Consider the following 57,671-nt stretch of genomic DNA (forward strand, 5'->3'; position numbering starts at 1 on the left):
GGCTAGATTAATGTCCGGTCCTGAGTTGAAAAAGCACTTGAAAAAGGTTTGTCCGTCAACCTGAAGGAGACAGTTGAGAAGGGCATCGAGTTAGGTATGAACGTGATCGACGATGCTTAGCGAAACATCAACGTTCATCAGAACGTCGCTGGCCCTGCGAAACGCGATCTGTTTTGGAAAGGGCACAGCTGTTTTTTCCGCAGCGAGCGCCACCATCAGGATGAGGCAACCACGCCAGATGCGGACGCCAGCGGCAGAAGAGTCGATAGGCGACGTTAAGCAGCGGCCGGAATGCAGGCCATGATAACGGTGCAGCCCAGACACCAAGGCCCGCTGCTCGCCAGCTCCAGAGCGTTGCGTCTAGGCCGGTAACCCACGTCCCGTCGTCAAACCTGGCGTGGAGTGCTGATTCCATTTGTTCGAGCGTGTATCCCACAGCCACGGGGTCAAAGGCTTCATCACTGATATCGACAAAGTGAAGGCGATGGGGTGCAGCACGCGCACGCAGGACATTGACTTCGCGCGCGCAGAGCGGGCATTCACCGTCAAAGTAGAGCGTCAAAGGCCAGTTCATGTTCTCGTACATCAGTAAGTGTCCTGTATTGACTTGGGCAGCCTCGGGCCGGTCGGCTACAAACATACATATCCCGCCATCAGCCCATTCTCAGAACAGATTCAAACTGCTCAGTTCCTCAAAGGCCAGAGCAGCGCCTGGGTGCATGCCAGCCTCGCGTTCTCATGTCGGCCTCCAGAACACGGTCGTTTTTGTAGGCCTGAAAATCATGGTGCAAGCAAAACCGAGGTCAGCGGCTTGAACACGGCTTCAGGGGGGATGTTGGACATCTCGTCCGGCTTTCTGTCTATCGCCAACGAGGCGTAGCCATGAGCCGTGCTCCAGGCAAGGAGGGTGCGTTGTTCAAGCAGTGTCGGATCAGGCTCCGCACCATTTTGCGCTATCCATGCCGTGCGAATCGACTGTCGAAGCTGTTGAAGTGCCGCTTCGCCGGATTTAAGCAGTCGGGGCAATGAGCGGGTTGCGCCATCGCCGCCCAGCATCAGCCGGAAGTGGTGCGGATAGGTGGTCGCGAACTTCACGTACCCGAGCCCGGCGCCCATCATGGGGTCTTTTACCTCGGTCTGAACGGCGCTGATGATTTCTATCAGGCGTTCATAGCCGTCGGCAGCCACTTCGGAAAGCAGATTATCCATCGAGCCAAAATGATGGGCAGGTGCCGAGTGGGAGACATTGGCCCGTCGCGCGCATTCACGCAGCGAAAGCCCCCGCACTCCAGATTCGCCGACGATGTCCCACGCCGCCTGACGTATGACGGCAGCCAGGTTTCCATGATGGTAGGAGCGGGTTGTTTCTGATTTCGGCATAGGGCATTTCCCCTGGTTATTAAAATAAAAGTTATCCGACATTCTCCTCTGGTTATCTTGTCACTGACAAGATGCACTGTTTTAATGCCCCCAGATCACCTGATCTGCATGAGGAGTTGCCGTGAAAAAGCTCAACAGAAAAATCCGTATGTTGACCCAGCTGTTTCTCCTGAGGATAGCCAGTCGGGTGTTGCCAGGCCCTACTGGAAGATACCTTGCCCGGCGATTTATCACACCGCAGGCCGCTGAGCGCACAAAGGCCGCATCAGCCCTGAGTGCAGCATCGGGCGTACACACCGAGACACTGACGTTGGGCGGTATCGATATAACGACCTACCAATGGGGTGATCCTTCACATGAGCCTTATGTTCTGCTCGCGCATGGCTGGTCAAGTTACGCGTTGCGTTTCGTCGAATGGATTCCGCTGCTGCGATCGATGGGCTATGCCGTGGTCGGCTTCGATCAACCTGCTCATGGAGCAAGCAGCGGAAAAAACAACCACATGCCGCTGTTCATCGAGATGCTTCAACAGGTGGGACGCCATTTCGGAAAACCGGCAGTCCTGATCGGACACTCACTGGGCGCCTCTTCCGCGGTTTTTGCTCAAGATGAGAAATGGTGTCCAGAGCGCTTCGTACTCATAGCGCCATTCGTGGCACTGTCAGAAAATGCCATTCGACAGTTTGAAACCGCAGGCGTCGCGCTCAAGACGTTCACCTCGTTTGAAGCGTGCCTGTATTCGGTGACAGGCCACCGATTCGCTGAATATGACGCTTCTTCGCGTTTGCCCTTGATGAAAGGCCCTGCGCTGATCATCCACGATAAGCATGACCGCGAGACGCCATGGGACAAGGGTGCCCGGTTTGCAACGCTATGGCCGGGTGCGCGTCTCTTCACGACTGAAGGGCTGGGGCACAATCGCTTGATCGACCATCCTTGCGTTATCAATGAGGTGATGAACTTTATCAAGCCGGAAAAACTCGTTCGGCAGTAGGCAGCCGCGTTGTGTTGGCGTCCTTCAGGATCTGGGCGATTGCGCATGTGTCTGCCCGCTGCGCCGGACAGGCTTCATGTTTTTCCACTTGGAGCGTTATGCGAAGGACTGACACTCGCTAAGCGTCGACGCGCCCAACCCCCCGCCAAGCCGCCTCGCCCAACTCCTCCTTATAAACCTCCGGCCCGCGTTTCACACGCCCCGACAGCCAGGCCTTGCAATAGCTCTCCGCGGCGCCAATCACTAACGACGGCATCAGCTCAAACGGCAGATCCAGCAATGCCTCACGCCGTCCCGGTTCGGCAAACCACTCTTTCAACTGCACATTCCTGACCCGGTTCGCATCTTCCAGCGGTTCACTGAAGTTGCTCTTGGCCACTGTAAAACGAGCCTGATACTGAAAGCGCGCCCAGTCCGGTTGGCTGACCACCCAGTCCACGTAGCTGTTCACCATCGCGTACACCCATTCTCGGGTTGAGGTGACGTCTTTGAGGTAGTGGTCGCGAAGTGCGGCCTGGTCGTCGAGGGCGGCCATGTAGAGGGCGGCGACGAGGCCTTCCTTGTTTTCGAAATGATGATAGATGGCGCCGACGCTCATCTCGCTTTCGGCGCGGATGGTGTCGATGGTGGTGGCTTCCACGCCGTGTTCGTTGAACAGCGCAAGGGCACACCGGAGGATGTGTTTTTTGGACTCCGAGCGACGGCCTGGGTAGCAGCGGTCAAGGAGGTCGGCAGGTTCCATTCTTCGGTCCAGGCAAAAAGAGGGATGGTAATGGATGTGGCGGTTTGAGACGAGCGGTTGACAGGAGTCGAGAATACAGAATAGTGTTCCGTAACAGAACAATATTCTGTAAATCCCGTTACAATAAAAACCAGAGGTATCCCATGAGTCAGACCCTCAGCATGTACCAAAGCGTCGGCGCGTCAGCGTTCAGCAATATGGCCTGTCAGATGGCCCCTTATTTCAGCACCATCACGCCTGAAATTTCGGTTCTGACGCCGGGTCGTGCCGAGGTCAGCGTGCCATTTCGCAAGGAGATCACTAACCACCTGGCTTGCGTTCACGCCATTGCGCTGTGCAACGCGGCCGAGCTGGCGGGCGGGATGATGACGGAGGTATCGATACCGGCCGGTGCCCGCTGGATTCCGAAAGGCATGACGGTTGAGTATCTGGCCAAGGCCAGGACGTCGATTCAAGCGATTGCGGATGGCAGTCAGATCGACTGGATTTCGCCGGGGGACAAAGTGGTGCCGGTCGATATTTTCGACGAGGACGGTGTGAAGGTATCGACCGCACGCATCACGATGAACGTGAAGCTGGGCTGATCCTCAGGCGACATTCGCCCGCCGTTGCGGCGGGCGAATAGGGTTTCAGCCTATTCCATCACCTCGGCCACACCTTGGTCCTCTCCCAGAAAACCGCCGCTCTGGTGGTGCCACAACCGCGCATAAGTGCCGTTTTTCTCGAGCAGTTCGGCGTGGGTGCCCTGTTCGATGATGCGCCCGTCGTCCATGACGATGAGCCGGTCCATTGCCGCGATGGTCGACAGCCGATGGGCGATGGCGATGACGGTTTTGCCTTGCATCATCTCATCGAGGCTTTCCTGGATGGCCACTTCGACTTCCGAGTCCAGCGCGCTGGTGGCCTCGTCGAGAAGAAGAATCGGAGCATTCTTGAGCATCACCCGAGCAATCGCGATGCGTTGGCGCTGACCGCCCGACAGCTTGATGCCACGCTCGCCCACCAGCGTGTCGTAACCGTTATGGCCTTGCTTGTCGCTCAGTTGGCGGATGAAGCCGTCTGCCTGGGCCTCTATCGCTGCGTTGCGCACCTGCTCGTCGGTCGCATCCGGCCGCCCGTAGGCGATGTTGTCGCGAATGGAACGGTGCAGCAGGGACGTATCCTGAGTGACCATTCCGATGGCGCTGCGCAGGCTGTCTTGCGTGACGTGCGCGATGTCCTGCCCATCAATGCGAATCTGGCCGCTGTCTACGTCGTAGAAGCGCAGCAGCAGGTTGATGAGTGTGGATTTGCCCGCACCGGAACGGCCCACCAGACCGATTTTCTCGCCTGCGCGGATATCAAGGTGGAGGCCGTCCAGCACCTGACGCTCGCCGTTGTAGTTGAAGCTCACGTCGTCGAACGTCACCGCGCCGCCAGACGTGACCAGAACGCTTGCGTGCGGCGCATCCTGGACCTTGGGACCGCGAGTCAGGGTTTCCATGCCGTCCTGCACCGTGCCGATGTTCTCGAACAGCGACGTCATTTGCCACATGATCCAGTGCGACATGCCGTTCACACGCAGCGCCATTGCGGTAATGGCTGCCACCGCACCCGTACCCACTTCACCTTGATGCCAGAGATACAAGGCATAGCCGCCTGCGCCCATGATCAGTGCGACCACCAGCGCCTGATTGACAATCTCGAACTGGCTGACCAGCCGCATTTGACGAAAGCCGGTCTGCTTGAAGTCTTCCATTGCCGCGCGCGCAAAATGCGCCTCACGTTTGGAGTGCGAGAAGAGTTTCACCGTCGTGATGTTGGTGTAGGCATCCGAGATACGCCCGGTCATTGATGAGCGTGCGTTCGCTTGTTCCTGCCCGACTTTCCCCAGGCGGGGTACGAAATACAGCATGGCCAGCCCGAACAGCACAATCCAGGCAATGAAAGGCAGCATCAGTTTCAGGTCGAAGCCGCCCGCCAGCGCGATGATTGCAATGAAGTACACGCCGATTCCGGGTGCGATCTCGATAAGGGTGAACAGCACCTCGCGCACTGACAGCGCGGTCTGCATGACCTTGGTCGTGACCCGGCCGGAGAACTCGTCGGAAAAGAACGAAAGGCTTTGCCGCAGCATTAATCGGTGGAAATCCCAGCGCAGCCGCAGCGGCAGGTTGATCGCCAATATCTGATGCTGAACCATAGTCCTTAACGCCACCAGCCCGATGCTGACCACCAGAATGATGCCGATGCCCCACAGCACGCGGCTTTCCTGCCCGCTCACTTCACCGCCAGCCTGCCAGGTAGAGAGCAGGTCCACGACTTGACCCAGGAAGGAAAACAGCCAGGCTTCGTAAATCGACACACTGGCGCTCAGCAACGCAAGCGCGAGCACGTAACCACGGGCCCCCCGTGTGCAGGCCCAGAGGAATTTCACCATGCCTTCAGGCGGCGGTGGCGTCTCGTCGGGTGGAAAAGGGTCTAGCCGTTTTTCAAATGCCTGAAGCATCAGCAGTCTCCATAGGAATCAGTTAAGGCGATCCTGCCATGATTCACCCTGCCAATCGCCCACCCCTGCGGTGGGCGACCACGCTTTACAACCCTACCGGTTACCCAGCGCAGGTGTGCGACGCGGAATCACGCGCTTGCTGCCCATCGCTTCAAAGGCCGAAGCAAAGCGCAGCAGGTTTGAATCGTCATATGCACGTCCGGCGAATGTCAGCCCGACAGGCATGCCGATGTCGGCCATCAGGCCCATTGGCACGGTAACAGTCGGTACACCCAGGTGGCGGATGGCGAGGTTGCCGTTGGCGACCCAGACACCGTTGCTCCAGGCGATGTCGGCGGACGCCAGATTGATGTCGGCATCTGCCGGCCCGACGTCGGCGACTGTCGGAAATAGGACCGCGTCCAGCCCCAGTCTTTCCATCCAGTCTTCCAGATCGATGCGACGCGTCTGCTCCAGTCCGCGCAGGCCGTCCGGCAGGGTCGGGATTTCATTCCAGGGCGTGATGCCGCGTTCGGCCATGCGCACGTATTCATCCATGCCCGCCGCCAGATCATCTTCGCGGTTGGGCAGGGTGCCGGGGTCGTGCGGGAAGATTTTCGCCCCGTCGACATCGGCGAGGCGGCTCAGCGCCGGGTCGCCGTTGGCACGCAGGAAGTCGTCGAATGCCCACGCGGACAGGTCCCACAGTTCGTGATGCAGAAACTCTTTCGAAACCAGCCCGCGCGTGAATACGGTCGGCGCGCCTGGGCGATCACCCTCGCAGTTGGACACCAGCGGGAAGTCGACGTCGACCACCTCGGCGCCCGCTGCGGTCAGTGCCCGGCGTGCATCCTCCCAAAGGTCGATCACCGAAGGCCGGGTGATGATGCGTTGTCCGGTCGGACCGCCGATGCCGGGCTTTTCAGACGTGCCCGCGTCAGGGTCAGCATTGATGTACATGCGCGGTACGCCAAAGCGCCTGCCGGCCAGGCTCTCTGCACCCACGCTCAGTTCGGTGTAGGCAGCAGGGCGCACCGACGCCACCGAAGGCAGGGGTACCCAAGGCTGCAGGCGCCACAGATCGCCGCGTGTCTCAGGGTCTTCGGCGACGATCACGTCCAGCACTTCCAGCAGGTCGGCCATCGTTCTGGCGTAAGGCACGACCACATCCATCGTAGGGGTCAGCGGCCAGTTGCCGCGCACCGATATCACGCCGCGTGAGGGGGTGTAGGCACATAGGCCGTTGTTGGAGGCCGGGCCGCGTCCGCTCGACCAGGTTTCCTCGGCCATGCCGAACGCCGCGAAGCTGGCGGCCGTGGCGGTGCCTGCGCCGTTGGACGATCCCGAAGCGAAGGGCGCGGTCAGGAAGTCAGCGTTGTAAGGGCTTTCGGCGCGGCCATACACGCCGCGCTGCATGCCGCCGTTGGCCATCGGCGGCATGTTGGTTTTGCCCAGGCAAATGGCTCCGGCGTCACGCAGGCGACTGATGGTGAAGGCGTCTTTCTGGGCGAGGAGACTGGCAAAAGCGGGGCTGCCCGACGCGGCGGTCAGACCCTTGACCAGATAGCTGTCCTTGGCGGTATAGGGAATGCCGTCGAGCGGCCCCCGTGTTTCGCCTTTCGCACGACGTGCGTCAGACGCTTGCGCTTCGGCAAGCGCCTTAGGGTTAGGCACCACCAGAGCGTTCAGTGCGGTGGCAGTGTTCGGTCCGTCATAGGCGTCGATGCGGGCAAGGTACGCCTCAACCAGCTCGACGGCAGTGGTCTTGCCGGATTCAAGCGCCGCGCGCAGCTCGGCAATGGAGACTTCTGTGACTTCGATCATGGGGTTATCACCGACGGCTGATAAGGGGCGGCTTAGTGCTTGCGTAGCGTTCGGGCTCAGGTGCAGTTGCCTGCTTTGCGATAGCCCGCCGCCCTGGCTTTGGATTCAGACTCGAAGGATATCCGATTTTTCGACGAGACTTTATCGTAGCTCGGGCAGCCTTGGGGCAGGTGGTAGATATGGCTGTTGAGGTTGCCGATGATCACGCCCGCCGACGATGCACGAGGCGTTGCCTTCTGCGTGGCTGGCTGCGCGGTTTTCTGGGGGATGGCGTTCACCAGGCCATCACCGACCGGCTTGTAACCCTGCGTCCAGGTGCGGGCACGGCTGACGAACGGGTTGGCGTGACCCATGACGGTTGCAATGCGACGATCACGCTCCTTTTCCCACGCCGTCACCGGAAATTGCTTGTCCCAGGCCATCAACAACTGTTGTTGCTGACGCGACATGCTCAGGTTGTACCGATCAAACATATAGAACGTGGTGCGGGCGACCAGCCCTTTCACTTCGTCACGTGGCTCGGCGACGTTCTGCTCGAAATCGACCTTGGTCTTGCACTGCCCATATTGCGGCGCCACGCCTGAAGCCATGCCGTAGTTATAGTTGTTGCGGTCACCATTCACTTCGCCAACCGCCGGGTAGAGGTTGAACAGGTCGGCTTCCATCGCCTTGAACACGGGGTCATCGTTTTCGCAAAATTCGCGCCCGCCGTTCTGCCAGCACTGGCGTTGATGGCCGAAAGTCCAGGCCGGAACGATATGCTCCCACTCTGTACGCTCTGCACGGTTTTCCTGTTTGCGAGCTTGCAGGCCACAGGAACCGGCATCGATGCGCCCACCGGATTTTCCGACCCAAGTCCATTTGCAGCCGCAATACAGATCGCCTTGGGCACTGCTGGCCTGATCAAGATAGATCTTTTGTTTGGCAACCACCTTGGCTTCGGAAAAGGTTGAAGGGGCCTCTGCGAAAGCGGGGTTTATAACGAGGAGCGACAGCGTCAAGACGTAAAGCAGAAATTTCATGAGTCAGCATATTTCAGGTTCGGGGGCGCGCATTGTACGCATGACGGCCCGAGGGTAAACGTGCGATTCGGTTTGATTACGGCGACGACTTGAAGCGCGCACGGTGTTCCTTGGGCGTGATCCCGAAGGCTTTGATGAATCGGCGAATCAGCGTTGCCTCGCTGCCCATGCCGCAGCGCTGTGCTATTTCCTTGAGGGGGTTGTTCGACGTATCGAGTAGATGACGCGCCGCTTCCAGGCGGATCGACTCGACCATCCTGCTCGGCGTGCGGCCGGTGCTTTCACGGTATTTACGGATGAACGTCCGCTCGCTCATGTTCATGAAATGGGCGAGGGCGGTGACGGATAAATCATCACACAAATGCACATTCATCCAGGCGTGAAGGTCGGAAAACTGGCTGCTCTTTGATTGCAGCGCGAGCGAGGAGCTGAACTGATCCTGATCGCCGGGACGTTTTAAAAACATGACCAGATGGCGCGCCACCTCAAGGGCTGCGCAATGCCCCAGATCCTGCTCGACGAGGGCGAGTGCCAGGTCAATACCGGACGTCACCCCGGCCGATGTCCAGATATCCTCATCGTTGATGAAAATCGGCCCGCGCCGGACCTTGATGGCCGGGAAGCGGTTTTCCAGCTCGTCGTACGCAGACCAGTGAGTGGTGGCTTCCCGTGCGTCCAGTTTGCCCGCAGTCGCCAGGGCGAATACGCCTGTACAGACCGAAACCAGACGCTGGGCCTTATCGGCGTGTTTGTGCGGCAGCCCGCCGCGAGATGCGTGAGATCGCCGCCAGGGTCGCGGCACAGGTCGGGATTCGGGCGGAATACATGGACCGCTTTCCCCATCAGTTTTCCGGTGGGCAGCGGCAACGTATCGCCATCGCCCGAGCGCTGTCGTCCAATCCGGACATCATCGTGCTCGATGAGCCCACCTCTGCGCTGGACATTTCCGTTCAGGCGCAGATCCTCAATCTGCTCAGTGAGCTGCAGCGCACGCGCGAGCTGACCTACATCCTGATTTCGCACAACGTGTCCGTCGTCCGCCACATGGCTGACCGGGTGGCGGTCATGTACTTGGGGCAGATCGTCGAACTGGGCAGTGCATCTCAGGTACTAGAGCGCCCCCGACATCCCTACACGCAGTTGCTGCTGGATGCGGTGCCTCGCCTGGGTGTGCCGATAGACGATGCGCAAGCCTCCGCCCCCACAGAGTTGCCCGGCAATCGAAACCTGCCGACCGGTTGTTATTTTCGGGATCGCTGCCCGAAAGCGACTGCCAGGTGTGAGCGCCCTCAAGCGCTTTTGCCGGTGAAGAACCTTGCCGTCGAACAATGGCAGGTTCGCTGTCATCTGGCGTCTGGGTCGTGAGCGCAATCAGTTGAGAGGTGCCGAGTGTGGAAAAGCCGACGGGCACGCGTGCCTGGATCCCGGTGCATGAGCAAATGCGCCGCGCATTTTCACTGCTTTCAGGCAAGTGGAAGCTGGAAATCATGTGGCTGATCAACCAGCGCGTCTATCGCTTTGGCGAGCTGCGCAAGGCCATTCCGGGAATCACGCAGCACATGCTGACGGCACAGCTTCGCGAGCTGGAGGCTGACGGCCTGCTGACGCGTACCGTGTTCGCCGAAGTACCGCCGCGTGTGGAGTATGAGATCACTGAAAAGGCCAGAGGGCTTGGGCCGACGATGGAAGCGTTGACGATCTGGTGGCAGGAATATGGTGCCAGCTTGCCGGTCAGGTCGAGCGGGCGTGGTCGCAGTACCCATGTAAAAGGCACGAAACCCCTGTGAAAAATCAGGCGCCTTCACCAGGCATCGCTTAACGTGCTGAAGGATCGTGGTCGCCACGCCGGGCGCATCGTAAAAGAGGGGGGGGAAACACATTCGTCGTTTTAGGGTGCAACAGCTAACCGATCAAACGAAGCCTACGGCTAGCTGAGCGAGAGGTGCATCGTTTGGACAAGACAGTCCTTGTGCTTATTTCTTCATCGTCAGCGCAGAGGCTTGTTTCGCCTGAGCGTCGGACAATGTGCCGTTCCGGGAAAGTTTAGCCAGGGAGTTGTTTGCCGTCATCAGGCTTGCGGTGAGTGTGCCCAGTTCCGACTGCAGCACGCCCACTCGAGCCTGTTTGACCTCGGCACTCAGGCTGGTATCAGCCATGAGGGCTTCCAGCTCCTGCTGCTTGTCTTCGATTTTTTGCTGAATCTCACGAATCATTTTCAGGATCTTTTGCGCCTGATCGGGCAGTCCGCTTTCCTCGATGTCTTTGTTGGAGCGGGTGCTACGGTCTTCGGCGGATTTTTCCAGGCTTAGGCTGGACAACGATACTTTGATGCCCTCTACAGGCGTGGCGGTCGTGTTGGTCGACGCCATCTCCAGGCCGTCGTCAACAGCCTTTTTCGCGCCAGCGTTCAGTGTCGGCGGCTGTGCAGTGTTGGCGACCTGTAAGTTGAGGTTAATCATCGTCTGTGCCTGAAAGGATTAAGTGAATGAATCTGTATCGACATCTGCTTCACTTTCTTCACATTAAGAAACATTTAGTCGCGGTGCCATGAGGGCCGCCGCGAAACGATGCCTGAAACATCGCCCCGGCGTGCCGGGGCGTGTGCTGCCTTACAACCGAAACCTGCCCACTTCCTGCTGAAGACTGGCCGCAAGGTTTTTCAGCCCGCCGCTGGTCTTGAGCAATTCCTGAACGGACATGTTGTTCTGCTCGGCCATTTGTGCCGACCGCTCTACGCTGCGTGCAACGTCCTGGCTGGCTGCGGTTTGCTCGCGTAATGCAAAAGATATCTGGTCCACCACGTGCAAGACCTTGCTGGAGCTGTCGCGGATTTCGATAATCGCCTGGCCAGCACTGCCTGCCATTTCCACGCCGGTGTTCACTTCCTGCACACCGCTGCGCATGCTTTCAACAGTCTCTCTGACCCCGGCCTGGATCTTCTCGATCATGCCGGCAATCTCTTTGGTCGACTTGCCTGTGTTCTGCGCCAGCAGGCGCACCTCGTCGGCCACAACGGCAAACCCCCGGCCCTGTTCGCCTGCGCGGGCAGCTTCGATGGCGGCGTTGAGCGCCAGCAGGTTGGTCTGGTCGGCGATGCCTTGAATCACGCTGATAATCGATGAAATGTGCTCGGAATGCTGACCCAATCCCGACACTTGGGTCGACGAATGCTGAACGGTCTTGGCGATGCCGTTCATGCTGGTCAGCGTATTCTCGATGACCTGTACGCCTTCAACGGATTGCTGACCAGAGCGACTGGCGATCTGATGGGCCTCGTCGGCGTTTTCGGACACATGGTGAATACTGACGGTCAGCTCTTCGATCGTAGCGGCCATCATTGAAGCCGAAGTCGATTGCTCCTGGATGGCCCCGGACAGCTGCTCGGAAGCACCGGAAATCTGCTGCACGGAAACCACCAGTTGATTGGCGGCCAGGCTGATCTGTTGAATCATCTCGCGCAGGCGGTTCTGCATCCGATCAAGCGCTTTAGGCAGTTCATCATGGCTGCTGGTGTCAATCACGGTGTCCAGTCGGCCTTCGGCCACGGCGGTGGCAGCGTCGATGGCCAGTTGCAGCCGCGAGGAGGTGCTGCGGCCCAGGGCCGTTGCCAGGATGGCGCACAGCAGCGCAGCGGCAAGACCACCGCACACCAGAATCATCAGTGCAAGATGCTTGGCGTCGATCATGTTCTGGCTTCTTTTTGCCAGGAGTACGTTTTCCGTGGCGCTGATTTCGGCCAGGGTTGCACGCATGCTGTCCATCTTGGCCTTGTCGGCACCGGACGTGATGCGTTTGTCCAGCTCGTCATCCGGCTGGTTGCGTGCGGTCAGGTCCCTGCGCAGGGCAACGATAGTGTTGATGTCATCTTCGAGCCAGCGCTTGTAGGTTTCCCCCAGCGTGGCCAGGCGTCGCTGTTGTTCGGGGTTGTCAGCGGTCAGCCGTTTGAGCGCATCAAGCTCTTCGATGAAGCGCTTTTCACCCGCGACAAGGGGTTCTAGAAACGCATCTTTCGAGGCAATGACAAAGCCGCGCATGCCGGTCTCGATGTTGATCAATTGCTCCAGAGCCAACTGTGCTTCACTGAGCACCTGATAGGTATGAACATTACTGTTGGTGGCGTCCTCCACCTGCTCGAACCCTCTGTAGGCACTGGCCACCAGAACGGCGATAAGCACGACAATAGCGATAAAACTGAAGTAGAGCTTTTGCGAAATGCTGAGCTTATTGAGCATGGTGTAAGTCCTGAAACGTGCCTCCCTGGCAATCCGGTAACTTTTTTTAGTGTGAATAGCGGCAGGGTGTGAGGTTTTTCGAGAATGATATTATTTGGATATTATGGGTTTCGACCCGGCGAGGGTTATCTTTAGGTGCATACGGCAACTATCGGTAATATCAAGAACTAATTTTCTTATACCTTTGATTTTTATCGTTATTTTATTTTGATTTCGGTTGTAATTTAATCGGTCACACACCCTGTTGGACGCTATTTTGACGGCATTATATTGACCGTATTCGCAGGGTTAATGGTCTAAGCTCAGGTTCTATCCTGTCGCAGGCTGTACTGTCATGACCCAAGATGCCCCGTGTGAACTGGCCGCGCGTTTGATCCGCAATTTCAATGACGTCTCGCTTGAACAGCAAAAGCGCGATCCGTTGTACGAAAGCCTGGCAGGGCGACTGGCAGCGGGAACGGCGGCCAGTAAGTTGGGCGCCTCCATTGACCTCGTCGCCCCCGGCAAGCGCTCGTGCCCTTATCATTTTCACCATGCTCAGGAAGAGATGTTTATCGTCCTCGAAGGAGAGGGCAGTCTGCGGGTTTCAGGTCAGATGCTGCCTATCAAGACAGGCGACGTGATCTTCATCCCGCCGGGGCCGCAGTACCCTCACCAGATCATCAACACGTCATCGTCGGCCCTGAAGTATCTGTCGATCAGCACCCGTGAAAAGCCCGAGATCTGCGAATACCCCGATTCGGGCAAATACCAGGCGATGGCGTCCGGAGAGGGCGCGACGTTTGTGGCCAGACAACGTGTCGATCTGAACGTGGATTACTGGGACGGCGAGCCTTGATGGCTGCCCCGTCCTGCTTCGTGGACATGCGCAGCGGTAGCGGTGCCTGTATGCTTCTGCCGATTCAAAAACGAAATCAACGAATTCGCCATGTCCGAAAACCTGTCCGATCCTGCCGCAGTGCCAGCCGCCAAGCGTCGTCGCATCCCGAAAGGCGATCTGCGCAAAGTCGATATCATTCAGGCTGCACTGGTGATCTTCGCCCGCGACGGCTTCGCTGGCGCGTCGTTGTCGAACATCGCCAAGGTGGCGGGCATCTCCCAGGTCGGATTACTTCATCACTTCCCCAATAAACTCGCCTTGCTGCAAGCGGTGCTGGACCATCGGGATCAGTACATCTCGACCCGATTGCAGCAAGCGGAGCAGGTGGCGACGCTGGAAGGGTTTGTGGCGTTTCTGCAGTTCATCATGCGGTTCAGTATCGAAGACGCGTCCGTCAGCCAGGCGCTGATGATCATCAATACCGAGAGCCTGTCGGTCACTCACCCGGCGAATCGATGGTTCTGCGAGCGTTTTCATATCGTACACAGCCATCTTCAGGCGCAGTTGAATCTGCTGGTGCAGGCAGGCGAAGTGCGTGGCGATATCGACGTGAAACAAGTCAGCATCGAGCTGGCGTCGATGATGGACGGCTTGCAGATTCAATGGCTGCGTTCACGGGCCGACGTAGACATCGAAGGTGCGTTTGCCCGGTTCCTCGACCGAATGGTGTCGGACCTGCGGGCAAGGTAACGAAGGGTTGTATTGCCGAGAGCCGAAGGCAACCGTTGGTCTTTACGACCACCGGTTGCTGTGCGTCAGTACGCCTGTTCGGGCTTGACCTGCACGGCCTTGCGCAGCGGAACGGGGAGCGGGTTGGAATCACGCGTGGTCAATTGCTCCGGATAGAGCGCCACGACGGTACGATCCAGGGCCAGGCTTTCCGAGTCCTTACCGACCAGGACCTTGAACTTGCCAGGGTCGACTTTCCAGCTCACTGAGTCCGGTGCGTAGTAAGCGAACGAACGCGAGTCCAACGCAATGGTGACGGTCTTGCTCTCGCCCGGTTTCAGGTAAACCTTGGAGAAACCTTTGAGTTCCTTCTCGGGACGATCAACCTGCGGTTTGGACGGTTGCACGTACAACTGAGCGACCTCGAACCCGGCCTTGTCGCCGGTATTGGTGACCGTGAACGTTGCATTGATGGTCGATCCGGGTGCCAGCACATTGCTCGACAGCTTCAAATCGCTGTACGCGTACGTGGTGTAGGACAGGCCGAAACCAAACGGATATAGCGGCTTGGTGTGCTTCTTGTCGTAGCCGCGATAGCCCAGGTACAGGCCCTCGCTGTAGGTCATTTCGGTCGGCGGATTGGCGCTGCTGAAATAGTACGGCACCGGGTCCTGATAAGACGCGTAGCTCGGGTTGTCCTCTGCTTTCTTGTCCAGGGTGATCGGCAGCTTGCCGGACGGGTTGACCTCGCCGAACAGAATCTCGGCCAGCGCCTGCCCGCCTTGCTGACCCGGGAACCAGGCATGCAGCGAGGCGGCTACCTTGTTGGCCCACGGCTGCATGTCCATGCCGCCACCGCCGTGCATGACCACGATGGTTTTCGGGTTGGCCTTCTGCACGAAGCTGATCATTTCCGACTGGAATTGGGGCAGTTCGAACGGGTGGTCCAGGGATTCGCCTTCGTACTCGAAGTTGCTGCCTGCCGCGATGACCACAGCATCGTAATCTGCCAGGTTCTTAGGCGGACGCAGCGACGCCCAGCTCATCTGAACGCCATTCAGGCCGCCCAGCACCGGGGTGAAATTGCCTTTGAGTCGACGGTACTCCAGACGCACGTTGTACTCGCTGCCGGCCTTCAGGCTGGCGGTCTTGACCGTGCGCGGCACGACCGGGATCAGGTCGAACGAGACTTGTCCGCCTTCGTCCTCAGCCACCAGTTCGTCATTGATCCACAGCTTGTACGCACCGTCCGCCCGGACCTTGAACACCTGCGGGCCGGTGATCGTCGGTTTGATTTTGCCGGTGAAGCGCGCGGAGAACGCGCCCGGTGCCGGGTTGTAGCCGCTCACGGTGCTGGTGCCGTTATCGGTCACGTTGCTGCTGGTGACCCAGTCCAGATTGACGCCTGGCTCAATGCGTGTCGCGACCGGATCGCCCGACAGGTTGGTGTTGGCGTAGTACTCGGCTTTGACACCTGTGTTGCTGATGGCCTGTTTGTCACTGCCCGGCTGATACCAGACCGACGTTTTAGGGTTCAGGCTCATCTGGCTGAGGTAGTCGATATTGGCCGTGTTCGAGGCGAGCTGCTTCAGGCCACTGAGTTCGGTGACGTAGCTGCTGGGAACAGAATAGGCCGTGCCGAAAGGCGAGGTCGGGGGCTGAACGGCCAGATCGCCAATCACAGCGATTTTCGCGTTCTTCGCCAATGGCAGCAGCGGTTTTTGTCCGTCTACCGGTTCGTTGCGCAGCAGGACGATGGATTCCCTGGCCACGTTCAGTGCCGCGATCTGGCCGTACTCGCGATGCACCAGCGGCTGGGCCTTGTTGATGCCCTTGTCGAAGCCGTAGCTCACCAATGCCCTCAGGTTGCGGCGCACTTTGTCGTCGATCACGTTCTGGTGCAGCTGACCGTTCCACACGTAAGGCAGCAGTTTGGCTTCGGTGAATTGCAATCCGCTCGGCATGTCGATGTCAGTGCCGGCCCAGGCACCTTTGAAGGCGTCCTGGACCGAGTTGAAATCGCTCATGACGTTGCCCTGAAAGCCCCACTGGCCTTTCAGAATGTCGGTGATCAGGTGGTGATTCTCGCAGGCGTACTCGCCGTTGATCTTGTTGTAGCCGCACATTACCGAAGCGATGTTGGCGTTTTTCACCAGCGACTCGAAGCCCGGCAGATACAGTTCCTGCATGGCGCGTTCGTCGATCTTCACGTCCAGATAATGCCGGTTGGCTTCCTGTTCGTTCATCAGGTAATGCTTGGCGGCGGCCTGCACGCCCTGCACCTGGATACCGTTGGTGACCGCAGGGGCCAGCACGGCGCCGAGAAACGGATCCTCACCGCTCATGTACTCGGCGGCACGCCCGTTAAACGGTGTGCGGTACAGGTTGATGGCTGGCGACAGCATTTGCTGGCCACCCGCGATGCGGGTTTCATAGCCGATCGCCAAGCCGAATTCCTTGGCGCGGTTGATGCTCCACGTAGCCGCCAGCGCCGACGGTGAAGGGTATTGCGCGCCGAAGGTCTTGCCGCCGACCAATACGCCCATTGAGGAGTCGTAGGCCACGGTGCCCTGCAGGCCGAACTTGTCCAGTTTGGGGATCATTCGTCCGTCGTCGACGCGGGAAAAGTTGATCTTCTCCGATTGCGTCATGTTGTCCAGCATCGCGCCGACACGCGCTTCGACTTCGTTGCCGGTCATTGGGGTGGCGGCCAATAGCACGCTCGCCTGGGCAACGCTCAGCGCAAGAACGCTCAGGCCCAGGCCTTGTTTGATCAGGGACACAGTACTACTCCTCGGATAATGGCTTGAATGACGGCCGATTCAACGCAGCACTCACGGTTCTTTATCCCCGGCGGGTGCGTCTGTGGTGTCGATAGGGGCATCCAGGACGGTCTGTTCGCCGCCAGGTTGTTTTTCGGTCACGGCTTCAGCACCCGTAAGGTGCTGGCGTTTGGCATCGACTTGCGCACGAAGCGCATCGGAAGTTGCGGGTGACGGGTTCTGATTGTCCGCAGCCGAGGCTGGCAAGTTGATCAGGCACGTCAGTAAGGCGGCAGCGAGAGGCAGCAAGCGTCTGGCCATCGGGAATTCTCCAGATAGAGTATGGGGTCAGTCAGGTGGCGTCGGAGGGCAGTAAGGGCCGATCGCGAGTGTAAGGCCGCAGTGTGAAGACAAAGTTCGATGGCAGCAAAGTCATCATGCTTTTTTTGATTTTAAACTGAGATATAACTAATATTTAAATTGCCAGTATTGTTTATTTTTAGATTTTTTATTCCATTAAAAGTCAAAATAATGGATTTATTTTCTTAAAATTTGATTTTTTTGAGTATTAAAAAATATTTTCAAAAACAGAGTGATCATTCTGTTTTGCGTATTTCTTTGGAGGTTTTTTGATGAGCCTGGCACCTTGCGATCAGCGTCATGAAAGCCGCCAACTGAAATCGTGGCCTGGCGAGATTTCGACATTTTTTCGACGTTGTGATGACTGTTAACGATGCCTTAATCGGCACGGCTCAATGTGCAGTGACTTGAAGCAGGCGCCTGTGCCCTGTAAACCTGCCACCTATTGAGATACGACAGATGACTCTTTCAAAAACTGCAACCTTCCTGCTGGCTTCGGTTATAGGGCTGTGCAGCGTGCCTGCCCTTGCCCAGGACGGTGCGCAAATGATCCAGAAACGCCAGGAAGCCTTTGCGCTAGAACGTCAGCAAGCGCGCGAAAACCTCGCCAAATCCAGGGAGCAAGCCGAACCGCAGCGGACAGCCGAGACCGCATCCAGCCAGGACGCGAGCAACCTGAAGCAAGTTGAAAAACCTTCCAGCTGATGCGCCGGTTTGTCTTGCCCGGGTTTACACTGGCGCTCGGCCGGTGATCACGTTGCGCGCAGACATTCGGCGCGCTGCGTGACACGTCGAGTGACGGCATAATCCTCACCCCTATCAGAGTCCGCCATGCACGTATTGCTGTGTGAAGATGATGAGCTCATTGCAAGCGGCATCGTTGCCGGCCTCAATGCCCAAGGATTGGTCGTCGATCATGTGGCGTCGGCTTCGGCCGCTTACGCGCTGTTGAAGGTCGCGCAGTTCGACGTGATGATTCTCGATTTGGGGCTGCCCGACGAAGACGGCATCAGCCTGCTGCGCCGACTGCGTCTGGGTGGTCAGACGATTGCGGTGTTGATCCTCACTGCGCGTGACGACATCGATGATCGGGTCAAAGGGCTTGAGGCCGGTGCTGACGATTACCTGCTCAAACCGTTCGATCTTCGCGAACTGTTTGCGCGACTGCACACACTGGTGCGGCGTGCTGCCGGGCGAGCGGTGAACATCATTGAGCATGGCGCTGTAACGCATGACCCCAGTACCCGGCAAACCTGGCTGGCGGGCATCCCTATCACGCTGTCGCGCCGCGAACAGGCGCTGCTGCTGGCCTTGCTGAACAACCGGGGCCGTGTGCTCTCGGTGGAGCAACTGAAAGATTGCGTCTACGGATTGGGTGACGAAGTGGAGAGCAACGCGCTGAACGTCCATATCTTTCACCTGCGTCGAAAACTGGGCGGGGCGATTATCGAGACAGTACGAGGTTCAGGGTATCGAATCGGCCATGTCGGCGATACGCAAGGCCTCCAGTCATGAGCTTGCGGCTGCGGCTGAGCCTGATCCTGGGCGTGGCCTTCGTTGCGGTATGGGCGATTGCGTCGGCGTGGATGTTTCAGGACGTGCGCAATCGAATGATGGAGTCTCTGGATCAGCGACTCGTGGCATCGGCACGGATGGTCGCAGGCTTGGTGGATCGCTTGCCTGAGCCCTTGGCGACCCAGGAAAGCGGCACCCGTTTCAGCGCCGACCAATTGGGCGTTCCCGATGGCATGGCCTGTGAGGTCAGCTCGTTGCGTGGTGAGGTTCTGGTCAGCACTCACAATGCCATGAACACTGCCATTGCCAGCCCCGAGGGCGGATTCCACGACCAGACCATCGACGGCGAGCGCTGGCGAATTTTCACCCTCTTGCAGGGCGATATTCGTATCACCACAGCGGATCTTGAGAGTGAGCGCGAGGCGCTCAATCAGTCCGTGATGGTGTCGGCGTCCATTCCGGTATTGGTCGCGTTGCTCGCCTGTATCGTCATGCTTTGGTTTGGGGTCGGCAAAGGGCTTGCTCCGCTCAATCGCATGCGCGATGAATTGAAAAAACGCAATGTCGATTCCCTTGAGCCGTTGCAGCTCGACATGCTTCCCAGCGAGCTGCAGCCGCTTCTGGAAACCCAGAACCACCTGCTGGCCCGCATCGGTAAGGCCGTCGAGCGTGAGCGTCGTCTGACCGGTGACGCGGCGCACGAGTTGCGCAGCCCGCTGACGGTGATCAAAACCCATTTGCAGGTTGCCCAGATGACCTCGGGCGCAGCTCGCGATCTGGCGCTGACACGCGCAGAACAGGGGGCTGACCGGTTGCACAATACGCTTGAACAACTGCTTCTGCTGGCGAGGGTCGAAGGCAGCCTTCCATTTGACGACGGCACACGATGCAGTGTCGAGCAGGTGCTTTCTCTGGCGATTCAGGACGCAGGTGGTGACGCCGCACGCTGTGTGCTGACGTCACCGGCCGGTGCCTCTTCTTTGCTCCTGGACATGCAGGCGGTGCTGGCGGTCGCCGCGTTGCGTAACTTGCTGGACAACGCCTTGCGCCACAGCCCCGAGCAGACTCAGGTCACCATCAGCGTTACCCACGACAGTGACTTTGCGTTCGTCAGCGTCAGCAATGTCAGCTCAACGCTGTCGGCGGACAATCTGCAATCGATCACCAAGCGTTTCTGGCGTAGCAGCACAAGCACCGGTTGCGGATTGGGACTGGCCATTGTCCAGGCCATCGTCGAGCGTTGTGGTTGCACGATAACGCTCGACTGCGCTGATCAACAGTTCAATGTCACGCTGGGCCTACCCTTGTTGCTTCAGATCGGACAGGCGTTGCCTGGGGGAAGGCTCAAGGCGCTCGAAACCGAGGCCGTCAGGCGCTGACGCACGGCAGAACGATCAGGAATCGCGCACCGCCCAGCGGCGATGAGTCGACCTGAAGCTGGCCGCCCTGGCATTCGATGGCTCTTCGGCTGATTGCCAGCCCAAGGCCAAACCCGCCGGTTTCGCGGTCACGGCTGCGGTCCATTCGGTAAAACGGTTCGAAGATAAGCGCCTTTTCGCTGTCGGGTATGCCGATACCATCGTCCTCCACGGCCATGTACAAGCCTTCTTTGGGGTGCAGCCGTACGCTGACCCTGACCTGGCCCGAGCAATAGCGAATGGCGTTGCCGATCAGGTTTTGCAGGGCTCTGGCGGTCAGGCGCGGGTCGAGGACGAAGCGTTCCGGGGCGGTGTCGGTCTGCAGGCTCAACGTGAACGGCCGGGCGTCCTGAGTGTCGAGAAAGCCGCCCAGCACACTGTCCAGAAAAGCCTGCACCGGCACGTTCTGTCGATCCGCTTGCTGGTAGGGCGATTGCAGGCGCGTGTAAGACAGCAACTCATCGATCAGTGTGTCCAGCTCCCTGATATGACCGAGCATTTGCTCCAGCCTCAGCCGGGTAGGAGCCTGGAGCGGGTCGGTCAGCACCAGCGCCATGCCGAACTCAAGCCTGGACAGCGGGGTGCGCAATTCGTGGGATACGGCGTTCAACAGCTCTTGCTGCTGGTTGAGCAGGTGGCCGATGTCCTGTGCCATTTTGTCGAACACCTGCGCCAGCTCGCCGATATTGGAGCGCGGCGAAATATGCGTGCGTTGCGCCAGATTACCCTTGCCCAGCATCATTGCCGTGTGTTTGAGCCGCTGAAGGTCGCGCCAGTGCGGCCAGAACCAGATCGACAGACAGCCCAGCAAGGCGGCGCCGACCAACACGTTCATCAGCCAGTACATGATGTTGATGTCCACTGGCGGGTCCGGGAACAACAACTCGATCACCCGGTCAGTCGAGAGCGGAGTCATGACGGTGCTCGCCATGCCATAGTCGCCGGTGCGCAACGCATTCGCGCCCTGTAAAAGCTCGGCCCGTTCGCTGTTGGTAAGGTCCTTGTCGTCGATCGACAGCACCCTCAACTGAAGTGGGGAAAAATCGTTTTGCAGCTCGCGCTCGATGTCGGGCCACGAGGCTTGAGGCGCCTGAGTGAAGCGTGTCTTGATCAGCTTCAGCGTGCCCCTGACTTGCTCGTGGTTGTACGTGAGGTTGCGTGCTTCAAAGACCTTGAGCACCAGCTCGGGCACTGCGTACAGCGCGAGGGTATAGGTCACCAGCAGGATCAGATAAAGCCGGGCGAGCATCTTGAGCATGGTGATGAGTCAACGGTTGAAAGACGAAAAATTGCAGCCGATCAGCGGCCGGGCCGAGGCTGTCGCGGGCAAGCGCGCTCTTGCAGCCATGTGTGTGGCGATACAGCGCTGTGGTGAGAACACCTGGGCCTCTCCACAGATAATTATGTTTATCCGGCGGGTCAGGTGTCGCTTGACGGACGGCCTACTCATCCCATTCCGAGCGGCTGAGCAGGTAGCCTTTACCCCATACGGTCTTGATCTTGCGCGGGTCGCCCGGGTCATCTTCGAACTTGCGCCGCAACTTGGAGATGGCGACGTCGACCGATCGATCGACCCCATTGAATTCGATGCCACGCAGTTGCTGAATCAATTGGTCGCGACTCAGCACTTCACCCACGTGGCTGGCCAGGACCAGCAGCAGGTTGTATTCACCGGACGAAAGCTCGACGTCCTGTCCACGCCATTGCACCTGACGCTCGGTGAGGTCGATCAGCAACTGGCCGAGCGCAATCTGCCGCGCATCATGGCCAGGCGTGGCAGCCGCGCTGCGTCTGAGCAGCGTGCGAATCCGCGCCAGCAGAACCCTCGGCTCGCATGGCTTGGCAACATAGTCATCCGCACCGGTTTCCAGCCCCAGGATCTGGTCGTCGCTCTTGCCACGGGCGGTGAGCATGATGATAGGCAGGGCGGGTTGTTCATCGCGCAACTGTCGGCAGACATGCAGCCCGTCCAGCCCCGGCAGCATCAGGTCGAGGATGACCAGGTCCGGCCGCAGTCGGTGCATGCCTTCCAGCGCGCGGTCGCCACGGTTGACCACGCTGACCTGATATTCAAAGCGCTGCAGATAGCTGGCAATCAGCTCTGCCAGTGCAGCGTCATCCTCGACAAGCATGATCGTGGTCATTGTTCGGGCCGTTTCACAAAGAGGGTCAGCATAACCAAGGCAGCACGCCCCGGCGTGAAGCCTTAACACTTCTTCACATCTTCCCAACACTTGTTTACACGCGCTGGCGGGCGCGTCTCTAGCATGGCGTAACGTCCAGAGGAACGCCAATCATGCTGTCAGTCCTGTCTCTTCATCCACGCCGTTTGTTGCTCTGTGCAGGGCTTGCCATGCTGGCGGCATGCAGTGAGCCACCTGCGCCGCAGGACGCAACGCCTGCGCAGGTGAGTGTGGAAACCGTCAAGCCCCAACCGCTGACCCTGACCACCGAACTGAATGGACGGCTGGTGTCGCCGCGCACGGCCGAAGTGCGCGCACGCGTGGCCGGGATTGTCTTGCAAAGGGTCTACCGCGAGGGGACCGACGTGAGGCAGGGCGATGTGCTGTTTCGTATCGATCCGGCACCGTTTCAGGCCGATCTGGAAAGCGCCGAAGCTGCGTTGCGCAAGGCTGACGCCAACCTCTATCAAACCCGATTGCAGTCGGATCGCTACGCCGAGCTGGTGGCGATCAATGCCGTCAGCCGTCAAGACGCTGAAAACGCCAAAGCCGGTTTTTTGCAGGCTCAGGCAGATGTTGCGTCCGCTCGCGCCGCACTCAAGCGTGCCCGTCTGAACCTAGGCTATGCGACGGTCACGGCTCCAATATCAGGGCGTATCGGCAAAGCGTTGATCACCGAAGGGGCGCTGGTCGGGCAGGGCGATGCCACGGCGCTGGCGATTATTCAGCAGTTGCAGCCCATCTATGCCGACATCAATCAGTCCACTCGCCAGATTGGCGAACTGCGTCGCTCGCTCCAGCAAGGTCAGTTGCAAGCACTTGGGCAGGAGCAAATCAGTGCAACGCTGATTCAGGAGGATGGCAGTCTTTACCCGGAAAAAGGCCGGTTGCTGTTTTCCGACCTGACCGTGGACCAGAGTACCGGCCAGGTCACCCTGCGCAGCGAGTTTCCCAACCCCCGCAATGAGTTGTTACCGGGCAGTTTCATTCGCGTGCAGTTGGATCAGGCTCACACCGCCCAAGGCATTACCGTTGCCCAGCGTGCCGTGCAGCGTGATGCGGCTGGCAAGGCGTTGGTGATGATCGTGGATGCCGATGGCAAGGTTCAGGAGCGTACGGTCGAACTGGGCGCGGTGCAGGGCAATCGCTGGATTGTTCAATCCGGTCTTCAGGCAGGAGATCGCGTCGTGGTGGCCGGCTTGCAACACGTGCAGCCGGGTATGAAGGTCAAGGCTGAAGAGCAGGCCGCGCAGTTCGCCGAAACGGAGCACAAGTAATGGCACTGTTCTTTATCGGTCGACCGGTCTTTGCCTGGGTCATCGCCCTGTTCATCGTGCTGGCAGGTCTGCTGGCGATACCGAAGTTGCCCGTGGCTCAATACCCCAGCGTCGCGCCGCCTCAGATCGAGCTGACCGCCACCTATCCCGGAGCCTCGGCCCAGACCATTGATGAAAGTGTGGTCAGCCTGATCGAGCAAGAGCTGAACGGTGTCAATCACCTGTTGTATTTCAGCTCCAGCAGCAGTCAGGGAACGGCCACCATGACCATCACCTTCCAGACCGGCACCAACCCGGAGCTTGCCAAGGTCGATGTGCAGAACCGCCTGAAGATCGTCGAGCCACGTCTGCCGCGCGCGGTGAGCCAGCAAGGTTTGCAGATCGAAGAAACCTCGGCGGGCTTTCTGATGATCGGCACGCTGACCTCCACCGACGGGCGTCTGGATGAAATCGCCCTGAGCGACTACCTGACGCGTAACGTGGTGAACGAGCTCAAGCGTCTGGAGGGTGTCGGCAAGGCCCAGTTGTTCGGTTCTGAACGTGCCATGCGGATCTGGATCGATCCTGCAAAACTGGTGGCCTATAACCTGACCCCGGCTGACGTGAGCCAGGCGATTGCCGAGCAGAACGTGCAGGTGTCGGCGGGCAGTATCGGCGATCTGCCGTCCCCGTCGGGTCAGGAGCTGACCGCAACCGTCATGGTCAAGGGCCAGCTCAGTACGCCACAGGAGTTTTCCGCCATCGTCCTCAAGGCCAACCCCAACGGTTCCAGTGTGACTGTGGGCGATGTGGCGAGGGTTGAGGTGGGCGGTCAGAGTTACAACTTCGCGACCCGTCTGGACGGTAAGGCGTCCGTGGCTGTCGGCGTGCAGCTGGCACCTGCGGGTAACGTAATGAGCACCGCGACGCTGGTGCGCGAAAAGCTCGACGAGCTGTCGCGCTATTTTCCGGCGGGTGTGAAATATGACATTCCCTATGACACATCGCCTTTCGTCAAAGTCTCGATCACCAAGGTTATCCATACTTTGATGGAGGCGATGGCGCTGGTGTTCGTCGTGATGTTCCTGTTCCTGCAGAACATCCGCTACACCTTGATTCCGGCGCTGGTGGTCCCGGTCGCCTTGATGGGCACCTTTGCGGTCATGTACCTGCTGGGTTTTTCCATCAACGTGTTGACGCTGTTCGGCATGGTGCTGGCCATCGGCATTCTGGTGGACGACGCCATTGTGGTGGTGGAAAACGTCGAGCGGTTGATGGTGCAGGAGGGCCTGTCGCCCAAGGACGCGACGCGCAAGGCGATGGGCGAAATCAGCAGCGCGATCATCGGGATTACGCTGGTGCTCACGGCGGTGTTCATTCCGATGGCGTTCATGCCAGGTTCGGTCGGCGTGATCTACCAGCAGTTCTCCATTTCGATGGCGGTGGCGATTGTGTTCTCGGCGTTTCTGGCGCTGAGCCTGACCCCTGCGCTGTGTGCGACGTTGCTCAAGCCGATTGCCGCCGGTTCGCATCATGAAAAACGTGGCTTCTTCGGCGCATTCAACCGCACGTTCGAGCGCTTCAGCAGCCGTTATGAGGGCTGGGTCAGCCAGTCTGTGCGACGTATCGGTCGTTACATGCTGCTGTTCGTGCTGCTGGTGGGGGTCATGGGGGTGTTGTTCAGCCGTTTGCCTTCATCGTTCCTGCCGGTCGAGGATCAGGGTTACACCATCACTGACATCCAGCTGCCTGCAGGCGCGAGCCAGAGCCGGACCATTGAAATTGCCAGACAGATCGAAGCTCACAACGCCACGGAGGCCGGTATCACCAACACGGTGATGATCCTGGGCTTCAGTTTTTCCGGCAGCGGGCAGAACGCGGCGCTGGCCTTCACGACCTTGAAAGACTGGTCCCATAGGTCCGCAGAGGATTCTGCCCAGGCCATTGCAGACCGTGCCACTGCCGTGTTTCAGGGCCTTAAGGACGCGATGGTATTCAGTCTGCTGCCGCCTCCGGTAGAGGGGCTCGGTACTTCGGGCGGTTTCGAAGTTCGCCTGCAGGACCGCGGTGCCCAAGGGTATGACGCCTTGACTCGGGCGCGTGACGAGCTGCTGAGCAAGGCCGCAGCAAGTCCGCTCCTTCAGAACGTGCGTGAGGCCTCTCTGGCCGAAGCCCCGCAGGTCAATATCGAGGTGGATCGCCAACAGGCCAACGCGATGGGCATCTCGTTTTCGGACATCGCCAATGTGCTGTCGACATCGCTGGGGTCTGCCTACGTGAACGACTTTCCGAACAAGGGACGCATGCAGCAGGTCATCGTGCAAAGCGAGGGAGATCGTCGCCAGCAAGTCGACGACCTGCTGCGTCTGGAAGTCAAAAACCGTCAGGGTCGTATGGTGCCGGTATCGGCCTTCGCCAAGGCTGTATGGTCGCGAGGCCCTGCCCAGCTCAACCGATACAACGGTTACCCCGCCGTGAGCCTGTCGGGGGAACCCTCTGCGGGGCGCAGCACGGGCGAGGCGATGGAGGAACTGGAGCGTCTGGCGTCGGCATTGCCCACAGGCTTTGCCCTGGAGTGGACCGGCCTGTCCCTGCAGGAACGCGTGTCTGGCGGGCAGGCACCGCTGTTGCTGGCGTTGTCCATGCTGGTGGTGTTTTTGTGTCTGGCGGCGCTCTATGAAAGCTGGGCGATTCCGGTTGCGGTGCTACTGGTCGTGCCGCTGGGCATCCTGGGCGCGGTGCTGGCCGTCACGCTGCGGGGCATGCCCAACGATGTGTTCTTCAAGGTTGGCCTGATCACCATCATTGGTCTGTCGGCCAAGAACGCAATTCTGATCATCGAGTTCGCCAAGACGCTGCATGATCAAGGCATGGGGCGGGTCGAGGCGAGCATTCAGGCAGCCCGATTGCGTCTGCGGCCGATTGTGATGACCTCTCTGGCCTTCATTCTTGGCGTCGTACCGCTGGTGTTCGCCACGGGTGCCAGTTCGGAGAGCCAGCAGGCGATTGGTACGGGGGTGATCGGCGGCATGCTGACCGCGACGCTGGCGGTGATTTTCGTGCCGGTGTTCTTCGTGCTGGTCATGGGGCTGGTGGAACGGCTGAAGCGGTCCGCACGCCCGACGTAAGCAGGCGGTCGCTGCATTCGTTACTGTGGAAAGGTGATTTTTCGTGTCGGGAAACGCTGCAAATCGTTGGTGGGTGTTGTTGTCGGTGATGATGGCTTTTCTGCCGATCGTGCTGGACATGACCATTCTGCATGTCGCCGTGCCGTCTCTGACCCTTGGCTTGCAAGCCACCGGCGCGCAGGTGCTGTGGATCATCGACATCTACCCGCTGTTGATGGCCAGCCTGTTGATCCCGATGGGCACGCTCGCTGACAAGGTGGGGCATCGCCGGATGATGGTGCTGGGGCTGGGGATTTTCGGCGTCGGCTCCGTACTCGCCGCGTTTTCGCCCACGGCCTGGGCGCTGGTGGGGGCACGAGCGTTCATGGCATTCGGGGCTGCGATGGTCATGCCCTGTACGCTTGCGATCATTCGCCAGACCTTCGAAGACGAAACCGAGCGGGCCACGGCACTGGGTGTGTGGGGCGCCGTTGCCTCTGCGGGCGCTGCTGTCGGCCCACTGGCGGGCGGCGCACTGCTGGAGCATTTCTGGTGGGGGGTGGTGTTTCTCGTCAACGTTCCGGTCATGCTGGTCGTGATGCCGCTGGTGATCGCCTACAGCCCGAGGCATTCCACGCTGAACGATGCACGCTGGCCAATCGGTCAGGCGGTGGTTTTGATGGCGGGCATCATGGCGAGCGTGTACGCGCTCAAGTCCGGTTTTGTCGCCGGCCAGTCGCTCGTGGTCACCGGTGCCTTTTTCATCGCGGGGGTGTGCCTGTTGGGCGGGTTCGTCAGCAAGCAGCTGCACTCGCCCGCGCCAATGCTGGATCTGAGCCTGTTCAGGATTCCGGCCATCGGCGCAGGCGTCGGTATGGCGCTGGTGGTCATGGGCGCGCTGGCAGGTGTGGAGTTGATGCTGGCTCAGGAACTGCAGTTCGTGCTGGGGCAGACGCCGTTGCAGGCCGGGGTGTTCATGCTGCCTTTGATGATCGCGTCGGCCGTCGGCGGGCCTTTTTCGGGGCGGATCCTGCGCGCTGTCGGCTTGCGGGTGCTGGCCAGTGCTTCACTGCTGGTGTCAGCGGGGAGCCTGGTCGGCCTTGCCGTCGTGGGTGTGGCAGGCGGCGGGGTCGAGGTGGTGGGGTTGCTCGCTGCGTTGGGGCTGGCGCTGAGCGTTGGCATGACGGCGTCTTCATTGGCAATCATGAGCAACACGCCGGTGGAAAAAGCCGGGTCTGCCGGTGCGCTGGAAGCCACCAGCTACGACCTTGGATCTGGGTTGGGCATCACCGTATTCGGCATTGTGCTGGCTTCCAGTTATCAGCGCTCCATCCAGTTACCCAGTGGTCTTGCGCCTGAACTTGCCGACGCCGCTGCGCGCTCCATTGGCGAAACCATGATGGCGGCGAACGCGCTGGGTGGCGAGCAAGGGCAGCAATTGGCAGCGGCCGGACAGGCCGCCTTCAGCCTGTCGCACAACCTGGTACTGCTGTCCGCCGCGGGGCTGATCGCGTGGATGAGCGCGGTGGTGTGGCGGGTGTTGCGTCATGACCCGGCGCCACGCAATGAAACGTGATGGGTGCAGGTGTCTCAGGGAGTGGTCATTACGAGCACCACCCCATGCTTCACTTGAAGGCGCGTAGCTGATCCCGGGCGCCCTCGCTGATCAGTTCCTTGATTCTGGACGCTAGCAGCTCCAGCCCGAACGGCTTGGTCAGTATCTGCGTCTTGGGTCGCAGGTGGCAGCCGTCCAGTGCCGAGGTTTCGGCGTACCCGGTGATGAACAGGGTGGGCAGGGCGGGACGGTTCTGGCAGGCTATATCCGCCATTTCACGACCGTTCATGCCGCCTGGCAGACCCACGTCGCTGATCAGCAGATCGATAGGGATATCGGATCTCAGAATATCCAGGCCTGACTGGGCATCGGCGGCTTCGAGTGCATGGTAACCCTGGCTTGAAAGCACCTCGACCACCAGCATCCGCACGGACGGTTCGTCATCGACCACCAGCACCGTTTCGCCCTGATGGGGCTGGGCCGATTCACCGTGGCGGGTATGAGCCGGCTGTTCGCCTGGAGCCGGAATATGCCGAGGCAGGTGCATCACGATGGTGGTGCCCTGACCTTCAACCGATTCGACTTTGATCTGACCGCCCGACTGCCGCACGAAGCCATACACCATCGACAGGCCCAGGCCCGTGCCCGCCCCGATCGGTTTGGTGGTGAAAAAGGGTTCGAACGCCTTGGCCACCGTGTCCGGGCTCATGCCCGTGCCGGTATCGGTCACGCGGATGCTCAGGTGTTCGCCTGCGGCTACGCCATGATCGGGGTCAATGCATTCGTCGAGCGACGCATTGGCGGTTTCGATGACGATACGGCCGCCGTTGGGCATGGCGTCGCGAGCGTTAAGGCACAGGTTCAACAGCGAGTTTTCCAGCTGCGCGTGGTCGATCAGTGCAGGCCACACATCTTTGCCTGCAACGACGTTCAGCTCGATGGACGGGCCGACTGTGCGACCGATCAGCTCTTCCATGCCATGAATCAGGGTGTTCACGTCGGTGACTTCAGGCGACAGGGTTTGACGCCGGGAAAAGGCCAGCAGGCGGTGGGTCAACGACGCGGCCCTGCGAACGGCACCCTGAGCGACCGTCACGTATTTATCCACATCGGCCAGACGACCTTGGGCCATACGGGTTTGAATCATTTCCAGGCTGCCGGAGATGCCGGCCAGCAGGTTGTTGAAGTCGTGGGCGATGCCGCCGGTGAGTTGCCCGACAGCGTCCATTTTCTGCGCGTGTCGCAGCGCGTCTTCCACCTGTTCACGTTCATGAATGGCCTGCTCGATACGTTGTTCAAGTGTCTGATTGAGCTCCTTGACCGCGACTTCGGCCTGCTTTCTGGCCGTGACGTCAATGGACGAGCCGATCAGGCCGATGACTTCACCTTCGTCGTTAAGCAGTGGAGCCTTGGTCGAGAGGAAGGTGGCCGTCGAGCCATCGGGCAGATTGACTTGCTCCTCGATCTGCTCGCTGGTGTTGCTGTCCATGATTCGGCGGTCGGTCTCCATGATGGTCCGCGCCTGAGTCTGGTCATCCAGAAAATCCATATCGGTTTTGCCGATGAAGAATTCCGGCGGCTTGCCGATCAGGGTTTCTGTCCCGCGATTGGCCACCAGCATCCGGCCTTCCAGGTCCTTGGCGTAGACCACACCCGGAACCGCTGCCGTAAAGATGCGCAGCAGTGAGGTCAGCCGGTCCCGCTCCTGCTCGGCGGCACGGCGCGCCTCGATATCGAGGAGTACGCCGGGGCAGCGCAGGGCGCTGCCCGCTGCATCGCGCTCTATGCGGCTGTTCGCTTCGACCCAGCGGTAGACGCCGTCCTTGTGCCGGACCCGGTATTCACACCTGAAAACATCGCCACTTTCGAGGATGTCCTTGATAGCACCGCCCACCCTGGTCACATCGTCCGGGTGAATGGATGCCATCACGCATTCCAGTGGCAGACCGTCCTGGCAATTCTGCTTCAGCAGCCCAAAGGTGCGAGCAAAGCGTTCGTCGGCCACGAGCAGGTCGGCAGAAACGTCCCACACCCAAGTGCCTACGACAGCCCCCGAGTCCAGTGCCAGCTGCATCTGCTCGAAAGTTTCCCCGCCGGGAGAACCCGATTGTTCTGAATGTGTTGGCCCCAGGTCAGGCGCATCGTTATTCATACGTTCGACTCATTTACGCGCTTGGTTCGCAAGGCCTCAGATAGTCAGGCAATTTTGCGAAGCAGAAGTTGTGCTCACTAAAAACTATTGCAGTCACATGCCGAACAATGGACGTCACTGACACAGGATCATTCCATACAATACAGGTTTGTGTGATGTTAAAAGAACATCATTGTATCGGCGTGGGATTGGGAATCAGCGACGCGCCACTGGACAGTTCGGTCTGCACGCACGCCCCGGTGTTTTCTGCGCGACAACGCCTTGTAGAAGACGCGATGAGTCCTCCCACAACTTGGCAGTGCCAGTCACTACTGCGGCCATTGCTCCAGCAACATCGCGACGAACTTTTCGGCAGCGGGGGACAATGAAGCGCCGCGCCTGGAGACGAGCCCCAGTGTTCGGATCACGACCGGATCAATCAGCGGAACGCTGACCAGTGTCGGGTGATCTTCGGCGGGCATGGCCAGGCTGGGCATGGCTGAGATGCCCAGCCCGGCCTCAACCATCCCCAGCGACGTCGACAAATGTTGCACTTCGTAGAACCACTTCGGACGCCAGCCCAGTCCGGCCAGGGCGTGGTCAAGGATCATGCGGTTGCCACTCAAGCGTCCTACGCCAATCAGCCGGTAATCGCTCAGTTCGATCCAGGCCACGGATTCGCGTTTGGCCAATTCATGATCCCGACGGCACGCCAGCACGAACGGCTCTTTTACCAAGGGTACGAATTCGATGTCGGGGTGTTGCCCACTCATCATGTTGATGCCGAAATCTGCCTCGCCCCGCAGCACGGCTTCCAGGCCCTCGTTGGCGCTCAGGTCCAGCAGGCGGATGCGAATCTGCGGGTAACGCTCGTTGTACAGGCGGATCACGCTGGGCAGGAAATAGAACGCGGCAGTCGGGATGCAGGCGAGGGTAACCTGTCCGATCTGACGCTCGGCCAGTTCGCGAATGTTGAGGATCGAATCTTCGAAATCATCCAGCAGCCGGCGCGCCTTGGGGAAGAAATCCCGGCCTACACTGGTCAGGCTGACCCGCCGAGTGGTGCGGTCCAGCAACGATGTACCCAAGCCCTGTTCCAGCTTCTTGATGCGCCGAGTGAGCGCGGGCTGCGAGATGTGCAGCACTTCGGCAGCCTCATGAAAGCTGCCAAGTTCGGCGATCTTCACGAAAGATCGGATATCTTGCAGTTCATATTCCAAGATTCATTCCTCGCTGCCGGGCATGAAAAGACACTATAACGAGCTTATATTCTTTCGTTAAGTGGAATAATAGCTACGATCTTTGCATTGGATAAAACATAAACATCCGTGTGACTCTTGCTTTCAACGCATCAATGCCTCCAATTGATCACCAAGAGTCAGACCTTATGCAACCGATTCCCTGCGTCCTCATGCGTGGCGGCACCTCCAAGGGGCCGGTATTCCTCGCCAGTGATTTACCTGTTTCCACGGCCGAACGTGACGAACTGCTGTTGGCCGTCATGGGCTCGGGGCATGAACTGGAGATCGACGGCATTGGCGGTGGCAGCCCACAAACCAGCAAAGTCGCCATTGTCAGTCCTTCACCCCACCCTGACGCCGACGTCGATTACCTGTTCGTGCAAGTGATGGTGTCCCAGCGTCGCGTCGATACCGCACCCAACTGCGGCAACATGCTGTGTGCCGTCGGGCCTTTTGCGGTCGAGCACGGGCTGGTGGCAGCAACCGGCGATGTCACTCAGGTGCGGATTCGCAACCTCAACACCGGCACGTTCGTTTGCGCTGACGTCAACACGCCGGGCGGTCAGGTCAGTTATGACGGCGACACGCAGATCGACGGCGTACCCGGTTCGGCAGCGCCCGTACAGTTGACCTTTCTCGACGCCGCAGGCAGCAAGACCGGCAAGCTGTTCCCGACCGGCCACCAGACTGATGTCTTCGACGGCGTGCCGGTGACCTGCATCGACATGGCGATGCCGATGGTCATCATCGAGGCTTCGCTACTGGGCAAGCGCGGCGACGAGAGCCCTGCCGAACTGGACGCCGACACCGACTTTCTGCGCAAGCTCGAAGCACTGCGGCTCAAGGCCGGTGCGGCGATGGGGCTGGGCGATGTCAGCGAAAAGGTCATCCCCAAGCCCGTGCTGGTTGCTCTGCCCAGCGCAGGCGGTACGCTCAAGGTCCGCTACTTCATGCCGCATAACTGCCACAAGGCGCTGGCCATCACCGGTTCGATTGGTTTGGCGACGGCCTGTGTCAGCAACGAGACGGTGGTTGCGAAGTTGCTGGGCATCAGCGGCAATGATCGCTTGCAGCATGTGCGAATCGAGCACCCAAGCGGGGGCATTGACGTCGCCATGAGCTACGTCGGTCCTGACCGGCAGACCATTCGGGCCTCGGTGGTGCGTACTGCACGACGGCTGTTTTCCGGTGAGGTCTATGCGCCACTCGCTCAACGATTGGCCGGGTAACTATCAGCCGCCAGACTGTTTATTCAAACCCGCATCAGAACAACTCCAATAATGGGTGATGCCTCATGAAAATCGCAAAATCGCTGTATTTCCAGATCATCTGCGCCGTGATCCTCGGGGTCCTGGTCGGCCACTTCTGGGCGCAGCAGGCCGTCGCCCTCAAGCCGCTGGGCGATGCGTTCATCAAGCTGGTCAAGATGATGATCGCCCCGGTGGTGTTCTGCACCATCGTCACCGGCATCGCCGGCATGAGCGACAAACAGTCGCTTGGGCGCCTGATGAGCAAGACGCTGCTGCTGTTTCTGGGGCTGACCGTAGTCAGCCTGATCATCGGTCTGGCCGCGGTCTACGTGTTCCAGCCGGGCACCGGCATGAACATCGACCCGGCCAAACTCAGCACGGCGGGCCTTTCCCAGTACACCGAATCGGCTGCCAAGCTAGGTGTTGTGGACTTCTTCATGCACATCATTCCCGAAACCTTCGTCGGTGCGTTCAACAAGGGTGAAGTGCTGCCGGTTCTGTTTATTGCCGTGTTGTCGGGCTTTGCTCTATCGTCGCTGGGCGAACGCGGCAAGCCGGTGCTGAATGTGCTGGAGTCGGCCTCGCAGATGGTCTTCAAGATTTTCGCCTACCTGATGCGCTTCGCCCCGATTGGCGCGTTCGGCGCGCTGGCGTTCACCGTGGGTCAGTACGGCATTACCTCGCTGGGCTCGCTGGCCAAGCTGATCATGACGCTTTACATCGCCTGCGGTTTCTTTGTGTTCGTGGTCCTGGGCAGTATTTGCCGCGCCAACGGCTTCAGCCTGTGGAAACTTCTGCGCTATTTCCGGGAAGAATTTCTGGTGGTGCTGGGCACCTCGTCCACAGAGCCCGTCATGCCGCGCATGCTGGAAAAACTGCAGGCGTTGGGTTGCAAAAAGGGCGTGGTGGGGCTGGTACTGCCCACCGGTTATTCCTTCAACCTTGACGGCACGGCGATTTACCTGTCGCTGGCTGCCGTGTTCATCGCCCAGGCCTGCAACATCGAACTGAGCATGACCCAGACCCTGACCATGCTGGCGATCATGTTGCTGTCTTCCAAAGGCGCGGCGGGTGTGACCGGCAGTGGCTTCGTTGCACTGGCCTCGACCCTGACCGTGATCCATGACATTCCACTGGCGGGTCTGGCGTTGCTGATCGGCATCGATCGGTTCATGTCCGAAGCCCGTGCGCTGACCAGTCTGGCCAGCAATGCGGTGGCGACTGTGGTGATCTCGCTGTCGGAAAATGCCTGTGATCGTCAGGTGTTGATGCAGCAACTCGATAACCGTTCGACAGCCAAACGGCCCGCCCCTGAATGGGACACGCCGCAGGTCGTCGAACGGAGCTGATTCACGCTCAAAAACCTTCGACCGACACGTATCATCAGCCTTTGGGCCTCGTCATTGCGAGGCCCGACAGGCCTTGTCGTGCGCGTCGTTCATCCATAACAAGAAGAGAATATCCCGATGCTTGCCTTCCTCGGCCTAGCCATGGTGGTGGTCTTCACCTACCTGATCATGTCCAAACGCTTGTCACCCATCGTCGCGTTGACGCTGGTGCCTGTGGTCTTCGCGGTGCTGGGGGGCTTTGGCGGCACCACCGGCAAGATGATGCTAGACGGCCTGAAAATGGTCGCCCCGTCGGCCGCGCTGCTGCTGTTCGCGATTCTGTTTTTCGGCTTGATGATCGATGCCGGACTGTTCGATCCGCTGATTCGCAAGATCCTCAAGCGCGTCAACGGCGACCCGATGAAAATCGCCGTCGGCACTGCGTTGTTGTCGCTGACCGTGGCGCTGGATGGCGACGGTACGACCACCTACATGATCACCTGCGCGGCGATGCTGCCGTTGTACAAGCGTATCGGCATGAATCCGATGATCCTGGGCATCATCTCGATGCTGTCACTCAGCATCATGAGCGGCATGACCCCTTGGGGTGGACCGGCCACACGTGCCATTGCTGCGCTGGGGCTGGATGCCGGCGAGTACTTCATTCCATTGCTGCCCACCATGATCGGCGGCGCGGCGTGGGTGGTGTTCACCGCCTTCCTGTTGGGACGCAGTGAGCGCAAGCGCATCGGCAATGTGCAACTGCAAAGCGGCGGCGGCAGCTGTTACATCGACGCCATTCTGGGCGACACCCCTCACAAACGGCCCAAGCTGGCCTACGTCAACCTGGCGCTGGTGATCGTGGTGATGTCCGCGCTGGTCATGGGCCTGATGCACTCGGCGATCCTGTTTCTGATCGGCTTCGTGCTGGCGTTGATGATCAACTACCCGCAGCTGGATATTCAGAAAGAGCGGATTCTGGCCCATTCCGGCAATGCCATGACGGTCGTTTTGCTGGTGTTCGCAGCAGGCATCTTCGCCGGCATTTTTTCAGGCACCAAGATGGTCGACGCCCTGGCGCAAACCCTGGTGAGCTGGATTCCTGCAGAGTGGGGTCACCTGTTTCCGCTGGTTGTCGCGATCACCAGCATGCCGTTGACCTTCGTGCTGTCCAACGATGCCTATTATTTCGGTGTGGTGCCAATTTTGGCCAACGCGGCGGCCGCCTATGGCATCAGCCCGTTGGAAATCGCCCGCGCCTCGATTCTGGGCCAGCCGGTGCATTTGATGAGTCCGCTGGTGGCTTCGACCCTGTTGCTGGTCGGCATGATCGACCGCGACATTGGCGACTTCCAGAAGGCCACTCTGAAATGGGCCGTGCTCACGTCGTTGGTGGTCACGGCGCTGGCCCTGCTGACGGGGGCCATCAGCCTGTTCGTCTGACTTCAAACCTTCTTTGTGCATTCACGCGCCCTTGACCGGGGCGTTTAGATCGTCGCGTCTCCAATAACAAGAACGAGCCATGAGCATGAATACATTTTTCCAGCGCGCAGCCTTGCCTTCACTGCTGTTGAGCGTGGCCCCTTGGGCGTGCGCCGAAGGCTTCATTGAAGACAGCAAATTAAAGCTGCAACTGCGCAACGTGTACTTCAACGAAAATTTCCGTGACGAACACGGCCTGAGCGCTCGCTCCGCATTGACAGCCAAAAGCGAGAGGACCGAGTGGGCGCAAGGGCTGCTGCTGGACTATCAATCCGGGTTCACCCCAGGCGTGCTGGGGTTCGGTTTCGACGCCTCCGGCTTGCTGGGCATCAAGCTGGACTCCGGAAAGGGGCGCAGCGGCACCGGCTTGTTGCCGGTCCACGGCGATGGACGTGCAGCCGATGAGTTTTCGAGCCTGGGTGCCGCTGCCAAGGTGCGTCTGGCCAAGACCACCTTGAAACACGGCGCGTTGCTGCCCAGAACGCCGGTGCTGGTCTATAACGATGCGCGTCTGTTGCCGCAGGTCTATCAGGGCACCCAGTTCACCAGCACGGACATCGAAAACCTGACGTTGACGGGCGGGCGGCTTGATCAGTTCAAGTTGCGCGACTCGTCTGACAGCCGCTCGATCACTCCGGACGGTTTCAGCGGCAAGGGCTCGGGTTTTTCCTACGTCGGCGGCGACTACCGGCTCGGCAAGAACGTTCGTCTGAGCTATTTCTATGGCGAGCTGGAGGATTTCTATCGCCAGCAGTTTGCGTCCATTCAGCACGATCTGAAGCTGGGCTCGGGTGTGCTGACCAGCGACCTGCGTTATTTCCACAGCGTCGATGCGGGCGCCGCCCGCAGCGGCGAGATCGACAACGACATGCTCAGCGGTCAGTTGATTTACGCGCTGTCCGGGCACAGCGTCGGCGCCGGTTATCAGGTGTTGAGCGGAGACGCTGGCCTGCCTTATATAAGCGGGGCAACGGTGTACTCGTTCAGCAACGTCGGCATCGGCAAGTTCATTGAGGAAGACGAGAAAACCTGGATGGTCAGCTACGGCTACGACTTTGCGCGGCTCGGTGCGCCGGGCCTGACCTTTTCTACCCGCTACCTGCGTGGCGACAATGAAAAATCAGGTCCCGCGCAGTTGCGTGAATGGGAGCGTGACGCAGAGATTGCCTACGTCGTGCAGGGCGGCGCGTTCAAGGGGCTGGGTGTGAAGCTGCGCAACTACGTGTACCGATCGGATTTCGCCCGGGGGCGAGACAGCAATCGGTTGTATCTGACTTACGACATCGCGTTGTGGTGAGAAAGCTGTTTGCGAAAAAGCACAATGCCTGGGCGAGCCAGGCATTGTTCGTGATGGCTGAACCGCTTATCAGCCGTGGCTAGGTGTCGGTGCCATGTTTGCAGCCTGCACCGGTGAGCCTTTGGCCAGCCCGTAATACAGCACGCCGCCCAGAATGCAGCCGGTGAACCAGGCGAAGTTGGCGATGGGCTTGAACCACGGAATGAAGGTGAAGCACAGGCCGACCAGCGCAGTCAGCAGCAGGGCTTTCACGGCGACCCAGTTCACGCCGTTGGTGTACCAGTAGCGGCCGCTCGGGGTGTCGTTGAACAGGGCGTCGACGTCGATCTGCTGCTTCTTGATCAGGTAGTAGTCGACCAGCAGGATGCCGAACAGCGGGCCGATGCAGGCAGCGAGCACGTCCAGGGTGTAGTGAATCACTTCCGGGTTGTTGAACAGGTTCCAGGGCGTAATGAAAATCGAGGCCACAGCGGCGATCATGCCGCCTGCGCGCCAACTGATGCGGCTGGGCGCCACGTTGGCGAAGTCGAAGGCCGGGGACACGAAGTTGGCGACGATGTTGATGCCTACTGTCGCGGTCACGAAGGTAAACGCGCCCAGTAAGACAGCTGTGGTGTTATCGATGCGCGCCACAGTGGCAATCGGGTCATGGATCATTTCACCGAAGATCGGCAGCGTGCCGGACACGATCACCACCGTCACCAGCGAGAACGCCAGAAAATTCACCGGCAGACCCCAGAAGTTGCCACGGCGTACGTCCGCCATGCTGCGGCAGTAGCGGCTGAAATCACCGAAATTCAATGTCGGCCCGGAGAAGTACGACACCACCAGTGCAATGGCCATGACGACCTGACCGAACGCCGCCCATCCCGACAGCTCTTTTTCGGCCAGGGTAAAGCTGATGTTGTCCCAACCGGCGCGCCAGACGATCCAGCCTGCGAGGGCGAACATGACGGCGTACACCGCAGGGCCGGCCCAATCGATGAAGCGCCTGATTGACTCCATGCCGGTCCAGAACACCGCAGCCTGCACCACCCACAATGCGAGAAAGCCGAACCAACCCAGCCATGACAGGCCGAGAAAGGTCACGTTCTGATACGCCGCCAGTTCCGGGAAGAAACGCAGCACCACGATGACCAGCGCGCTGGACGCCAGGTAGGTCTGAATGCCGTACCAGGCCACCGCAATAAGGCCACGGATGATCGCCGGGATGTTGGCCCCGAAGACGCCGAACGCCAGTCGGCAGATGACCGGGTAGGGCACCGCAGCCTGCTGACTGGGTTTGGCCACCAGATTGGCAATCACCTGAATGATGCAAATGCCCACCAGCAGTGCGATCAGCACTTGCCAACTGGCCAGCCCGAGGGCGAACAGGCTGGCTGCAAAGACGTAACCGCCGACGCTGTGCACGTCGCTCATCCAGAACGCCAGAATGTTGTACCAGGTCCACTTCTGCGGAACCGGTCCCAAATCATGGTTGTGCAGGCGCGGACTGTAGCCGGCCGGGCGTTGATCTGTCATTGCGTTACTCCCTTCGCTGTCTGGGAACGGGATCGGGGTACGATCATTGGATTTTTTGTATACGATCCTGTACGCAAGACATGTGCCATGCCCTGTTTTCAGTTGATGGATCGCTCGAAGGCCTTGCCGCAGGAAGGATTTTTCAGGAAAGCTGACGTTCTGGTCAATCCGGATTGAGTGAACGAATTGCACGCAAACAGGGCGTAATTGCGCGTTTAAGGTGCGAGCTACGTAGCATCTGTAGGGCGATGTCTTTTAGATAGCGCTATTCAGAACAGAATCCATCGGGCACTATTCTTGTATACGATTTTACGAAAAGCGATGTGACGCCATGCCTCGACCTTCCAGCGCACCCTTGTTTGTTGCACCTGCTGCCGACGAAAAGGGCCGCGACGAACAGATCTATCAGCATGTGTTGGAAGCCATCGTCGAACATCGATTGGCGCCGGGTACACGTTTGCCGGAAGACGCCTTGGCTGACGTCTTCGACATCAGCCGCACGGGCATTCGTAAAGTGCTGCAGCGTCTGGCGCTGGAACGACTGGTGACGCTACGGCCCAAGCGCGGTGCAGAGGTTGCCCAGCCATCGGCCCAGGAAGCGCAGGATGTCTTGGGTGCCCGGCAGTTGATCGAACCGGCCTTGATGGACACCATCGCTTTACGCGTCAACGGCCAGCGTCTGGATGCGCTGCGCACGCTCTGCGAGCAGGAACACGAAGCACAGCACGCCGGGCGTCACAGCGAGGCCATTCAACTGTCCGCACGTTTTCACGTGCAGCTGTGTGCGTTGGCAGGCAATCAGGTGCTGACCGAGCAGGTCGCGCAATTGACCACCCGTTCCTCACTGATCCTCGCCGTGTATGGCTCGCGGCGCAGTGTGGGGTGCGACTGCGGCGAGCATGCCGATCTGCTGACCTTGCTGGAAGCCGGGCAGGGTGAAGCGGCGCGTGTGTGGATGGCCGAGCATCTGCGCCGCATCCGCGCCAGCCTTAACGTGGATGAGCCGGTCAGCGAGACGGTGGATTTCCACAGTATTTTCAAACGGCGCTGAAGGAGGCCCGGTGCGTATTCAACTCATCAATCCCAACACCAGCGAAGCCATGACCCGCAAGATGGGGCAAGCGGCGGAAGCGGTTGCGCGTTCCGGGACGCAGATCATTGCCTGCACCCCGGCGGATGGCCCGGTGTCCATCGAAGGGCATTTCGACGAAGCCATCGCCACGCTGGGCGTGCTTGAAGAGGTGCGTAAGGGCCGCGAGCAGCAGGTCGATGCGCACATCATTGCCTGCTTTGGCGATCCCGGCTTGCTGGCGGCACGTGAAGCTGCGATGGCTCCGGTCATCGGCATCGCCGAAGCGGCCTTCCACATGGCCAGCCTGATCTCGACCCGGTTTGCCGTCGTGACCACCCTGACCCGCACACGAATCATCGCTGAGCATCTGCTGCAGCGTTATGGGTTCAGCGCGTTATGCACATCGGTACGTTGTATCGATCTGCCCGTTCTGGCGCTGGAAGAGAGCGGCCCCGAACTGGTCGAACTCATGGCCGAGCAGGCCCGCCGGGCAAGAGACGAAGAGGGCGCGGGCGCCATCGTGCTGGGGTGCGGTGGGATGGCCGATCTGGGGCGGCAATTGAGCGAAGCGGTAGGTTTGCCGGTGATCGATGGCGTTGCAGCCGCAGTGAAACTTGCCGAATCGCTTGTAGACCTGGGCCTGACCACCAGCAAACACGGCGACCTGGCGGACCCGATTGGAAAACCGTTTAAGGGGCGGTTTGGGTATTTGAGTCGGTAGTACTGCTGAGACGGACGCGCAGCGTCCCGAGATGCATTCTCACGCTCCTGCGTGGTAACGCCGCCCAGGACGCTCGCGTCCGTTCTCGAATGTGACGCGCAGCGACGGCGTCACCCCTTGCTGTGCTCATTCGATGTCGGTGCCTCGACCACGCCACGCGGCCCGCTGACCCCCCAGATACCGGCACCCACGATAGGCAGTGCCAGAATCAGCACGGTCCAGCCGATCTTGGTCCCGGACGACTTGGTCGAGCGCCAGACGCTGTAGATCAACCATGCATCCAGCGCCAGGACGATGATCACTGCTGCGATCCAGAACACGTTGAACGCTTCCATCATTTACCTCCTTCTTCGTTATACCGCCGGCACGCTGGTCAGTGAGTCAGGTTCCGGCACGGTGATGTCACTGCGGCCCGGCGTCAGGATCACCTTGCGGCAGTCTTCTTCTTTCTTGTCGAAAATCTTGTAGCCGGCGGCTGCGTCCTCCAGGGACATGCGGTGGGTGATGATTGCCTCGGGTTCCAGACGACCCGTCTCGATGTGGTCCAGCAACTCGGGCATGAACCGCTGCACATGGGTCTGGCCCATCTTGAAGGTCAGGCCCTTGTCGAAGGCATCGCCGAACATGAAGCCGTGGATGAACCCCGCGTAAACCCCTGGCACGCTCACCACGCCGCCACGTCTGACGGTTGCGATGCACTGGCGCAACGCCTTGCCGCTGCTGCCTTCGAGCTTGAGGGTGGCGAGTACCGTTTCAGTGGTGCTGCCTTTGGCTTCGAAACCCACCGCGTCCACCACGCCATCAACGCCGCGCATGCCCGGTGTCTGGCGAATGATGGTGTCGGCCGGATCGTCATCCTCGTCAAAATCGATCGGGATAACGCCATAAGTCCGTTGTGCGTAAGCCAGGCGATACGGGTGGTGATCGACCATGAAAATCCGCTCCGCACCGAGCATTTTGGCGCACGCTGCACTCATCAACCCCACCGGGCCTGCGCCGTAGATGGCAATGCTCGACCCTTTGCCGATACCGGTATTGGTCACCGCCTGCCAGGCGGTGGGCAGGATGTCGGAGAGAAACAGCACTTTCTCGTCCGCCAACGTGCCGGGCACTTTAAACGGACCAACGTTGGCCTTGGGCACACGCACATATTCAGCCTGGCCGCCTGGAACGCCACCGTACAGATGGCTGAAACCAAACAGCGCGGCACCCGGTGGGATGGATTTCTTGTTGAGGATCGCGCCACGTCCGGTGTTGGTGGTTTCGCAGGCCGCGAAAAGGTCCTGATGGCAGAAGAAGCATTCGCCGCAGGCGATCACGAACGGAATGACGACCCGGTCGCCACGTTGAAGTGAGGTCACGCCGGAGCCTGTTTCTTCCACGATGCCCATGAACTCATGACCAAAGATGTCGCCATGCTCCACCGTGGGAATCTTGCCACGATACAGGTGCAGGTCCGAGCCGCAGATGGCGGTCGCCGTGACCCGCAGAATGATGTCGTCGGCTTTCTGTATTTCCGGGTCCGGCACGGTGTCGACTTTTACGTTGTGTGCGCCGTGGTAGGTCAACGCTCTCATGAGAAGCCCTCAGGTCGGATCGAAAAGTCTGATCTGTCATTTCTGATGAGCGGATTTATGGTTTTTTGGTTCAGCGGATTTGTTCAAGGCAGGACTAACGGTAGCGGTTAGAGGGTGGGAGTGCTGTTCGTCGGCTCTTTGAGCGTCGGGCCTGAACGGCCCTCCAGGCCTTGAGTCGACTGATTGACGGGCGAGAAGTGAAGCCGTTCGCCTGAGTCAATTCGAACCCGAATTCACTGACACGAGGTTTCCGATGAGTACTGCATCCAAAAAAACCACGATAAAAGATTTGTTCATTCATGAGCTTTCCGACATCTACAGCGCCGAGAAACAGATTCTCAAAGGGCTGTCGAAAATGGCTCGCGCGTCGACCAATTCGACATTGGCGCAGGCATTCGAATCCCATAAAGACGAAACCCAAGGGCAGATCGAACGCATCGACAAGGTGGTCGAGATGACCGAGTTGAAGCTCAAGAGGATGAAGTGCATTGCGATGGAAGGGCTGATCGAAGAAAGCAAAGAGCTCATTGATGAAATTGAAAAAGGTCCGGTCCTTGACGCCGGATTGATCGCTGCGTGCCAGAAAGTGGAGCACTACGAAATTGCCGGGTACGGCACATTGGTGGCAATGGCCAAACATCTGGGCATGAACGACGTCGCAGAACTGTTGGGTGAAACGTTGGCAGAGGAAAAGTCGGCCGATGAACGACTGACGAAGATCGCTGAGGAGGGCGGCAATCAGGCCGCGACTATGGAGAGTGAACAGCGATAAAGCGCGACAAGAGGCCCGACGGCGGCGAGGACGGGCCTCCCACACTCCCATGCTTGCAGGGCAAACTCCCGATCAGTTTCTGAACGCCGTCATGTCCTGTAACAGCATCCCCATCAGCCGACTGGCACCCACACTCAACTGACGGCCCAAGCGGCTGATCAAGTGCGTCTGCGGGCTGCTGAACACCTCATGTTGCAGTGGCAGAGCACGCAGCCTGCCGCTTCTAATGTCCTTTTCCACGACAAAGGTCGGCAGCAGCGTGACGCCGCCCTGCATGGCGAAGTGTTTGAGCATGGCGAAGGTATTGCAGGTCAGTGTGGGCTCAAGCGTGATGCCCAACTGGTGTTCAGCCTCCAGCAGAATCTGGCGAATACCGTACGAAACGGCGGGCAGTGCCAACCGGTAGGTGTCCAGCGATTTGAGTTCGATAGGCCCCGGTCGCTGCGTCAATGGATGATCGGGTGCTGTCACCACGCATACCGGCTGGCGTTGGTGGGCATGGGAGCGGATTTTCGGGTCGGCGGCCGGGTTGAACACCAGCCCGATATGCGCTTCGTCTTCAACCACCTGACGAATCACTTCATTGCTGCCACAGACGTTCACGATCAGCTCGATGCGAGGGTACAGTGCGGAAAATTTCGCCAGCGGCTGCGCCAGGCTTTCCAGAAAACCTTCCCCGGAAACCAGCGTGACCGAGCCGCTGTGCAGGCCGCGCAAGGCTTGAATCGAGTCCAGCAAGACTTCCTGTTGGGTCAGTCGCTGACGGTAGTACGCCAACACCTTGTCACCCGCTTCGGTGGGCTTGACCCCGCGCCGATGGCGTTCAAGCAGCGGCGAACCCAGCTCCAGTTCCAGTTGCGCGATCTGCCGACTGACCGCTGACGGCGCGACGTTCAGAAAGTCGGCCGCTGCGCGGACGCTGCCCAGCCTTACGGCTTCGAAGAAATAAAGGATCCGACGATCCTGCACCAGACTCATGGCTGTCCTGTGTTGCGCTCAACGCAACATAAATTCGATTTCCGGATTATTGCTGAGAGGGGAGAACGCTGTCCATACTCGGTCATCAGCACAAGGGAACGCGTATGAAGGCTCTTTGGCAGCGTTTGCGGGAACAGGCAAAACAGTTGGGTGAGCGTAACCCGGTACTGGGCCGTTACGGGCAGGATCGGCTGTTGGCACACACGTCCTTCGAATCGGCGCTCGCTACCAGCCTGGCCAGTCAGTTGCAGAGCCATGCCGCAGGAACCGACCTCGGACTCTGGTTCAACAACGTTCTTCATGCGCACCCTGAGATTGCCGAATCGGCAGCGGCGGACATAGACCATCTGGTCGTGGTCAATCCGGCCTGTCCTGATCACCTCACCGCTTTTCTGACCTTTCGTGGCATCCAGGCCGTGCAGGCGTATCGCATCGCCCACGCACTGTGGCGCGACGGCGATATTCAAAGCGCGGTCCTGTTGCAGAACTGGGCGGCCAACACCTGGGCCATCGACATTCATCCCGCCGCGTGTTTGGGCAAGCGGCTGTTCGTCGATCACGGCATGGGACTGGTGATCGGTGAAACCGCTGTGGTCGAGGACGACGTCAGCCTCTGGCATGGCGTCACGCTGGGCAGCACGCTCAGCGAGGCGGGCGACCGTCACCCCAAAATTCGTCGCGGTGCGCTGATCTGCGCAGGCGCCACGGTGCTCGGCAACATCGAAGTGGGCGAGCGCGCCATCGTTGCCGCCGGTGCCGTGGTGCTCAAGCCGGTCGAAGCCGGAACTGTGGTGGCTGGCACACCGGCCAAGGTCATCGGCCGGGCACCGGACTCACTGGCCACGTTCACCAGCAAGTCTGAGAACTGACTCATGGAAGACATCGCAGATGGCCGCCGTCGCACCGTTTCCGTCAGGGCACCGGGCAACGTCATTTTTGAATGCGTATAAAACCTTTAATAGAGATGCAGAACATGACTTTGAAAACAGGCGTGATCGGATTGGGCAATATGGGCGGCGGCATGGCCGCAACGCTCGCAGGCAAGGGCTTCGATGTCAGTGGTTTTGATCTGTCGCAGGCCGCGCTGGCAATGGCCGAGAGCAAGGGTGTAAAGCCGGTTGCTGACCGCACTCAACTGATCCAGAGCGTGGATATTCTGATTTTGTCGTTGCCCAAGGCCGAGCATGTCGAGTCTGTGTGCCTGGGCGCCGGTGGCATTCGCGAAGTGGGCCATGAAGGGTTGATCGTGGTTGATACCACCACCTCCACACCCGAAATGAGCCGCAAGGTTGCCGCTGAACTGGCCAAGGCGGGAATCGCGTTCATCGATGCCCCCGTGTCAGGCGGCCCGAAAGGGGCAGCCACCGGCACCATGTCGATGGTGATCGGTGCTGAAGAGGCCGATCTGGCCCGGGCCATGCCGGTACTGGAGGGCATGAGCGGCACGCGGGTTCATGTGGGCCAGTGCGGCGCGGGTAACGTGGCCAAGATTGCCAACAACATGCTTGCCGCCTGCCACCTGATCAGCACCGCCGAAGCCGTCGCGATGGCGGCCAAAGCAGGCGTTGACCCGGAAAAACTGCTTCAGGGCCTGAACGCAGGCTCCGGCCGCAGCGGCGCGACGCAAGTCATGTTCCCCACCTGGGTGCTGAACAAGGCCTACGACTCGGGCTTCACGATGGGCCTGATGCGCAAGGACGTCGGCCTGGCCAGCGATCTGGCGGACAGCCTCGACATGGACCTGCCGCTTTCCCGCGTCGTCGCACACTTGTGGAAGGCCAGCAGCGAGACGCTGGCCGACAACGAAGACTTCTGCGCCATCGTGCAACGCACCGATGCCAAACTTTACGGTCACGGAGAATAAGTGATGAGCACTGCAAAAATCCTCGAGCTGATGCGTCCTTACTGGGGCGATCGCAGTGTCATCGCCAGTTATGTGGGCGGTGAGTTCATCGAAGGCCACGGCGCGCCGGTCGAAGTGCGCAACGCCCATGACGACAGCCTGTTACTGAGCTTCCCCGATGCCGACGAGTCGCTGGTCGAAAAAGCCGACAGCGCAGCGAAAGCCGCGCAGGTTCAGTGGTGGGCGTTGACGGCGCAAGCGCGTGGTCGCGCCATGTATCAGGTCGGAAACTTGATTCGCGACGAGTTGGAAAACCTCGCACAGATTGAATCCCTGACCGCCAACAAGCCGATTCGCGATGCACGGGTTGAAGTGCTTAAGGTCGCCGAGATGTTCGAGTACTACGCCGGTTGGGCAGACAAGCTGCACGGCGAGATCATTCCGGTGCCCACCACGCACCTCAACTACGTCACCTATGAACCGCTGGGCACCGTGCTGCAGATCACCCCGTGGAACGCGCCGATTTTTACCTGCGGCTGGCAGATCGCTCCGGCGATTGCGGCGGGCAACGCTGTCATCCTCAAACCTTCGGAACTGACGCCCCTGAGTTCCCTGATGGTCGGCGTGCTGATCGAACGGGCCGGGATTCCAAAAGGGCTGGTCAATGTGATCGCCGGCTTCGGCCATTCCATCGGCCAGGCGTTCATCGCCAAGGCCGATATCCGCAAAGTCGTGTTCGTCGGCTCGCCTGCCACCGGCCGCCATATCGCGGTCGCGGCGGCGCAGCGCTGCATTCCGGCAGTCCTGGAACTGGGCGGCAAATCGGCCAACATCGTCTTCGAAGATGCCGATCTGGACGTCGCCCTGCGCGGAGCCCAGGCGGCGATTTTCTCCGGTGCAGGGCAGAGCTGCGTGTCAGGTTCGCGTCTGCTGGTGCAGGAATCGATCTTCGAAAAATTCACCAACGCGCTGGCCACCGCTGCAACCCAATTCAAGGTCGGCGACCCGAGCGACCCGCAAACCCAGATCGGTCCGATCAACAATGCCAAACAATACAGTCACGTGAAAACGATGGTCGAACGTGCCTTGAAAGACGGCGCCAGACTGGTCGGTCAGCACGCAGACCCCATTCCTGCCAAACCCGGTTACTACATCAATCCGACCGTGCTGGCAGGCACCAACGACCTGTACTGCGCTCAGGAAGAAATCTTCGGCCCGGTGGTCGTGGCCATTCCTTTCAAGGACGAAGAAGACGCGATCCGCATCGCCAACGACAGCCGTTTCGGCCTGGCGGGCGGCGTCTGGACGCGCGACGTGGGCCGTGCGCACCGTGTGGCGAAACAGGTGCGTGCCGGTACGTTCTGGGTCAACGGCTACAAGACCATTCACGTCAGCTCGCCCTTTGGCGGCTACGGTGAAAGCGGCTATGGTCGTTCTTCAGGGCTGGACGCGTTGCGCGAATACAGTGAAGTGAAAAGCGTCTGGGTCGAAACCGCCGCCAAACCCGCCGCCAGCTTTGGTTATGGCGCGAGCCTGGAGTGATTGACATGACTATTTCCAAAACACTGATAGAAGAAGCCACCGCTTGGCGCCGCACGATTCATGCAGCCCCGGAGCTGGGCTTTCAGGAACTCAAGACCTCGGACAAGGTGGCTGAGCTGCTGACCATCTTTGGCCTTGAGGTCCATCGGGGTCTGGGTGGAACCGGCGTGGTCGGCACCCTGCGCACCGGCGAAGGCCCGACCATCGGCATCCGCGCCGACATGGACGCCTTGCCGATTCAGGAGCTGGGCGACAGCGTCCATAAATCGGCGCACAAAGGTTGCATGCACGCGTGCGGGCACGACGGTCATACCGCTATTCTGCTGGCCACTGCCCAGCATCTGGCCGAAACACGGCGCTTTCGCGGGACGGTGCATTTCGTCTTTCAGCCCGCAGAGGAAAACCTCGGTGGTGCGCAGCGCATGATCGAGGACGGGCTATTCGAGCGCTTTCCGATGGAAGCCATTTACGGTCTGCACAATTGGCCGGGCGTGCCTGCGGGCAAGGTGGTCGTCAATCCGGGGCCGATGATGGCGTCGCTGGACACCTTTGAAATCACCCTGACCGGGAAGGGCAGCCACGCCGCCATGCCGGACAAAGGCAACGACCCGATTGTGGCCGCCGCCGAACTGGTGCTGGGTTTGCAGACGATCGTGTCCCGACGCCTGTCGCCGCTGGATTCGGCGGTGGTCAGCATCACCCAGTTCAACGCGGGTGAGGCCATCAACGTGCTGCCGGAAACGGCCGTGCTGCGGGGCACGGTTCGTTGCCTGCAAACCCCGGTGCGCGAGAAGGTCCAGCAGTGGATCGGCGAGTTCGTCGAGCGCCTGCCGATGGCGTTCGGGGTGCGCGGTGAACTGGTCTACAACGTTGGCTATCCAGTCACCGAAAACCACGTTGAAGCGGCGGCAACGGTTCGTCGTGCCGCGGTTGCCGCCGTCGGTGAAGCCAACGTGCAATGGGGCTGCAACCCGTCAATGGCTTCGGAAGACTTCGCCTTCATGCTGCACGCCTGCCCGGGCGCCTACATCTGGATGGGCGTTGACGGTGAGAAGCCTTCGGCAGCGCTGCACAACCCGTATTACGACTTCAACGATCAGGTGATCGAGCCCGGTGTGAAGGTCTGGACGGCGCTTGTGGAGCAGTGTTTGCCGGTGGCGTGATCTGAGAGACAGCGCAGGTCGCTGAGACGGCGCTGTCCTCTCGGCAAACATTGAACGGTGGGAGGCGGCTTGCCGGCGATTCATTAATTCAGTCAGACAAATATTCATTACCTGAACTGACGCTATCGCCGGCAAGCCGCCTCCTACAACAGAACCCGTCTACTCAATGGTGAGCGGACGACCGGCTGAGCGGTGGCAGATCAACACTCGATCAGATTGACCGCCAGCCCGCCACGCGACGTTTCCTTGTACTTGTCGTGCATGTCCGCGCCGGTGTCGCGCATGGTGCGGATGGCGTGGTCGAGCGAGATGAAGTGCTCGCCGTCGCCACGCAGCGCCATCTGTGCGGCGTTGATCGCCTTCACGGCGGCAATCGCGTTGCGCTCGATGCATGGAACCTGAACCAGCCCGCCGACCGGATCGCAGGTCAGTCCCAGGTTGTGCTCCAAACCGATTTCGGCGGCGTTTTCCACCTGTTCCGGAGTCGCCCCGAGAATTTCCGCCAGGCCCGCAGCAGCCATCGCGCAGGCCGAACCTACCTCGCCCTGGCATCCCACTTCAGCGCCCGAAATCGAAGCGTTTTTCTTGCACAGAATGCCGACAGCGGCGGCACTCAGGAAAAAGCGCACCACGTCGTCATCGTTGGCCGTGGGTTTGAATTTCATGAAGTAGTGCAGCACAGCGGGCACGATGCCGGCCGCGCCATTGGTAGGCGCTGTGACCATGCGACCGCCCGCGGCGTTCTCTTCGTTGACCGCCAGCGCGAACAGGTTGACCCACTCCATCGCGCTGAGCGTGGAGCCGATCACGTTCGGGTTATCCAGGTTTTGCAGGCTCTGATGCAGCCGATAGGCACGACGCCGTACGTTCAGGCCACCGGGCAGAATGCCGGTTTCGACCAGGCCTTTGTTGACGCACGCCTGCATGGCAGCCCAGATGACCATGATGCGCGAGCGGATTTCCTCTTCGCTGCGCCAGACCTTTTCATTGGCCATCATCAACTCGGAAATGCTCAGGCCGTGGGTCTTGCACAGCCTCAGTAATTGCGCGCCGCTGGAAAAGTCGTAAGGCAACACGGTGTCATCCGCATCCAGCACGCCGCTGGCCGCCTGTGCCGCGTCGATCACGAAGCCGCCGCCCACCGAATAGTAAGTCTGCTCGTACAATTCGCCCGACTTGCCATATGCGCACAGGGTCATGCCATTGGGGTGGTAAGGCAGGCTCTCATTGAGCAGGCACATGTCACGTTCCCAGACGAACGTGATCGGTTGTTCGCCAGCCAAAAGCAGTTGGCCGTCGGCACGCAGCGCGTCGATGCGCTGGTTGACCTGGCTGGGGTCGATCTGGTCAGGCCACTCGCCCATCAATCCCATGACAGTCGCACGATCGCTGCCATGACCGATGCCGGTCGCGGACAGAGAACCGTACAATCGCACCTCGATCCGTTCTACGCTGTGCAAACGATCCTGGTTGCGCAGGTCAGTCACGAACAACGCGCCGGCCCGCATGGGCCCGACGGTGTGCGAGCTGGACGGCCCGATGCCGATTTTGAACATGTCGAAGACGCTGATGGCCATCACGGAGGTCCTTCAAGTGAGATGATGCGGGGGCGTTAACGACGCCCTCTTTCTGGTCTTTATCTTTGGCTTCAAGTGTCGAAACGACAAACGATTGTTCCTATGCAACGCTTTAGCGGAACTCTTCAATGAGCAGAATTTTCAACGCACAGATGCACGCCTGGTTACAGGTCTTCGCCTGTGCAGCACGACATCTTTCCTTCACGCGCTGCGCCGAGGAGTTGCACGTCACGCCGGGCGCGATCAGCCAGCAGATGCGCCAGCTCGAAGAACGACTGGGGTTTGCGCTGTTCCATCGGGTCGGGCGCGGCCTTGAGCTGACCGCCGAAGGGCAGCGTCTTGCGGTGGTCGCCAACGAGGTGCAGAGCCGTATCAGTGAAGAGCTGCGCCTGCTGTATTCCGGGCGCATCGGTGGGGTGTTCAAGCTGCGCTGCATCCCGTCGTTTCTCAGCAAATGGCTGATGCCGCGCCTGCCTCGCTTACAGGAAGCGTTTCCGGACATTCAGTTGCGGATCATCGCCGAAGACAGCAGCGGTTCATTACGCGATGACGACTTCGACCTGGCCATCGACCTGAACGACGGCAGCTACCCTGGCCTGTCGACCACGCCGTTGCTGGAGGAAGAGCTGTTTGCGGTCTGCTCGCCCAAACTGCTGGAAGGCAAGCCGCCGCTGGATACGCCCAGCCAGTTGGTGCATTTTCCGTTGTTGCACGACATCACTGCCTGGCGTGACAGTTATGAATACGCTGAGTGGGAGTTCTATCTGACCGCAATTGGTGCCGATGGCATCGACGTGCGCCGGGGCCACACCTTCAACCGCAACCACCTGACCATCGACGCGGCCCGTATGGGCATGGGCGTGGCCATCGCCCGCAAGGCGCTGATCACCGATGAACTTGAACAGGGCTCGCTGATCGTGCCGTTCGGGCATCCGATCAAGGCCCGCAAGAAATACGTCCTGGCCTACCGCGAAGGCGCCCTCAACACCCCGGCACGCCGGGCGGTGCATGACTGGCTGGTGAATGAGGCGTGAAGAGAGAGTGCTCAGCGCGCCTGATCGTGCCCATGCTCCGCGCTCGTCCCCTCAACATTGATCGTGCCCATCGCTCCGCGTGGGCATGCATCCCGTGAAGCCCTGCGCCACATTCGAGAGCGGACGCGGAGCGTCCTGGGAGGTATTCCCACGCTGGAGCATGGGAACGATCAGCGATAGCCATCAATCAATGAAACAGCTCGGCGATCAGGACTGCGCCAATGAAGGTGCCGAAGTTGGCCAGAAACGACACCAGCACGATCCGCCAGCCCAGGCGGCGAAACGCCGGGAGGTCCTTGGCAATCGACAGACCGGCGAAGGTCAGCATCGGCGTGATCACGGCCAGCATGTTGATCGAACTGGTCAGGCGCGCAATCTCCGCTGCCCACGGACAGGCCGGGGAGGTCAGGAACATCGCCACCAGCGACACCATGCACACTGCCGGAATCTTGCGACGAATCAGGCTGCACAGTGCTTCGCCGACGAAGGCGCAGAAGATCATGATGCCGATGCCGGTGAACGCATCGGCGGACAGTGTCTTGTAGCCGACATAGTTGGCGATCAAGGCCAGCGCACCCGCGACCAGCCACGCACTGACCTTGCCCGACCAGCACAGCTCAGGCACTTCGAGCGACACATCGCTGTGACGCAGACCTTCATCGGTGATGGAGGCCTTGGTCGTGCGGCCGATCAGCGGTTCGAGTACCCGATAGCCCCAGACCGCCAGCGGCAGTGAGATGAACAGCGTGAAGTAGGTGCCAATGGTGGTGGTGATCAGGTTCGACGCCGCCGCCAGGGTCATGACTTCCTTGGCCACTTCCGGGGTTTGCTGAGCCGCAATCGCGCCCGCAGCGGCCGCCATCATGCTGCCCGATCCGATGCCGGAACCCATTGCCAGCGAGTTGGGATGGAAAATGTTCAGGCTGGCGATGAAACCGGCCACGACGGCAATGAACAGCGCACCGAACAAGGTGCCGGTCAGGTACTCGGCAAGCACGCCGCGTCCTTCCGGGGAGTCCATGCCGTAACGCTCGCCAATGATCGCCAGGCTGGGTTCGCGGCCCACCGAAAAGGTCGCGCCAATCGCTTCACGTTTGATGCCCAGCATCAGCGCCACCGGCAGGCCCAGCATGACCGTGCCGACAAAATGCCCGAACTCCTGAAACACCAACGCCCAGCCTGAAGCGAACACCACCGGCAGCGAACCACCGACGACCAGACCAAGCTTGGCGATGAAAATCAGCAGGGCAGGTTGCAGGATCGAAGCAGAGCGCAGTTGCGTGCCGTGGTCGATACCGATTGTGCCCGGCAGGCGGCGGCTGGCGATACCGACCATCGCGCCCAGCAGCAAGGCCCAGACCATCGGCAGCAGAACCACCTTGCCCGGGCCGAGCGGAATGCTGATGGCACCAATGGCTTCGGCAATGACGAGGATGACGGCGGCCCAGACATACAGCTTCACCGTCGAAGAAACGGCCTGCTTGTCGCCCACGACGGTGGCGTGTGAGTTTTGCATGATGATCCCCTTGCCTGCTGAATGACCTTTTAAAGGCCTTATCAATCGTTATTCTGTTTTTTCAGGTAGGCGCAGCGACGCGCCAGGGCAGCGTTTGAAGTCCATGAAGTCATGGAGGCCGTTGTCGGGCCAGGTATTTTTATGAAGCCCGCAATCACTGGGCCCAGGCTGCTTCGAGCCTTGCGAAAGCAACAAATGATGCCCTCTCGCCATCGCAGTATGCATAGCCGTAGGTTGCACACCAATATTGCGGATTTTATTTATCGTTGCGTTAAAGAGAACACTGGAGGGGGGCTGGTTGGGGAAGTTTTTACAGGGCAGGAATGTGACGCAGAGCGTCACGAGCAGCATGCCCACGCGGAGCGATGGGCACGATCATACGGCGTGAAGATGATCGTTCCCATGCTCTGCGTGGTAATGCTTCTCAGGACGCTCCGCGTCCGCTTTTGGCGGCTTACAGGCCGAGCATCGTCATGCACTCTTTCAGCGACCTGCGTTCGGTTTCGGCATACAGCTTCAACTCGTCGAGCGTGTTGCGGCCCAGCGCGTGCTGGAAATCTTCCTGATTCGAGCTGATCGCATAAAGCGTCTGGGCGTTGTCGCCCAGGTTGGACTGGAAAATGCCCGCCGCACTGACCGGCAGGAAGTCTTCGTAGACCAAAGGTTCGAAGCGCACGTGACCCGTCTGAATCAACTGCTCCAGGCTCACGCCAGCATCGACAAGGGCCGCAAGGCCTTGCTCGGTCGGGAAATAGCGAAAGTAAGCCAGACCCTCAGCACGCATCTCGCCGTAGCTGTCGGGAAACGCCTGAAAGGTTTTCTCCATCAGGGCCTCGTAGCGCGTCGCGTTGCCTTCATGGGGGAATTCGCCCAACTCATCGCGTGCCGCGTTCAGCAACTGGTCGTACAGCGCACGACCCTTGGGCGTCAGCGCGGCGCCTCGCTGTTCTATTTCGCCGAAGCGGGCCGAGTGGCTGCCTGACTCGTTGGCCCCTTGGCCGACGAAGCTGATGGGTTCTTCCAGCGCTTTGAAGCTGGTCTGGCGCAGCAGAATCGGGCAGCGACGGCGCGGCGGGCCTTCGACCACGGCCTTGGGCGTGATGCCTTTGCCGGGCATACCGGACTGCACGGCGTCGATGTCCAGGGTGCGCGGCGTCAGGTGATTGATGTGAGGACCCCGGAACGCCACCACATCAGCGATCAGACGGTGCTGAGCGTTGAGCTTTTTGTAGTCCTCCAGCGAGACCGTGGCCGTGTTGTGCCAGCGGAAGGTTTCCAGCGCCTGCTGAATGAACTCGGCTGCATCCGCTTCGTCCAGGCCGCCGTTTTGCTCATGCTTCTTTATCAGCTCAAGCGCCTTCGCCGTAAAGATCTGACGCTTGGCGAGTACTTGGCTGGCAAACGCACGCAGGCTGTCGCTCTCGATCAGTTCAAGGCGTAGCAGCGAGGTAAAGACGCGAAACGGACTGACCTGCAATGCGCTTTCATGCACAGCACGAAAGGCTGTCGAATGCACCGGCACGCCAGCCGACGTCAAGTCGTAATAACCCACAGGTTCCATGCCCATGACTGCGAACAGGCGGGCGAGGGTGGCCAGTTCCAGTGCGGTGCCGACCCGAATCGCGCCGTGGCGCTCCATGTCCAGACGCTGGATTTCGCCCGTCTGCTTCAGGCTGTCTCGCATGCTGCTGTCGCGATTCAACATTTGGTCGTTGACCTCGCTCACCAGCGCCATGAGCGTGCCGTACAGCGGGACTTCTTCCTTGTACATGTGGGACATGGCGCGAGAAAAACCGGCGCGGATGTCGTCGGGGTTGGCAAAGTGTGCGTTGCTCATCAGGGGCATCTCTCCGTGCTCTTCCCGGTCGTTATCAGTCATTAAATCAGGCCAGCGCCGCCAGACAGCGCTCGAAAATGTCCAGCCCTTCGTTCAGCACTTCGGGTTCAATGGTCAGGGGAATCAGCAACCGAATGATGTGCCGCGACTTGCCGCTGGGCATCAAGAGTAGCCCGGCTTCTCTGGCCGAGGTCAGCAGTTCGGCAAGCTGTTGGGTGGCAGGAGCGCCTTGGGGCGTCATCAGTTCGATGCCGCGCATGCAACCCACGCCGGTCAGCCTGCCCAGATACGGCGAGAGATTGCTCACTTGCCAGGCGTTGTAGCGCGACACGATGGCGTTTTCCTGCTGTTCGCCCCAGGTCGACAGGTTTTCGTCCGTCATCTGCGCCAGCGAGGCCAGGCCTGCCGCGCAGCCAATCGGATTACCGGAATACGTACCGCCCAGTCCGCCTTTAGGCAGCGTGTCGAGCAGCGCCTTGCGTCCGACCACCGCGCCCAGCGGAATACCGCCGGCAATGCTCTTGCCCAGCAGAATCAGGTCCGGTTCGATGCCCAGGCGACTGAAGGCAAAGCGCTGCCCGGTACGGCCGAAGCCCGACTGGATTTCATCGGCGATCAGTACGATGCCTTTTTCGGTACAGAAGGTGCGCAACGCTTTGGCGAAGTCCGGCTCCATTGCCAGAAAACCGCCTTCGCCCTGCACCGGCTCGAAGATGACACACGCGATATCGTTGACATCGATTTCGACGCTGAACAGGCGATCCATCGCCTTGAGCGCCTGTTCGGTGGTCACGCCGTTGTCTTTGCTGGGAAATGGAATGTGGAACACCGGTCCCGGCAACACGCCGACTTTCTGTTTGTAAGGCGCGACCTTGCCGTTGAGGTTCAGCGTGGCCAGCGTGCGGCCATGAAAGCCACCGTCGAAAGCCACCACGGCGGTGCGCCCGGTCGCGCCACGGACGATTTTCAACGCGTTCTCCGCCGCTTCTGCACCGCTGTTGGTCAGCATGCCGCTCAGCGGATAACTCACCGGCACAAACTGCGTCAGTTGCTCCATGAAACGCACATAGGGCGCGTGTGGCGTCGCGTTGAAGCAGTAATGGGTTAGCTTCGTCGCCTGTTCCTGAATCGCCTGGACCACCTGCGGGTTGCAATGTCCCAGGTTGAGCACGCCGATACCGCCGACGAAGTCGATGTAGCGTTTGCCGTCGGTGTCCCAGACTTCCGCGTTGCAGCCGTGGGACAGCGTCATGCTGTGGACGAAGGAAATGGATTGGCTGATGTGTTCGCTCATGGACAGGCTCTGCGACGGGAGGCGTGATGGCGCTATCCAAACGCACAAGGCCCGAGGCTCGCAAACGAAATAAAATCACCGGGTCATTCCAATAATTCCGAAAGTAACGACGGTTGGGCCAGACAAGTGGCGAGAGTTCATTCCTGAAAGGAATCATGTCGTTCAAAAACGTCGTTTGTGGGCAGCGGCTGAGTCAGCCGATACTGGGTTATCAGTGATTTGAACCCTTGTCATGACAGGAGAATCAGTATGGTTGCCGAGTTGTTAGCCAATCTGGGCGTGGTGAAAAGTGCCTATACCGACGGAAACTACCCCGTCCACACCCCCATCGATGGCAGTCAGATCGCTACGGTCACCCTGGAAGGCAGTGCTCAAGTGCAGGCACGCATCGACACGGCGCACGACGCCTTTCTGAAATGGCGTACCGTACCGGCCCCACGTCGCGGCGAGCTGGTACGGATCTTTGGCGAAGTGCTGCGCGAGCACAAAGCCCAATTGGGCGAGCTGGTGTCGGTCGAAGCGGGCAAGATCACCCAGGAAGGCCTGGGTGAGGTGCAGGAAATGATCGACATCTGCGACTTTGCCGTCGGCCTGTCGCGCCAGTTGTACGGCTTGACCATCGCCTCCGAGCGTCCGGGTCACCATATGCGTGAAACCTGGCACCCGCTGGGCGTGGTCGGTGTGATCAGCGCCTTCAACTTCCCGGTTGCCGTCTGGGCCTGGAACACCACGCTGGCGCTGGTGTGCGGCAACCCGGTGATCTGGAAACCGTCGGAAAAGACCCCGCTCACGGCGCTGGCCTGTCAGGCGTTGTTCGACAAGGCGCTGAAGATTTTCGGCGACGCCCCCCAAGGCCTCGCGCAACTGGTGATCGGTGATCGTGATGCAGGTGAGGCGCTGGTCGACGACCCGCGCGTGCCGCTGATCAGCGCCACCGGCAGCACTCGCATGGGCCGTGAAGTGGGTCCGCGTGTGGCCGCCCGTTTCGGCCGCAGCATTCTGGAACTGGGTGGCAACAACGCGATGATTCTTGCCCCAAGCGCTGATCTGGATCTGGCGGTGCGCGGCATTCTGTTCAGTGCCGTGGGCACGGCGGGACAACGCTGCACCACCTTACGCCGCCTGATCGTGCACCGCTCCATCAAGGATGAAGTGGTTGCGCGGGTCAAGGCAGCCTACGCCAAGGTGCGCGTCGGCGATCCGCGTGAAGGTAATTTGATCGGCCCGCTGATCGACAAACAGGCGTTCTCGGCCATGCAGGATGCGCTGACCAAGGCCCGCGACGAGGGTGGCCAGGTGTTCGGCGGCGAGCGTCAGTTGCAGGACAAATACCCGAACGGCTACTACGTCACCCCGGCCATCGCCGAGATGCCGGGGCAGAGCGAGGTGGTCCGTCACGAAACCTTCGCGCCGATTCTATACGTGCTGGCCTACGACGATTTCGAAGAAGCGCTGCGTCTGAACAACGAAGTGCCACAGGGCCTGTCTTCCTGCATTTTCACCACCGACCTGCGTGAGGCTGAGGCTTTCCAGAGTGCGGCGGGCAGCGACTGCGGGATCGCCAACGTCAACATCGGCACCAGTGGTGCGGAAATCGGTGGCGCGTTCGGTGGCGAGAAGGAAACCGGCGGCGGTCGCGAATCGGGCTCCGATTCATGGCGCGCCTACATGCGCCGGCAAACCAATACCGTTAACTACTCCCGTGAGCTGCCATTGGCTCAGGGCATCGTCTTTGATTGATTCGGGCATGGCTGGAGTTGTTCGATGGCGCACTTGCGTGAAGGGTGTCTTTGGGAGCAGTTGACGCCGCAGCGTCCGGTCAGCCCTGCGCTGTTAGGCGAGTGCAGTGCCGACGTCTGCATTATCGGCGCAGGCTTCACCGGATTGTCGGCTGCTCTGCAACTGCTGGAGGGCGGCAAGTCGGTATGCGTGGTCGAAGCGCATCAGGTCGGTCACGGCGGGTCGGGCCGTAACGTCGGTCTGGTGAATGCCGGGACCTGGGTTGCGCCCGACGAGCTGGAAAAGACCCTGGGCGCGTTGGAGGCAACGCGCCTCAACACCGCGCTGGGCGCCGCGCCTGCACTGGTGTTTTCGACCATCGATAAATACGCCATCGACTGCCAGGACAC

Annotated in this window: 48 protein-coding genes and 1 pseudogene (1 of these 49 running past the window's edge); 26 read left to right on the plus strand and 23 right to left on the minus strand. The window is 59.8% G+C overall.

The annotated features are described in order from the left end of the window. Positions 1-127 precede the first annotated feature (127 nt). Both ALP40_RS15130 and ALP40_RS15135 read right to left on the minus strand, forming a co-directional pair. Positions 128-586: a thiol-disulfide oxidoreductase DCC family protein gene (locus ALP40_RS15130; RefSeq protein WP_122209048.1), complete on the minus strand. Its 459-nt coding sequence runs from the start codon at positions 584-586 to the stop codon at positions 128-130. Between the two features lie 194 nt (positions 587-780). Continuing rightward, entirely contained in the window at positions 781-1,380 is a 600-nt protein-coding gene (locus ALP40_RS15135; protein WP_122209049.1) for a TetR/AcrR family transcriptional regulator, read from the minus strand. 121 nt (positions 1,381-1,501) lie between these two features. Between ALP40_RS15135 and ALP40_RS15140 the strand changes: the two genes are divergently transcribed. After that, positions 1,502-2,374: an alpha/beta hydrolase gene (locus tag ALP40_RS15140; RefSeq protein ID WP_375140014.1), complete on the plus strand. Its 873-nt coding sequence runs from the start codon at positions 1,502-1,504 to the stop codon at positions 2,372-2,374. Between the two features lie 118 nt (positions 2,375-2,492). On the opposite strand, the gene ALP40_RS15145 is transcribed toward ALP40_RS15140, so the two are convergent. Further along, entirely contained in the window at positions 2,493-3,116 is a 624-nt protein-coding gene (locus tag ALP40_RS15145) for a TetR/AcrR family transcriptional regulator (protein ID WP_122209050.1), read from the minus strand. A gap of 143 nt (positions 3,117-3,259) precedes the next feature. Here ALP40_RS15145 and ALP40_RS15150 point away from each other — a divergent pair, with 143 nt between their 5' ends. Further along, positions 3,260-3,700 (plus strand): hotdog fold domain-containing protein, encoded by a 441-nt coding sequence (locus ALP40_RS15150; protein ID WP_122209051.1) that lies wholly within the window; start codon positions 3,260-3,262, stop codon positions 3,698-3,700. Positions 3,701-3,750: 50 nt separating this feature from the next. On the opposite strand, the gene ALP40_RS15155 is transcribed toward ALP40_RS15150, so the two are convergent. The 4 genes from ALP40_RS15155 to ALP40_RS15170 all read right to left on the minus strand — a co-directional run bounded on the left by ALP40_RS15155 (position 3,751) and on the right by ALP40_RS15170 (position 9,231). Further along, positions 3,751-5,604, minus strand: a complete 1,854-nt coding sequence (locus ALP40_RS15155) for an ABC transporter ATP-binding protein (RefSeq protein ID WP_122209052.1) — start codon at positions 5,602-5,604, stop codon at positions 3,751-3,753. Between the two features lie 93 nt (positions 5,605-5,697). After that, a complete protein-coding gene (locus tag ALP40_RS15160; RefSeq protein WP_122209053.1) occupies positions 5,698-7,407 on the minus strand; it encodes an amidase in 1,710 nt (569 codons plus the stop codon). 56 nt (positions 7,408-7,463) lie between these two features. Beyond that, positions 7,464-8,429, minus strand: a complete 966-nt coding sequence (locus tag ALP40_RS15165; protein WP_122209054.1) for an endonuclease — start codon at positions 8,427-8,429, stop codon at positions 7,464-7,466. A 76-nt stretch (positions 8,430-8,505) separates the two neighbouring features. Continuing rightward, a complete protein-coding gene (locus ALP40_RS15170) occupies positions 8,506-9,231 on the minus strand; it encodes a GlxA family transcriptional regulator (RefSeq protein WP_259640711.1) in 726 nt (241 codons plus the stop codon). On the opposite strand from ALP40_RS15170, the pseudogene ALP40_RS15175 reads away from it, so the two are divergent. Further along, positions 9,192-9,794 (plus strand): annotated as a pseudogene (locus ALP40_RS15175) (ABC transporter ATP-binding protein); the annotation flags it as partial. The gene ALP40_RS15170 and the pseudogene ALP40_RS15175 sit on opposite strands and share 40 nt — an antisense overlap. A 74-nt stretch (positions 9,795-9,868) precedes the next feature. Beyond that, positions 9,869-10,216, plus strand: coding sequence for a helix-turn-helix domain-containing protein (locus tag ALP40_RS15180; RefSeq protein ID WP_122209292.1), 348 nt, complete (start codon positions 9,869-9,871; stop codon positions 10,214-10,216). A gap of 186 nt (positions 10,217-10,402) precedes the next feature. Here the strand turns inward: ALP40_RS15180 and ALP40_RS15185 are convergent, their stop codons facing one another. Both ALP40_RS15185 and ALP40_RS15190 read right to left on the minus strand, forming a co-directional pair. After that, complete coding sequence (locus ALP40_RS15185; protein ID WP_259640712.1) at positions 10,403-10,888, minus strand: hypothetical protein; 486 nt, start codon at positions 10,886-10,888, stop codon at positions 10,403-10,405. 150 nt (positions 10,889-11,038) lie between these two features. Then, positions 11,039-12,661: a methyl-accepting chemotaxis protein gene (locus ALP40_RS15190; protein ID WP_122209056.1), complete on the minus strand. Its 1,623-nt coding sequence runs from the start codon at positions 12,659-12,661 to the stop codon at positions 11,039-11,041. A 334-nt stretch (positions 12,662-12,995) separates the two neighbouring features. Between ALP40_RS15190 and ALP40_RS15195 the strand changes: the two genes are divergently transcribed. Then, entirely contained in the window at positions 12,996-13,499 is a 504-nt protein-coding gene (locus ALP40_RS15195) for a cupin domain-containing protein (RefSeq protein WP_122209057.1), read from the plus strand. Positions 13,500-13,589: 90 nt separating this feature from the next. After that, positions 13,590-14,231 carry a TetR/AcrR family transcriptional regulator gene (locus tag ALP40_RS15200; RefSeq protein ID WP_122209294.1) on the plus strand — a complete coding sequence of 214 codons (642 nt, stop codon included), beginning with the start codon at positions 13,590-13,592 and terminating at the stop codon, positions 14,229-14,231. Positions 14,232-14,296: 65 nt separating this feature from the next. On the opposite strand, the gene ALP40_RS15205 is transcribed toward ALP40_RS15200, so the two are convergent. Continuing rightward, positions 14,297-16,987 carry a glycoside hydrolase family 3 protein gene (locus ALP40_RS15205; RefSeq protein WP_183136050.1) on the minus strand — a complete coding sequence of 897 codons (2,691 nt, stop codon included), beginning with the start codon at positions 16,985-16,987 and terminating at the stop codon, positions 14,297-14,299. Positions 16,988-17,044: 57 nt separating this feature from the next. Further along, entirely contained in the window at positions 17,045-17,293 is a 249-nt protein-coding gene (locus tag ALP40_RS15210; RefSeq protein WP_122209059.1) for a hypothetical protein, read from the minus strand. Positions 17,294-17,791: 498 nt separating this feature from the next. Between ALP40_RS15210 and ALP40_RS15215 the strand changes: the two genes are divergently transcribed. The 3 genes from ALP40_RS15215 to ALP40_RS15225 all read left to right on the plus strand — a co-directional run bounded on the left by ALP40_RS15215 (position 17,792) and on the right by ALP40_RS15225 (position 20,226). Next, positions 17,792-18,037: a hypothetical protein gene (locus ALP40_RS15215; protein WP_122209060.1), complete on the plus strand. Its 246-nt coding sequence runs from the start codon at positions 17,792-17,794 to the stop codon at positions 18,035-18,037. 126 nt (positions 18,038-18,163) lie between these two features. Beyond that, on the plus strand, positions 18,164-18,847 hold the full coding sequence (locus ALP40_RS15220) for a response regulator transcription factor (RefSeq protein ID WP_122209061.1): 684 nt from the start codon (positions 18,164-18,166) through the stop codon (positions 18,845-18,847). Then, the gene (locus ALP40_RS15225) at positions 18,844-20,226 is read left to right on the plus strand and encodes an ATP-binding protein (RefSeq protein ID WP_122209062.1); all 1,383 of its coding nucleotides are present in this window, start codon (positions 18,844-18,846) and stop codon (positions 20,224-20,226) included. The genes ALP40_RS15220 and ALP40_RS15225 overlap by 4 nt, the downstream gene beginning before the upstream one ends. Here ALP40_RS15225 and ALP40_RS15230 read toward each other — a convergent pair. Then, on the minus strand, positions 20,216-21,523 hold the full coding sequence (locus ALP40_RS15230) for an ATP-binding protein (protein WP_122209063.1): 1,308 nt from the start codon (positions 21,521-21,523) through the stop codon (positions 20,216-20,218). The two genes, ALP40_RS15225 and ALP40_RS15230, sit on opposite strands and share 11 nt — an antisense overlap. Before the next feature lie 184 nt (positions 21,524-21,707). Then, entirely contained in the window at positions 21,708-22,409 is a 702-nt protein-coding gene (locus ALP40_RS15235) for a response regulator transcription factor (protein ID WP_122209064.1), read from the minus strand. Positions 22,410-22,561: 152 nt separating this feature from the next. On the opposite strand from ALP40_RS15235, the gene ALP40_RS15240 reads away from it, so the two are divergent. From ALP40_RS15240 to ALP40_RS15250, 3 genes are read left to right on the plus strand one after another with little or no spacing between them, the layout of a single operon-like run. Then, the gene (locus ALP40_RS15240; RefSeq protein ID WP_122209065.1) at positions 22,562-23,725 is read left to right on the plus strand and encodes an efflux RND transporter periplasmic adaptor subunit; all 1,164 of its coding nucleotides are present in this window, start codon (positions 22,562-22,564) and stop codon (positions 23,723-23,725) included. Then, on the plus strand, positions 23,725-26,832 hold the full coding sequence (locus tag ALP40_RS15245; RefSeq protein WP_122209066.1) for an efflux RND transporter permease subunit: 3,108 nt from the start codon (positions 23,725-23,727) through the stop codon (positions 26,830-26,832). Before ALP40_RS15240 ends, ALP40_RS15245 begins: the two co-directional genes overlap by 1 nt. 43 nt (positions 26,833-26,875) lie before the next feature. Then, entirely contained in the window at positions 26,876-28,387 is a 1,512-nt protein-coding gene (locus ALP40_RS15250) for an MFS transporter (RefSeq protein WP_310887069.1), read from the plus strand. A gap of 49 nt (positions 28,388-28,436) precedes the next feature. Here the strand turns inward: ALP40_RS15250 and ALP40_RS15255 are convergent, their stop codons facing one another. Both ALP40_RS15255 and ALP40_RS15260 read right to left on the minus strand, forming a co-directional pair. Continuing rightward, positions 28,437-30,518 carry a PAS domain-containing sensor histidine kinase gene (locus tag ALP40_RS15255; RefSeq protein WP_122209067.1) on the minus strand — a complete coding sequence of 694 codons (2,082 nt, stop codon included), beginning with the start codon at positions 30,516-30,518 and terminating at the stop codon, positions 28,437-28,439. Between the two features lie 308 nt (positions 30,519-30,826). Then, the gene (locus tag ALP40_RS15260) at positions 30,827-31,717 is read right to left on the minus strand and encodes a LysR family transcriptional regulator (RefSeq protein ID WP_122209068.1); all 891 of its coding nucleotides are present in this window, start codon (positions 31,715-31,717) and stop codon (positions 30,827-30,829) included. Positions 31,718-31,884: 167 nt separating this feature from the next. Between ALP40_RS15260 and ALP40_RS15265 the strand changes: the two genes are divergently transcribed. The 4 genes from ALP40_RS15265 to ALP40_RS15280 all read left to right on the plus strand — a co-directional run bounded on the left by ALP40_RS15265 (position 31,885) and on the right by ALP40_RS15280 (position 37,095). After that, complete coding sequence (locus ALP40_RS15265) at positions 31,885-32,967, plus strand: 4-oxalomesaconate tautomerase (RefSeq protein ID WP_122209069.1); 1,083 nt, start codon at positions 31,885-31,887, stop codon at positions 32,965-32,967. 65 nt (positions 32,968-33,032) lie between these two features. Next, positions 33,033-34,337, plus strand: a complete 1,305-nt coding sequence (locus ALP40_RS15270; RefSeq protein WP_122209070.1) for a dicarboxylate/amino acid:cation symporter — start codon at positions 33,033-33,035, stop codon at positions 34,335-34,337. A 117-nt stretch (positions 34,338-34,454) separates the two neighbouring features. Then, on the plus strand, positions 34,455-35,759 hold the full coding sequence (locus ALP40_RS15275) for a CitMHS family transporter (protein WP_122209071.1): 1,305 nt from the start codon (positions 34,455-34,457) through the stop codon (positions 35,757-35,759). An 85-nt stretch (positions 35,760-35,844) separates the two neighbouring features. Beyond that, positions 35,845-37,095 (plus strand): OprD family porin, encoded by a 1,251-nt coding sequence (locus ALP40_RS15280; RefSeq protein ID WP_375140015.1) that lies wholly within the window; start codon positions 35,845-35,847, stop codon positions 37,093-37,095. Positions 37,096-37,164: 69 nt separating this feature from the next. Here ALP40_RS15280 and ALP40_RS15285 read toward each other — a convergent pair whose 3' ends face one another. Further along, the gene (locus ALP40_RS15285) at positions 37,165-38,616 is read right to left on the minus strand and encodes an NCS1 family nucleobase:cation symporter-1 (RefSeq protein ID WP_122209073.1); all 1,452 of its coding nucleotides are present in this window, start codon (positions 38,614-38,616) and stop codon (positions 37,165-37,167) included. A 331-nt stretch (positions 38,617-38,947) separates the two neighbouring features. Between ALP40_RS15285 and ALP40_RS15290 the strand changes: the two genes are divergently transcribed. Together ALP40_RS15290 and ALP40_RS15295 are read left to right on the plus strand one after the other, a co-directional pair. Continuing rightward, positions 38,948-39,667 (plus strand): GntR family transcriptional regulator, encoded by a 720-nt coding sequence (locus ALP40_RS15290; protein ID WP_122209074.1) that lies wholly within the window; start codon positions 38,948-38,950, stop codon positions 39,665-39,667. A gap of 10 nt (positions 39,668-39,677) precedes the next feature. Further along, complete coding sequence (locus ALP40_RS15295; protein WP_122209075.1) at positions 39,678-40,409, plus strand: aspartate/glutamate racemase family protein; 732 nt, start codon at positions 39,678-39,680, stop codon at positions 40,407-40,409. A gap of 110 nt (positions 40,410-40,519) precedes the next feature. Here the strand turns inward: ALP40_RS15295 and ALP40_RS15300 are convergent, their stop codons facing one another. Together ALP40_RS15300 and ALP40_RS15305 are read right to left on the minus strand one after the other, a co-directional pair. Then, a complete protein-coding gene (locus ALP40_RS15300) occupies positions 40,520-40,744 on the minus strand; it encodes a PLD nuclease N-terminal domain-containing protein (protein ID WP_004885925.1) in 225 nt (74 codons plus the stop codon). Positions 40,745-40,762: 18 nt separating this feature from the next. Continuing rightward, the gene (locus ALP40_RS15305) at positions 40,763-41,986 is read right to left on the minus strand and encodes a zinc-dependent alcohol dehydrogenase (RefSeq protein WP_122209076.1); all 1,224 of its coding nucleotides are present in this window, start codon (positions 41,984-41,986) and stop codon (positions 40,763-40,765) included. Positions 41,987-42,239: 253 nt separating this feature from the next. Between ALP40_RS15305 and ALP40_RS15310 the strand changes: the two genes are divergently transcribed. Continuing rightward, positions 42,240-42,758, plus strand: coding sequence for a ferritin-like domain-containing protein (locus tag ALP40_RS15310; protein WP_122209077.1), 519 nt, complete (start codon positions 42,240-42,242; stop codon positions 42,756-42,758). Between the two features lie 72 nt (positions 42,759-42,830). Here the strand turns inward: ALP40_RS15310 and ALP40_RS15315 are convergent, their stop codons facing one another. Beyond that, complete coding sequence (locus tag ALP40_RS15315; RefSeq protein WP_122209078.1) at positions 42,831-43,736, minus strand: LysR family transcriptional regulator; 906 nt, start codon at positions 43,734-43,736, stop codon at positions 42,831-42,833. 104 nt (positions 43,737-43,840) lie between these two features. Here ALP40_RS15315 and epsC point away from each other — a divergent pair, with 104 nt between their 5' ends. The 4 genes from epsC to ALP40_RS15335 all read left to right on the plus strand — a co-directional run bounded on the left by epsC (position 43,841) and on the right by ALP40_RS15335 (position 48,284). After that, positions 43,841-44,605, plus strand: coding sequence for a serine O-acetyltransferase EpsC (gene epsC, locus ALP40_RS15320; RefSeq protein ID WP_122209079.1), 765 nt, complete (start codon positions 43,841-43,843; stop codon positions 44,603-44,605). 104 nt (positions 44,606-44,709) lie between these two features. Then, positions 44,710-45,600: an NAD(P)-dependent oxidoreductase gene (locus ALP40_RS15325; RefSeq protein WP_122209296.1), complete on the plus strand. Its 891-nt coding sequence runs from the start codon at positions 44,710-44,712 to the stop codon at positions 45,598-45,600. 3 nt (positions 45,601-45,603) lie between these two features. Continuing rightward, entirely contained in the window at positions 45,604-47,121 is a 1,518-nt protein-coding gene (locus ALP40_RS15330; protein ID WP_122209080.1) for an aldehyde dehydrogenase family protein, read from the plus strand. 5 nt (positions 47,122-47,126) lie between these two features. Continuing rightward, positions 47,127-48,284, plus strand: a complete 1,158-nt coding sequence (locus tag ALP40_RS15335) for a M20 aminoacylase family protein (RefSeq protein WP_122209081.1) — start codon at positions 47,127-47,129, stop codon at positions 48,282-48,284. A 200-nt stretch (positions 48,285-48,484) separates the two neighbouring features. On the opposite strand, the gene ALP40_RS15340 is transcribed toward ALP40_RS15335, so the two are convergent. Beyond that, positions 48,485-49,861 carry an L-serine ammonia-lyase gene (locus ALP40_RS15340; RefSeq protein WP_122209082.1) on the minus strand — a complete coding sequence of 459 codons (1,377 nt, stop codon included), beginning with the start codon at positions 49,859-49,861 and terminating at the stop codon, positions 48,485-48,487. Between the two features lie 128 nt (positions 49,862-49,989). On the opposite strand from ALP40_RS15340, the gene ALP40_RS15345 reads away from it, so the two are divergent. After that, positions 49,990-50,895: a LysR substrate-binding domain-containing protein gene (locus tag ALP40_RS15345; protein ID WP_122209083.1), complete on the plus strand. Its 906-nt coding sequence runs from the start codon at positions 49,990-49,992 to the stop codon at positions 50,893-50,895. Positions 50,896-51,082: 187 nt separating this feature from the next. On the opposite strand, the gene ALP40_RS15350 is transcribed toward ALP40_RS15345, so the two are convergent. The 3 genes from ALP40_RS15350 to ALP40_RS15360 form a co-directional block, all read right to left on the minus strand. After that, positions 51,083-52,411: a DUF3100 domain-containing protein gene (locus ALP40_RS15350; protein WP_122209084.1), complete on the minus strand. Its 1,329-nt coding sequence runs from the start codon at positions 52,409-52,411 to the stop codon at positions 51,083-51,085. A gap of 454 nt (positions 52,412-52,865) precedes the next feature. Next, complete coding sequence (locus ALP40_RS15355; RefSeq protein WP_122209085.1) at positions 52,866-54,248, minus strand: VOC family protein; 1,383 nt, start codon at positions 54,246-54,248, stop codon at positions 52,866-52,868. Between the two features lie 46 nt (positions 54,249-54,294). Then, on the minus strand, positions 54,295-55,542 hold the full coding sequence (locus ALP40_RS15360; RefSeq protein ID WP_122209086.1) for an aspartate aminotransferase family protein: 1,248 nt from the start codon (positions 55,540-55,542) through the stop codon (positions 54,295-54,297). Positions 55,543-55,791: 249 nt separating this feature from the next. On the opposite strand from ALP40_RS15360, the gene ALP40_RS15365 reads away from it, so the two are divergent. Together ALP40_RS15365 and ALP40_RS15370 are read left to right on the plus strand one after the other, a co-directional pair. Continuing rightward, positions 55,792-57,282 (plus strand): aldehyde dehydrogenase family protein, encoded by a 1,491-nt coding sequence (locus ALP40_RS15365; protein WP_122209087.1) that lies wholly within the window; start codon positions 55,792-55,794, stop codon positions 57,280-57,282. Between the two features lie 24 nt (positions 57,283-57,306). Further along, positions 57,307-57,671: the 5' portion of an FAD-binding oxidoreductase gene (locus ALP40_RS15370; RefSeq protein WP_122209088.1), read on the plus strand. Its footprint extends 922 nt past the window's final position; 365 of the gene's 1,287 nt are visible here — the first part of the coding sequence; it begins with the start codon at positions 57,307-57,309; its stop codon lies off the right edge, out of view.

This window comes from Pseudomonas viridiflava (assembly GCF_003702045.1).
Classification (GTDB): domain Bacteria; phylum Pseudomonadota; class Gammaproteobacteria; order Pseudomonadales; family Pseudomonadaceae; genus Aquipseudomonas; species Aquipseudomonas viridiflava_C.

Excerpts from the sequence above, each read along its gene's own strand:
- ALP40_RS15130 (WP_122209048.1), bottom strand. The coding sequence starts at position 586 with ATGTACGAGAACATGAACTGGCCTTTGACGCTCTACTTTGACGGTGAA.
- ALP40_RS15135 (WP_122209049.1), bottom strand. The coding sequence starts at position 1,380 with ATGCCGAAATCAGAAACAACCCGCTCCTACCATCATGGAAACCTGGCT.
- ALP40_RS15145 (WP_122209050.1), bottom strand. The coding sequence starts at position 3,116 with ATGGAACCTGCCGACCTCCTTGACCGCTGCTACCCAGGCCGTCGCTCG.
- ALP40_RS15150 (WP_122209051.1), top strand. The coding sequence starts at position 3,260 with ATGAGTCAGACCCTCAGCATGTACCAAAGCGTCGGCGCGTCAGCGTTC.
- ALP40_RS15155 (WP_122209052.1), bottom strand. The coding sequence starts at position 5,604 with ATGCTTCAGGCATTTGAAAAACGGCTAGACCCTTTTCCACCCGACGAG.
- ALP40_RS15160 (WP_122209053.1), bottom strand. The coding sequence starts at position 7,407 with ATGATCGAAGTCACAGAAGTCTCCATTGCCGAGCTGCGCGCGGCGCTT.
- ALP40_RS15165 (WP_122209054.1), bottom strand. The coding sequence starts at position 8,429 with ATGAAATTTCTGCTTTACGTCTTGACGCTGTCGCTCCTCGTTATAAAC.
- ALP40_RS15180 (WP_122209292.1), top strand. The coding sequence starts at position 9,869 with ATGCGCCGCGCATTTTCACTGCTTTCAGGCAAGTGGAAGCTGGAAATC.
- ALP40_RS15185 (WP_259640712.1), bottom strand. The coding sequence starts at position 10,888 with ATGATTAACCTCAACTTACAGGTCGCCAACACTGCACAGCCGCCGACA.
- ALP40_RS15190 (WP_122209056.1), bottom strand. The coding sequence starts at position 12,661 with ATGCTCAATAAGCTCAGCATTTCGCAAAAGCTCTACTTCAGTTTTATC.
- ALP40_RS15195 (WP_122209057.1), top strand. The coding sequence starts at position 12,996 with ATGACCCAAGATGCCCCGTGTGAACTGGCCGCGCGTTTGATCCGCAAT.
- ALP40_RS15200 (WP_122209294.1), top strand. The coding sequence starts at position 13,590 with ATGTCCGAAAACCTGTCCGATCCTGCCGCAGTGCCAGCCGCCAAGCGT.
- ALP40_RS15210 (WP_122209059.1), bottom strand. The coding sequence starts at position 17,293 with ATGGCCAGACGCTTGCTGCCTCTCGCTGCCGCCTTACTGACGTGCCTG.
- ALP40_RS15215 (WP_122209060.1), top strand. The coding sequence starts at position 17,792 with ATGACTCTTTCAAAAACTGCAACCTTCCTGCTGGCTTCGGTTATAGGG.
- ALP40_RS15220 (WP_122209061.1), top strand. The coding sequence starts at position 18,164 with ATGCACGTATTGCTGTGTGAAGATGATGAGCTCATTGCAAGCGGCATC.
- ALP40_RS15225 (WP_122209062.1), top strand. The coding sequence starts at position 18,844 with ATGAGCTTGCGGCTGCGGCTGAGCCTGATCCTGGGCGTGGCCTTCGTT.
- ALP40_RS15230 (WP_122209063.1), bottom strand. The coding sequence starts at position 21,523 with ATGCTCAAGATGCTCGCCCGGCTTTATCTGATCCTGCTGGTGACCTAT.
- ALP40_RS15235 (WP_122209064.1), bottom strand. The coding sequence starts at position 22,409 with ATGACCACGATCATGCTTGTCGAGGATGACGCTGCACTGGCAGAGCTG.
- ALP40_RS15240 (WP_122209065.1), top strand. The coding sequence starts at position 22,562 with ATGCTGTCAGTCCTGTCTCTTCATCCACGCCGTTTGTTGCTCTGTGCA.
- ALP40_RS15245 (WP_122209066.1), top strand. The coding sequence starts at position 23,725 with ATGGCACTGTTCTTTATCGGTCGACCGGTCTTTGCCTGGGTCATCGCC.
- ALP40_RS15255 (WP_122209067.1), bottom strand. The coding sequence starts at position 30,518 with ATGAATAACGATGCGCCTGACCTGGGGCCAACACATTCAGAACAATCG.
- ALP40_RS15265 (WP_122209069.1), top strand. The coding sequence starts at position 31,885 with ATGCAACCGATTCCCTGCGTCCTCATGCGTGGCGGCACCTCCAAGGGG.
- ALP40_RS15270 (WP_122209070.1), top strand. The coding sequence starts at position 33,033 with ATGAAAATCGCAAAATCGCTGTATTTCCAGATCATCTGCGCCGTGATC.
- ALP40_RS15275 (WP_122209071.1), top strand. The coding sequence starts at position 34,455 with ATGCTTGCCTTCCTCGGCCTAGCCATGGTGGTGGTCTTCACCTACCTG.
- ALP40_RS15280 (WP_375140015.1), top strand. The coding sequence starts at position 35,845 with ATGAATACATTTTTCCAGCGCGCAGCCTTGCCTTCACTGCTGTTGAGC.
- ALP40_RS15285 (WP_122209073.1), bottom strand. The coding sequence starts at position 38,616 with ATGACAGATCAACGCCCGGCCGGCTACAGTCCGCGCCTGCACAACCAT.
- ALP40_RS15290 (WP_122209074.1), top strand. The coding sequence starts at position 38,948 with ATGCCTCGACCTTCCAGCGCACCCTTGTTTGTTGCACCTGCTGCCGAC.
- ALP40_RS15300 (WP_004885925.1), bottom strand. The coding sequence starts at position 40,744 with ATGGAAGCGTTCAACGTGTTCTGGATCGCAGCAGTGATCATCGTCCTG.
- ALP40_RS15305 (WP_122209076.1), bottom strand. The coding sequence starts at position 41,986 with ATGAGAGCGTTGACCTACCACGGCGCACACAACGTAAAAGTCGACACC.
- ALP40_RS15310 (WP_122209077.1), top strand. The coding sequence starts at position 42,240 with ATGAGTACTGCATCCAAAAAAACCACGATAAAAGATTTGTTCATTCAT.
- ALP40_RS15315 (WP_122209078.1), bottom strand. The coding sequence starts at position 43,736 with ATGAGTCTGGTGCAGGATCGTCGGATCCTTTATTTCTTCGAAGCCGTA.
- epsC (WP_122209079.1), top strand. The coding sequence starts at position 43,841 with ATGAAGGCTCTTTGGCAGCGTTTGCGGGAACAGGCAAAACAGTTGGGT.
- ALP40_RS15325 (WP_122209296.1), top strand. The coding sequence starts at position 44,710 with ATGACTTTGAAAACAGGCGTGATCGGATTGGGCAATATGGGCGGCGGC.
- ALP40_RS15330 (WP_122209080.1), top strand. The coding sequence starts at position 45,604 with ATGAGCACTGCAAAAATCCTCGAGCTGATGCGTCCTTACTGGGGCGAT.
- ALP40_RS15335 (WP_122209081.1), top strand. The coding sequence starts at position 47,127 with ATGACTATTTCCAAAACACTGATAGAAGAAGCCACCGCTTGGCGCCGC.
- ALP40_RS15340 (WP_122209082.1), bottom strand. The coding sequence starts at position 49,861 with ATGGCCATCAGCGTCTTCGACATGTTCAAAATCGGCATCGGGCCGTCC.
- ALP40_RS15345 (WP_122209083.1), top strand. The coding sequence starts at position 49,990 with ATGAGCAGAATTTTCAACGCACAGATGCACGCCTGGTTACAGGTCTTC.
- ALP40_RS15350 (WP_122209084.1), bottom strand. The coding sequence starts at position 52,411 with ATGCAAAACTCACACGCCACCGTCGTGGGCGACAAGCAGGCCGTTTCT.
- ALP40_RS15355 (WP_122209085.1), bottom strand. The coding sequence starts at position 54,248 with ATGAGCAACGCACACTTTGCCAACCCCGACGACATCCGCGCCGGTTTT.
- ALP40_RS15360 (WP_122209086.1), bottom strand. The coding sequence starts at position 55,542 with ATGAGCGAACACATCAGCCAATCCATTTCCTTCGTCCACAGCATGACG.
- ALP40_RS15365 (WP_122209087.1), top strand. The coding sequence starts at position 55,792 with ATGGTTGCCGAGTTGTTAGCCAATCTGGGCGTGGTGAAAAGTGCCTAT.